General features: G+C 52.3%; 40 protein-coding genes (1 of these 40 only partly in view). 25 read left to right on the forward strand and 15 right to left on the reverse strand.

Features of this window, described 5'->3' with window-relative positions:
• Positions 1-494 precede the first annotated feature (494 nt).
• From H8L32_RS03950 to H8L32_RS03970, 5 genes are all read left to right on the forward strand, one after another.
• A complete protein-coding gene (locus H8L32_RS03950; RefSeq protein WP_329605153.1) occupies positions 495-3,275 on the forward strand; it encodes a TonB-dependent receptor in 2,781 nt (926 codons plus the stop codon).
• Between the two features lie 954 nt (positions 3,276-4,229).
• A complete protein-coding gene (locus H8L32_RS03955) occupies positions 4,230-7,343 on the forward strand; it encodes a TonB-dependent receptor (RefSeq protein ID WP_186945882.1) in 3,114 nt (1,037 codons plus the stop codon).
• A gap of 764 nt (positions 7,344-8,107) precedes the next feature.
• Complete coding sequence (locus tag H8L32_RS03960; RefSeq protein ID WP_230412049.1) at positions 8,108-10,963, forward strand: TonB-dependent receptor domain-containing protein; 2,856 nt, start codon at positions 8,108-8,110, stop codon at positions 10,961-10,963.
• 586 nt (positions 10,964-11,549) lie between these two features.
• Positions 11,550-13,283, forward strand: a complete 1,734-nt coding sequence (locus H8L32_RS03965) for a methyl-accepting chemotaxis protein (protein WP_186945884.1) — start codon at positions 11,550-11,552, stop codon at positions 13,281-13,283.
• Positions 13,284-13,426: 143 nt separating this feature from the next.
• Positions 13,427-13,771: an energy transducer TonB gene (locus H8L32_RS03970; RefSeq protein ID WP_186945885.1), complete on the forward strand. Its 345-nt coding sequence runs from the start codon at positions 13,427-13,429 to the stop codon at positions 13,769-13,771.
• A 237-nt stretch (positions 13,772-14,008) separates the two neighbouring features.
• Here the strand turns inward: H8L32_RS03970 and H8L32_RS03975 are convergent, their stop codons facing one another.
• Positions 14,009-15,229, reverse strand: coding sequence for an MFS transporter (locus H8L32_RS03975; RefSeq protein WP_186945886.1), 1,221 nt, complete (start codon positions 15,227-15,229; stop codon positions 14,009-14,011).
• Positions 15,230-15,379: 150 nt separating this feature from the next.
• On the opposite strand from H8L32_RS03975, the gene H8L32_RS03980 reads away from it, so the two are divergent.
• Positions 15,380-16,183, forward strand: coding sequence for an AraC family transcriptional regulator (locus H8L32_RS03980; RefSeq protein ID WP_186945887.1), 804 nt, complete (start codon positions 15,380-15,382; stop codon positions 16,181-16,183).
• A 56-nt stretch (positions 16,184-16,239) separates the two neighbouring features.
• Here the strand turns inward: H8L32_RS03980 and H8L32_RS03985 are convergent, their stop codons facing one another.
• From H8L32_RS03985 to H8L32_RS03990, 3 genes are all read right to left on the reverse strand, one after another.
• On the reverse strand, positions 16,240-18,420 hold the full coding sequence (locus tag H8L32_RS03985) for a M3 family metallopeptidase (protein ID WP_186945888.1): 2,181 nt from the start codon (positions 18,418-18,420) through the stop codon (positions 16,240-16,242).
• 209 nt (positions 18,421-18,629) lie between these two features.
• Positions 18,630-18,758, reverse strand: a complete 129-nt coding sequence (locus H8L32_RS27945; protein WP_268977611.1) for a hypothetical protein — start codon at positions 18,756-18,758, stop codon at positions 18,630-18,632.
• 28 nt (positions 18,759-18,786) lie between these two features.
• A complete protein-coding gene (locus tag H8L32_RS03990; RefSeq protein ID WP_186945889.1) occupies positions 18,787-20,001 on the reverse strand; it encodes an MFS transporter in 1,215 nt (404 codons plus the stop codon).
• Between the two features lie 210 nt (positions 20,002-20,211).
• Here H8L32_RS03990 and H8L32_RS03995 point away from each other — a divergent pair, with 210 nt between their 5' ends.
• The 3 genes from H8L32_RS03995 (at position 20,212) to H8L32_RS04005 (ending at position 23,101) form a co-directional block, all read left to right on the forward strand.
• Positions 20,212-21,777 carry a DNA-3-methyladenine glycosylase 2 gene (locus tag H8L32_RS03995; RefSeq protein WP_230412050.1) on the forward strand — a complete coding sequence of 522 codons (1,566 nt, stop codon included), beginning with the start codon at positions 20,212-20,214 and terminating at the stop codon, positions 21,775-21,777.
• A 26-nt stretch (positions 21,778-21,803) separates the two neighbouring features.
• Positions 21,804-22,349 (forward strand): methylated-DNA--[protein]-cysteine S-methyltransferase, encoded by a 546-nt coding sequence (locus tag H8L32_RS04000; protein WP_186945890.1) that lies wholly within the window; start codon positions 21,804-21,806, stop codon positions 22,347-22,349.
• 188 nt (positions 22,350-22,537) lie between these two features.
• Positions 22,538-23,101: a phasin family protein gene (locus tag H8L32_RS04005; protein ID WP_186945891.1), complete on the forward strand. Its 564-nt coding sequence runs from the start codon at positions 22,538-22,540 to the stop codon at positions 23,099-23,101.
• 111 nt (positions 23,102-23,212) lie between these two features.
• Here the strand turns inward: H8L32_RS04005 and H8L32_RS04010 are convergent, their stop codons facing one another.
• Together H8L32_RS04010 and H8L32_RS04015 are read right to left on the reverse strand one after the other, a co-directional pair.
• A complete protein-coding gene (locus H8L32_RS04010; protein ID WP_186945892.1) occupies positions 23,213-23,599 on the reverse strand; it encodes a hypothetical protein in 387 nt (128 codons plus the stop codon).
• A 53-nt stretch (positions 23,600-23,652) separates the two neighbouring features.
• Complete coding sequence (locus tag H8L32_RS04015; protein WP_186945893.1) at positions 23,653-25,455, reverse strand: sulfatase-like hydrolase/transferase; 1,803 nt, start codon at positions 25,453-25,455, stop codon at positions 23,653-23,655.
• A gap of 126 nt (positions 25,456-25,581) precedes the next feature.
• Here H8L32_RS04015 and H8L32_RS04020 point away from each other — a divergent pair, with 126 nt between their 5' ends.
• The 3 genes from H8L32_RS04020 to H8L32_RS04030 all read left to right on the forward strand — a co-directional run bounded on the left by H8L32_RS04020 (position 25,582) and on the right by H8L32_RS04030 (position 29,415).
• Positions 25,582-26,475, forward strand: a complete 894-nt coding sequence (locus H8L32_RS04020) for a LysR family transcriptional regulator (RefSeq protein ID WP_186945894.1) — start codon at positions 25,582-25,584, stop codon at positions 26,473-26,475.
• A 134-nt stretch (positions 26,476-26,609) separates the two neighbouring features.
• Positions 26,610-27,785 (forward strand): acetyl-CoA C-acetyltransferase, encoded by a 1,176-nt coding sequence (locus tag H8L32_RS04025; protein ID WP_186945895.1) that lies wholly within the window; start codon positions 26,610-26,612, stop codon positions 27,783-27,785.
• A gap of 202 nt (positions 27,786-27,987) precedes the next feature.
• Positions 27,988-29,415, forward strand: coding sequence for a serine hydrolase (locus H8L32_RS04030; RefSeq protein WP_186945896.1), 1,428 nt, complete (start codon positions 27,988-27,990; stop codon positions 29,413-29,415).
• Positions 29,416-29,583: 168 nt separating this feature from the next.
• On the opposite strand, the gene H8L32_RS04035 is transcribed toward H8L32_RS04030, so the two are convergent.
• From H8L32_RS04035 to H8L32_RS04050, 4 genes are all read right to left on the reverse strand, one after another.
• Positions 29,584-30,738: a HupE/UreJ family protein gene (locus tag H8L32_RS04035; protein ID WP_230412051.1), complete on the reverse strand. Its 1,155-nt coding sequence runs from the start codon at positions 30,736-30,738 to the stop codon at positions 29,584-29,586.
• Positions 30,735-31,934, reverse strand: a complete 1,200-nt coding sequence (locus H8L32_RS04040; protein ID WP_186945897.1) for a tetratricopeptide repeat protein — start codon at positions 31,932-31,934, stop codon at positions 30,735-30,737. Before H8L32_RS04040 ends, H8L32_RS04035 begins: the two co-directional genes overlap by 4 nt.
• A gap of 128 nt (positions 31,935-32,062) precedes the next feature.
• A complete protein-coding gene (locus H8L32_RS04045) occupies positions 32,063-32,329 on the reverse strand; it encodes a hypothetical protein (protein WP_186945898.1) in 267 nt (88 codons plus the stop codon).
• Between the two features lie 51 nt (positions 32,330-32,380).
• Positions 32,381-33,883 (reverse strand): DUF4331 domain-containing protein, encoded by a 1,503-nt coding sequence (locus tag H8L32_RS04050; RefSeq protein ID WP_186945899.1) that lies wholly within the window; start codon positions 33,881-33,883, stop codon positions 32,381-32,383.
• A gap of 573 nt (positions 33,884-34,456) precedes the next feature.
• Between H8L32_RS04050 and H8L32_RS04055 the strand changes: the two genes are divergently transcribed.
• On the forward strand, positions 34,457-35,872 hold the full coding sequence (locus tag H8L32_RS04055) for an RtcB family protein (protein WP_186945900.1): 1,416 nt from the start codon (positions 34,457-34,459) through the stop codon (positions 35,870-35,872).
• A 64-nt stretch (positions 35,873-35,936) separates the two neighbouring features.
• On the opposite strand, the gene H8L32_RS04060 is transcribed toward H8L32_RS04055, so the two are convergent.
• Positions 35,937-37,466, reverse strand: coding sequence for a peptide MFS transporter (locus H8L32_RS04060; protein WP_222619189.1), 1,530 nt, complete (start codon positions 37,464-37,466; stop codon positions 35,937-35,939).
• Between the two features lie 652 nt (positions 37,467-38,118).
• On the opposite strand from H8L32_RS04060, the gene H8L32_RS04065 reads away from it, so the two are divergent.
• From H8L32_RS04065 to H8L32_RS04100, 8 genes are all read left to right on the forward strand, one after another.
• Entirely contained in the window at positions 38,119-39,447 is a 1,329-nt protein-coding gene (locus H8L32_RS04065; protein WP_186945901.1) for a M16 family metallopeptidase, read from the forward strand.
• A gap of 4 nt (positions 39,448-39,451) precedes the next feature.
• Complete coding sequence (locus tag H8L32_RS04070) at positions 39,452-40,861, forward strand: M16 family metallopeptidase (RefSeq protein WP_186945902.1); 1,410 nt, start codon at positions 39,452-39,454, stop codon at positions 40,859-40,861.
• A 162-nt stretch (positions 40,862-41,023) separates the two neighbouring features.
• A complete protein-coding gene (locus H8L32_RS04075) occupies positions 41,024-43,486 on the forward strand; it encodes a S9 family peptidase (protein WP_186945903.1) in 2,463 nt (820 codons plus the stop codon).
• 154 nt (positions 43,487-43,640) lie between these two features.
• The gene (locus H8L32_RS04080; protein ID WP_186945904.1) at positions 43,641-44,072 is read left to right on the forward strand and encodes an ANTAR domain-containing response regulator; all 432 of its coding nucleotides are present in this window, start codon (positions 43,641-43,643) and stop codon (positions 44,070-44,072) included.
• A gap of 140 nt (positions 44,073-44,212) precedes the next feature.
• Positions 44,213-45,571 (forward strand): sensor histidine kinase, encoded by a 1,359-nt coding sequence (locus H8L32_RS04085; RefSeq protein WP_186945905.1) that lies wholly within the window; start codon positions 44,213-44,215, stop codon positions 45,569-45,571.
• A gap of 19 nt (positions 45,572-45,590) precedes the next feature.
• Positions 45,591-46,346, forward strand: a complete 756-nt coding sequence (locus H8L32_RS04090) for a LytR/AlgR family response regulator transcription factor (RefSeq protein WP_186945906.1) — start codon at positions 45,591-45,593, stop codon at positions 46,344-46,346.
• An 8-nt stretch (positions 46,347-46,354) separates the two neighbouring features.
• On the forward strand, positions 46,355-46,570 hold the full coding sequence (locus tag H8L32_RS04095) for a hypothetical protein (RefSeq protein WP_186945907.1): 216 nt from the start codon (positions 46,355-46,357) through the stop codon (positions 46,568-46,570).
• A gap of 21 nt (positions 46,571-46,591) precedes the next feature.
• Entirely contained in the window at positions 46,592-47,401 is an 810-nt protein-coding gene (locus H8L32_RS04100; RefSeq protein ID WP_186945908.1) for a TatD family hydrolase, read from the forward strand.
• Between the two features lie 13 nt (positions 47,402-47,414).
• Here the strand turns inward: H8L32_RS04100 and H8L32_RS04105 are convergent, their stop codons facing one another.
• Both H8L32_RS04105 and H8L32_RS04110 read right to left on the reverse strand, forming a co-directional pair.
• Entirely contained in the window at positions 47,415-47,990 is a 576-nt protein-coding gene (locus H8L32_RS04105; protein WP_186945909.1) for a hypothetical protein, read from the reverse strand.
• A 423-nt stretch (positions 47,991-48,413) separates the two neighbouring features.
• Positions 48,414-50,147 (reverse strand): rhamnogalacturonan lyase B N-terminal domain-containing protein, encoded by a 1,734-nt coding sequence (locus tag H8L32_RS04110; protein ID WP_186945910.1) that lies wholly within the window; start codon positions 50,145-50,147, stop codon positions 48,414-48,416.
• A gap of 754 nt (positions 50,148-50,901) precedes the next feature.
• Here H8L32_RS04110 and H8L32_RS04115 point away from each other — a divergent pair.
• A complete protein-coding gene (locus tag H8L32_RS04115; protein ID WP_186945911.1) occupies positions 50,902-51,774 on the forward strand; it encodes a DMT family transporter in 873 nt (290 codons plus the stop codon).
• A 57-nt stretch (positions 51,775-51,831) separates the two neighbouring features.
• On the opposite strand, the gene H8L32_RS04120 is transcribed toward H8L32_RS04115, so the two are convergent.
• Both H8L32_RS04120 and H8L32_RS04125 read right to left on the reverse strand, forming a co-directional pair.
• Entirely contained in the window at positions 51,832-53,844 is a 2,013-nt protein-coding gene (locus H8L32_RS04120) for a CocE/NonD family hydrolase (RefSeq protein WP_230412052.1), read from the reverse strand.
• Positions 53,845-53,937: 93 nt separating this feature from the next.
• Positions 53,938-54,600: a GGDEF domain-containing protein gene (locus H8L32_RS04125; protein WP_186945912.1), complete on the reverse strand. Its 663-nt coding sequence runs from the start codon at positions 54,598-54,600 to the stop codon at positions 53,938-53,940.
• A gap of 76 nt (positions 54,601-54,676) precedes the next feature.
• Here H8L32_RS04125 and H8L32_RS04130 point away from each other — a divergent pair, with 76 nt between their 5' ends.
• From H8L32_RS04130 to H8L32_RS04140, 3 genes are all read left to right on the forward strand, one after another.
• Positions 54,677-55,594, forward strand: a complete 918-nt coding sequence (locus tag H8L32_RS04130; RefSeq protein ID WP_186945913.1) for a 1-aminocyclopropane-1-carboxylate deaminase/D-cysteine desulfhydrase — start codon at positions 54,677-54,679, stop codon at positions 55,592-55,594.
• Between the two features lie 21 nt (positions 55,595-55,615).
• Entirely contained in the window at positions 55,616-56,434 is an 819-nt protein-coding gene (locus H8L32_RS04135) for a substrate-binding periplasmic protein (RefSeq protein WP_186945914.1), read from the forward strand.
• Between the two features lie 91 nt (positions 56,435-56,525).
• Positions 56,526-57,671: the 5' portion of an ABC transporter substrate-binding protein gene (locus tag H8L32_RS04140; RefSeq protein WP_186945915.1), read on the forward strand. 630 nt of this gene lie beyond the right edge of the window; the window shows 1,146 of its 1,776 coding nt (coding positions 1-1,146); the start codon lies at positions 56,526-56,528; its stop codon lies off the right edge, out of view.

The raw sequence follows: 57,671 nt of genomic DNA on the forward strand, positions 1-57,671 counted from the left end.
GTCTTCCAAAATTTTATTTCTGACAATCAATTTGTATCCTTAATATTTTAAGTGCACAAACCTGGTGCGTCATTTTCTAAGCAAAAAAGCACTATCTGTCGTTTTCATCTCGCATCATCGCGATACTGCTTAATTGTAAAAGAGGTAATTTTTCAGAGATGTAACGGTAGAAAGACTGTGTTACAAATTAGTTAAAATTATTTTCGTTTTTTCGGAACTTTCATCCTAATCTGTAGACATATGTAGGCGCAATGTTTCAAGAAAACATGCCGAATTAATCGAGTGTTGTTTTTTCGTCGTTTGTACAATTCCAAGATTGACAGCAGATTCTCCAGAGTGGTTTCATTCAAGGGTTAAATTTTTGAAAGAATTTTATTCAAAAATTACTCAAGAATGGAAGGATTTTTCCATTTTAATTTGGTAATTTTGCTTATCCGCAAAATTTATCTGGTTGTCATAGATTTGTTGGTAATGTACAAACAACGGAGCACAAAGTGATTAAAGAAAAAACCATTTCAAGATCAGTACGACTGATCTGTTCTAGCGGCCTGGTGCTGAGCATGGGTGTGTTGGCACCAACAGCTTTCGCACAAGAAGGCGTTCAAAAGGTAGAAATTACCGGTTCCAGTATCAAGCGTACTGAAACAGAAGGTGTTTCAACGACCCAGATACTGAGCCGTAAAGACATCGAGCAAACAGGCAAGACTTCCATCGCTGACGTAGTACGCAGTATCTCTGCGGATAACAACGGCAGTATCAGTGGCTCGTTCACCAACGGTTTCGCCGGTAGTGCGTCCGGTGTGTCCCTGCGCGGTCTGAGCGTTAGTTCCACTCTGGTGTTGATCAACGGTCGTCGCACGGCACCTTACGGTTTCGGTGATGATGGTCAACGCAGCTTCGTTGACTTGAACTCCATCCCACTGGATGCGGTTGAGCGCATCGAGATCCTGAAAGACGGCGCTTCCGCGATTTATGGTTCCGACGCGATTGCCGGTGTGGTCAACATCATTCTGCGTCAAAATTATGTAGGTCAATCGGTTGCTGCGAGTATTGGCCAGTCTTCCCGTGGCGATGGCCGCGTTTCCAGCGCTTCGGCATCGATCGGTTTCGGTAATCTGCAAACCGAAAAATACAATGTGTTCATGACCATTGATGCCAAGAAACAAGAAAAAATCTGGCAAAAAGACCGTGACGATTACATCGGCCAGGCTGATGCCCGCCCATGGGGTGGTCGTGATCAGCGCGCTGGTTTCATCACTTCCGGTAATGCCGGTGGCAGCAATATGCTGGGTACAGTGCGCCCTGTGAGTGCTACAGGCGGCACCATTGCTGGACGTGGCATACAGCAATTGCCAGGTACTTGTGATGCCAAAAACCTGGATCCAGTGGGTGGTACATCGCTGGATAACGGTGGCGGCGGTTGTATGTTTGACCCAGTGAAATACCAGACCATTCAGCCAGAAACACAAAACCTGAACCTCTATACACGCGGTACTTTCGCGATCAATGACGTGACCACGGCCTATGCAGAGCTCGGCTTGTTCAACAGCAAGGCAAAAACCCAGACCACTCCTTCCGGCCTGACCGGCGCTGGTTTCGATCTGGTGAATGCACGTGTCAACAACACTGGTACAGGACCTGACCAGTTGCTGCTGCCTATCGGCCATCCGGATAATCCGTACACCGACGCGCGCGCTCGCCCACGCTGGATTGATGCAGCTCGTCCACGTACTGCTGATCTGGAAACAACGGTGACCCGTTTCCTGGCAGGCGTAAAAGGTACGTTCGCTGAGTGGGATTACGATACCGGCTTCCTGTATGCCGAAAGCAAAACAGACAAGACACAAAATGGCTACTATCGCCAGTCTGCCTTGAAAACTGCGATCAATAACGGTACTTTCCGCATTGGTCAAGGCCGCGTCAACACACCTGAAGTGCTGGCACTGGTGTCGCCAACACTGGTTAACTCTGGCGTGACGAAGAGTACATCCGTGGATTTCAAAGCCACACGTGAGCTGATGCAGTTGCCAGGTGGCGCTATGGGTATTGCGGTTGGTGCAGAATATCGCAAGGAAGAAACCAACAGCGATCCTACGCCTTACACCAACACCAATGACATCGCTGGTCTGGGCTATTCCGCTGCCAAAGGTTCACGCAACGTCAGCGCGATCTATACAGAGCTGGCTATCCCTGTGCTGAAATCCCTGGAATTCCAGCTGGCTGCCCGTTCAGACAAATACTCTGACTATGGTCGTTCAACAACACCAAAAGCTGGCTTCAAGTACACCCCAACCAATACCATCGCTTTCCGCGGTACGTATGCTGAAGGTTTCCGTGCTCCTAGCGCGGCAGAGAATGGTGACAGTGCTGTAGCTGCATTTACCAACATCGCCAGCGATCCTATCCGCTGTGCAGTGACCAAACTGGCTGCAGATTGCTCTTCGCAACAAGTTGGTGCTATTACCGTTGGCAACAAAAACATCAAGCCTGAAACGTCCAAGAGCTATAGCCTTGGTCTGGTTGTAGAACCGGTCAAGAACTTCAGTATCTCTCTGGACTGGTGGAAAATTGTTCGTGACGGCGAAATCAGCGGTTCCGACCCTGGTGCGATTGTTGCCAACCCAGGCAACTACCCAGATGCGCAAATCGTTCGTGGTGAAGCAACAACCAACTTCCCTACCCTGGCTGGTCCTATCCTGATGGTGAAAGCACCTTACCTGAACGCCGGTAAGACACAAACTTCCGGTCTGGATCTGGACATGCGTACCAAGTTTGACCTGGGCAGCAATGGCAAGTTGAATGCTGGTGTGGTCATTACGTACATGAATGAATTCAGAAGAACGGATGCCGACGGTACAGTGCATGAATTTGCAGGTACACACGGTGACGTGAATCTGTCTGGTGACGGTGGCACACCACGCACTAAAGCCAGTTTCACTCTGGGTTGGGAACGTGGTCCATGGACACTGTCCGGTAACGTCAACTATGTTTCCAGCATCAGCGACACCAATGAAATCGGTGGCGACTGCCTGGACGTAGATGCGAATGGCAAGCCTTACCTCGGTTGCCGCGTTGCTTCATTCACGACCATGGATGTATTTGGTAAATGGAAAATGTCGAAAAATCTGGAATTCACGGCATCAATCACCAATCTGTTCGACAAGATGGCTCCACTTGATGTCCAGACTTATGGCCGCATCAACTACAACCCATCCCTGCATCAGTCCGGCGCAGTTGGCCGTTACTTCAATGTGGGCGGACGTTACACATTCTGATAAGGATGTAGACGGCAGATATTTGTAAAAATCCCACCTCTTTTGCCGGCAGGCGTGGCAGCAAGGGGTGGCTTAAAGCAAAGTATGGTTGTCAATGAAATAAAAAACCGCAAGCTTGCTTGCGGTTTTTTTTGACTATAGCCTGTCGAAAACAATAAGTGCCTGTTCGATAGTGTCAAAAAATTAACTGCGCCAGACTGTTGCTTTAACTCATGAGCTTTGTCTCTTTAAAGATACAGAAAAGTATATGGAAGAAAATATATTAACAATATTGCCGCGCCTCATTTTCATAAAATTTGCATAAATTTACATCACAGTGAAGTTGGTAAAGATTGTGCTAATTACAATGTCAATACTTGAAGCCTGAATCTGCTCAAAAAAAGACAAAAGAAATTCTCGAATTTTTGTCCATCCAATAGCCCCCTGCTGGCAATAAAATTTTGTCCTGAGTCTCTGCAAGTGAATTTAATCGAACAAAGTTGCCGCCAGTTATAAGATTAGAAAATATCGGCAAGAAAAAATAAAAAAAATATTACTTTGTTTTGTATTTTTATATCGACCGATCCCACCTCCAAAACCGGCTCCGCAGCCGTAAAAATCCGTCTTGACACTCCGTTTGTCCAATGGTTCCATGCAATATGAGTATTTTTTGACAGAAAAATTTACATTTGTAACTTCAAAATCCGGGCGGAATGATGGCTGTATTTTTCATCCAGATTATTGCAATTATATAAATTTCTTAGAGAGATATTTCTATTACGTTTCCACCATTATTTGCATAGAACATGTATTTTCAGGCACTGGACAGAGCAATAAATGCCGCCAGATCACCTGGGAATAAAAAGAAGTTAATCAAATAATGGCAGCAATAAAGAGGGAGTTGTGCGAAATTGGTGAGTTGAAGGATATTTCGTACCGCGTTTCGTCGATACAAAATACTTAGGAAAAAAACACATGTCTAAAAATAGTCTGGTATTTAAAAAGACACTGGTTGCCCGCGCGCTGATCCTGGCGTTTGGTGCTGGTGTAATGACAGTCGGTATCAACCCGGTTGTCATGGCGCAATCAAATACAACTGGTACGATCTCGGGTACGGTCGCTGTCAAGGCGAACACCAGCATTTCCATCGTCGGTGTGGATAATGGTGTGAAACGTAGTATTACGCCGGATGCATCTGGTACTTTCCGTGCGACTTCTGTCCCGGTCGGTAACTACAAGGTATCCTTGCTGGAAGGCACATCAGTCGTTGGCGTACAGGACCTCGAAGTCCGTATCGGCCAGGACAGTGAAGCGACCTTCGGTACGCAAGTGGTACAGATTACCCAGCGCGCCAGGGCGATCGACGTCAAGACTTCCAACTCCGGCACCTCTTTCACCGCCAAGGAACTGGCCGTGCTGCCGATTGCTCCTGCTGTGAGCAATATCGTGCAACTGGCTGGTGGTACGACACGTGGCGATAGCCGCTACGGTAATAACGCTGCCAGCTTCGGTGGTTCCAGCTCTTCCGAAAATGCCGCTTATATCAACGGTTTTCCGGTCACCAGCAGTCTGTACCAGATTGGTTATTCTTCCCTGCCTTTCGGTTCCATTTCTGAAGCACAGGTGATTACCGGTGGTTACGGTGCTGAATTCGGTCGCTCTACCGGTGGTGTTATCAACATCACGACCAAGAGCGGTACCAATAACTGGGAAGCCGGTGCGGGCTTTACCTATGCACCAAATTCTCTGCGTGCGACAGCGAAAAACATCTTGTACCCGAATACCGGCGCGGCTGCCAACAAAGGCACTGACGGCACGATCTGGAACTACAAGGCTGGCGACGTCTTCACTGAAAAAGTTTATAACGCCTATATCAGCGGTCCTATCATCAAGGACAAGCTGTTCATGTATATCGGCGCTGAACTGAACCAGACCGAGCGTCAGACCGCCCGTCTGGCTTCCAGCAACACCACCAACAATAAACTGGGCTGGCTGGATGAAAAATCCGAATTGCCACGTTATATCGCCAAATTTGACTGGAATATTACTGACGATCACCGTCTGGAATACACCCACATCGGTGATGAATCCAAGGTCGATGACAAATACTTCGGGTTTGATTATGCGACCAAGCAACGCGGCTTCACCCAATACGGCGGTGCAGTATTCAAGAACTATGCATCTGGCGTACTGGGTCTGAATGCGAATGGTGCAGCTCTGGCGGCAGCGCAGGGTTCGGATGTCGATATCCTGAAATACACGGGTTACATCACAAACGATTTGACGTTGACGGCCTTGGTTGGTCAGGCAAAAACCGAACGTAAACAAGATCCGTTTGGCTATGTCCCTGGCCTGCGTCCTATCACGGCGGCGGAAGCCAACCGTGTACCTGGCATTAACTACACACCAACTGATCCACAGGGTTTCACTTCGGCCTTGTTGCGTGACGGTGCCAACGATACCAACAAGGGCTATCGCCTGGATATCGAGTACAAGCTGAACAAGGAACACACGCTTCGCGCCGGTCTGGATTACAACAAGATTACTGCGGTGGCTGGTACGGTGGCTGCCGGTGGTGGTCAATGGATCTATCTGCGTGCGACTAATCCGAACGCGGTCTTGTCTGGTCATAACATCTCCCCGGCAGCGGGTGGCGGCTATGGTAAAGACGGTTACTACGTACAGGAAAACATTGTTTCCGGTGGTTCCACACCTTCCGTCAAACAATCGGCACAGTACATTGAAGATCGCTATCAGGTGACCAAAGATGTATTGCTGACTTTCGGTCTGCGCAACGAATCCTTCTCCAACATGAACGGTAAGGGCGATGTTTTCGTTGAACAGAAGAGCATGATTGCACCACGTTTTTCTGCTGCATGGGACGTGAACGGTGATGGTTCTCTGAAAGTCTTCGGTACTGCCGGTCGTTATCACCTGCAATTGCCTGCCAATCTGGCCGTGCGTTTTGCTGGCGTGTCCATCAACACTGACAAGTTCTATACCTATACCGGCGTTGATCCAAAAACTGGCGCACCTACCGGTTTGAATGCGATCAGTAACACTGTCTCTGCCAATAATGAATTCGGTAAAGAGCTGACTCCCAATGAGCTGGCCGCCGTCAATCTGAAGGCCCACTATCAGGATGAAATCAATATCGGTTTCGAAAAGGCGCTGACACCAGACTTTAATGGCGGTATCAAATTTACTTATCGCAAATTGAAAAACACGATTGATGATTATTCCGATATTCGTCCTTTGTTGAAAAAACTGTCTGGTGCTGAACGCGCTTATCTGGAAGATGCAGGCTGGCATGGTGCCCTGTTCAATCCAGGCCAGGACAATACTTTCATCGTGCCTATCAATGCCACTGGTGGTCAGCGTGCTATCACCATCACAGCGGCAGAAGCAGGTTTCCCGGAATCGGCGAAACGTACATACACGGCATTGGAATTCATGCTGGAACATCCGCTGCGTAGCAGCTGGTATGGTAAGTTCAACTACACCTGGTCACGCAGTGAAGGTAATCAGGAAGGTCAGACCAAATCGGATAACGGTCAGTCTGACGTAGGTTTCAGCTCCTTGTGGGATTTCCCTGAAGCCATGATCAACGGCAGTGGTTTGTTGCCAAATGATCGTACGCACCAGTTCAAGGCCTATGGCCTGTATGAAATCACACCAGAATTTGCTGTTGGTGGGAATGTCCTGGTTGCTTCTGGTCGTCCGAAATCACTGACTTGCAACATTCCTTCTGCCATGGATCAGGAAGGTCTGGGTCTGTTCCAGTACGGTTCCATTTTCTATCTGTGCCCAGCCAGCACCGGTATCGCAAATGGTCGTGGTGCCATGGGTAAACTGCCATGGGACAAACGCCTGGATTTGAACTTCATGTACAAACCACGTCAGGTCAAAGGCCTGTTGCTCAAGGTTGATGTACTGAATGTATTCAATGCCCAGGTTGCTGATCGTATCGATGAAGGCTACAACACCAGCCGTGCCGGTGATGCCGTCAGCCCGACCGCAGGTCAGGAAACATCGTACACAGCGCCACGTTCTGTCCGTCTGTCTGTTCAGTACAATCACAAGTTCTGATTGTAATTTGAGCCCGCTGTAAAAAAGAAATCCCCTGCCAGCAAAAGCTGACAGGGGATTTTGCATTTTTCAGTAAAAGAGCAATCGTCTACAGGGGTAAAACCAGCCATTTTCAGACATGATGTTGTTGTGCATTTGCGACAAAAACGGGTTTCAGAATCTCTGCTCTAGTGTGCTCTACAGCAATGAATTCTGTGTATTTTTGTGCTGCAAGACCGGTGCAGGTCGATTTGGATATGAATGCAAATGAGCGCAGCGTTGGCTATTTTCGGTCTTTTTAAAAACGCACTTTTTAATAACATTTTTTATCAAGAAGATTCCGTTTTGGTTATGTAAAAATTCTGTCACAAATGAAATGAACTAAATTAAATAGATTTATACGCAAACGATGCTAAATCGCCACAGATTTTATTGCGAAAATTCCAGTTTTTGATCAAAGAAAATTCACCTGTGTATTCCATTACAAATGGAAACAATCAAAGCTTCCCTCGCGGAAGGTCAGTCTTGACAGCAAACATCCCAAATGGTTCCATGAAAAAAGATGTTTTTTGATGAAAAAATTTACATAAGCAAAAATAAAAAAACAAATGTTTTACATATCCATGTGAAACATCAGGTTTTTACAATGCGGCCATTCAAAAAACATCAAAGATAGAAATGTGGCGGCGTCATGCTAATAGGGGGTCTCACTTACGAGGTGGGATCTTGCATGCGCAGCCTGACTTGTTAGATATATTTTTGGGGGATTAGTCATGGTAGAAAAAATGTTGGCCCGATCGGTACGCCTGATGTTCATAGGCAGTGTCGCGGTCGGTGCAGGCCTGCTGGCACAACCGGCAATGTCACAAGATGCAGTGCAAAAAGTAGAGATCACCGGTTCATCGATTAAACGGATTGCGCAAGAAGGTGCTTTGCCAGTACAAACGCTGACACGCAAAGACATAGAACAAAGTGGTTTAAACAATGTGGCCGATCTGGTTGCCGCTTTGCCAGCCATGCAGGGTTTCATTACTGCATCCGCTTCTGTCAATGGTGGTGGTGCTGGTCGTCAATCTGCCTCTATCCACGCGATTGGTACCGATTACACCCTGGTGCTGTTGAATGGCCGCCGCATGGCGCCGTATGGCACTGGTAGTGCAGTGAATCTGGGCAGCATCCCCCTGTCCGCAGTAGACCGCGTAGAAATTCTGACCGATGGTGCATCCACCCTGTACGGTTCTGATGCGATTGCCGGTGTGGTCAACTTCATCCTGAAAAAGAACCAGACTGACCTGAACGTGGAAGCAACGCTGACCAGCCCGCAACAAAGCGGTGGTCGTAGCAGTAACTTCTCGATTTCCAAAGGTTTTGGTGACCCGATGAAGGATGGTTATAACGTCCTCTTCGCGTACAGCCATGATGAACAAAAGACACTGGAAGCAACACAGCGCGACTTCGCCAAATCCGGCGTTCATAAATTTGCCAAAGATGGCAAGTTGTACGCGACCTGGCAGACCAGTATCAATTCCATTCCTGCGAATGCCGATATCTATGATTCCCTGGGTAATAACGCGACCTTCTCGCCTGACCTGGTGAACAATAAAAAATGTAATGGTCCAAACACGTTCGAGCGTGGCGGTGTGTGCCGTTTTGACTATGCGTCCACTGTACAGTTGATGCCAGAACTGAAGCGCGACAGCTTCTTTGCATCCGGCAACCTGAAAGTGGGCAAGGACACCACCTTGTTCGCCGAAGTGGTCTTGTCCAATTTCTCCAACACAGCCCGCTATGCGGCCCCGGCGCAGCCTTTGACGACCTTCAGTACTGACCCGGTCACTGGCGTGAAAGTCATCAATCCGAATTACATCGGTGCTTACAACAAATCGGTCGTGCCGCTGCTGGCAGGACAGGGCATCAACCCTAACGATGTGACTGACGCCTTCTTCTATTATCGCGCCCTCGACGCAGGTGGACGCGCAGACGAATACAAAACCGAAGCCCGCCACGTGGTGCTGGGCATGGAAAGCACTTTCGCAGGCTTTGATTACAGCGCCAACTATACCCATTCCGAAAATACGGAAAAGGATAATGCTGTCTCCGGTTACATGAGCGCGAACCGCTTTGACGCGCTGGTCAAATCTGGTGCCTACAATCCCTATATTATCAACGCGAATGCCAGTTCGATTCTGGCTCCCGCAGTATTGCAGGAAAACCTGAGCGTCACCAAATCCAAGATTGACGTATTGAGCGCACGCGCTTCCAGAGAATTGTTCGATATGGGCGGTGGCAAGGCACAACTGGGTCTGGGTGCCGATATGACCAAGCAGTCGTTTAACGACGCACCTAGCGAACTCTCGCAAGGTCCTGGTCCTCAGCATCCTGCCTGGACGGACGTTATTATCGGTGGTGGTACGGGTTCACAAGGTCTGGTCGCTTCACGCAAGAGCTGGGGTACCTTTGGCGAATTGCTGATACCTGTGATCAAAAATCTGGATGTCACCGCTGCGCTGCGCTATGACAGCTATGACGCCGTGAAGAAAGACAATGTCAGCTATGACGTCAGCGGCAACGCATCGCAACCAGGCACACAGGGCATTTCTGTTTCCAAGGCGACGTATAAATTGTCTGCCCGTTACCAGCCTGTACAAAGCCTGATGCTGCGCGGTTCTTATGGCACTGGCTTCAAGGCACCGACACTCAATGATATTTCCGATCCATTGAAAAATGACGGTTCATCGAACTTCTTCCCTTGCCCTATTACCAAGGCATCGGACCCGCGTTTTGCCTATTGCCGTGGTACAGCTGAATATGGTCTGTTGAAAAAGGGTAATCCAAGCACAGGCGCAGATGCACTGAAAGCCGAAGAATCCAAGCAGGCAGCGTTCGGTTTCCGCTTTGAACCAACCAGCAGCCTGTCTCTGGGCCTGGACTGGTGGGATGTGAAGCTGAAAAACCAGATCCAGAAATTGTCTCAGGATTTGATTTTCACGACGCCAACACTGGCTGATCAGTACATCTCCCTGTACTACGATCCTATCCAGAAATCCAAAGTGCTGGTGGCAACACGCAGCCCTGTGAATCTGGCCAGCTCACGTTATTCCGGCCTGGACTGGGATGCCACGTTCAAGACTGCCCTGCCTATCGGCAAGCTGTCCATGAACTGGTCCGGTACTTACATGCTGACGGCAGAAAAAGATGTGCCTGGCGCAGCCAAGGAAAGCAGTATCGGTCGTTTCGATTCTTATGATGATGTGACCTTCCGCATCATTTCCAGACTCGTGACTTCCCTCAAAGTATCTGATCAGTACACCCATAGCATCACCATGAACTACCGTTCTGGCTACCACGACAAAGTGGCATCTGCTGATGACGGCTATGTCCGTGCCGTGAATGCAGATGGCAGTATTGGTGGTTATGTAGACATGACACGTGATGTCAGCAACTACATGACTTTTGATTATCAACTGCAAGCCAAAGTAATCAAAAACCTGACTATTACTGGCGGTATCCGCAATCTGTTCAACGTGGACCCTCCATTCACCATCCGCAATACTGGTGGTGGTAACCAGGTTGGGTACGATGGTCGTTACACAGATCCACTCGGTCGTACTTTCTATATCACGGCTGCATACAAGTATTAATTATTGATATGCCCCAGGAAAACCCCGGTATAAAACCGGGGTTTTTTTTCGACCGCGCATTCCGGTTTTTTTGGGGCTGCCGGGTCTATGATCCATACAAAAAATACATGCGCAAAAGCCATCTGGATAGAGGTTGATTTGCCAACAAAGCGTTGTTGCCATGGGGAAAACGTATAAAGCGTGAAGAAAATTTAGTCAGAGCAGCCACTGGAAAGGAATAAGTTAGTCTGCATAAAAAATAAGCAAATAAATATGACTATACAAATGAAAATACTTTCTTTCCATAACTATCAAAATCTTGCATTTTGGCTGGGCCAATTAGCGCAAATACCCCTTGCCAGTGGGCAAAATTCGAGTATATTTCTAACTTTAATCGCTGTATTCCCACAATTTAAAAGCTGATAACTTCAAAAACGCCAGTTTCCATCGGTTTTTTGGGGTTCAAGCCGATCAAATCGATTTTTCTTTTGATCTGGTTAATAAAGAGACGGAAATTGTGTGGAGAATGGAGAGTAATTAAGCTGTATCGGGATTCGTCACTTCTTCAACCTTTTTAAAACCAGTCAAGCAAATGAATTTATCAAAAATGACAGTAAGTAAACGTCTGGGGCTGGGCTTTGCTCTGGTTTTGGCACTATTAATTGCGGTGACTGTCGTCGGCATTTCGAGGATGTCACAGATCCAGGGGCGCCTTGAAAAGATCGTGAATGTCAGCAATGCCGAGACCCGTCTGGCGCTGGACATGCGTGCGATTGTGTATGACCGCATGGTATCCCTGCGTAACCTGACTTTGCTTAACGATGCAGCAGATATGGAACCGGAACTGGCCAAGATTGCTGACCAGACCAAGAAATATGCCGCTGCTGATGAAAAATTGAGCAAGATGGCGCTGGACGAAGGCAATGTCACAGCAGAAAAGAAAACCCTGCTGACCAAACTCAAGGAAGCAGAAACCGCTGCCGCATCCCTGCCAGCCAAGGCGCAGGAACTGGGTATGGCCAACGATGCTGAAGTAGCGACCATTACCCTGATCAAGAAACTCCGTCCGGTTCAGAAAAAATGGCTGGATACGCTGGATGAACTCGTCACGCTGGAAGACAAGCTGAACACACAAACAGCAGACGAAGCCAAATCCGCCTTCAAGGCAGCAACTACCCTGATGCTGGTGCTGGGTGCATTGGCACTGGCCGCCGGTATCGTGGCCGCCTGGGCGATCAGCCGCAGCCTGTTGAAACAACTTGGTGGTGAGCCTGATTATGCGGCAACCATCGCTGGCCAGATTGCTGCCGGTGACCTGAGCGGACAGATAGAGCTGAAGTCTGGTGATAAGGACAGCCTGCTGTACGAAATGAAAAACATGCGCGACAGCCTGGTGAATATCGTGGCCCAGGTGCGTACCGGTACTGACACCATTGCTACTGCATCCAGCGAAATCGCGACTGGTAACCTGGATCTGTCTTCACGTACTGAACAACAGGCTGGTTCTCTGGAAAAAACCACGTCGTCCATGAAAGAACTGACGACGACAGTGAAACAGAATGCCGACAATGCACGTGAAGCCAATCAACTGGCCGCATCGGCATCCGAAGTGGCGCGTCAGGGTGGTGTCGTGGTGGCACAAGTGGTTGACACCATGGGTTCCATCAATGAATCGTCCAAGAAAATCGTCGACATCATCAGCGTGATTGATGGTATCGCCTTCCAGACCAATATTCTGGCGCTGAACGCTGCGGTGGAAGCTGCACGTGCCGGTGAACAGGGCCGTGGCTTCGCCGTGGTTGCCGCTGAAGTGCGTAACCTGGCACAACGTAGCGCTGCTGCTGCCAAAGAGATCAAGACCTTGATCGGCACATCGGTAGAAAAAGTGGAAATCGGTACCAAGCTGGTTGGACAGGCTGGCGTGACGATAGATCAGGTTGTCTCGAGCGTGAAACATGTGACGGATATCATTGCAGAAATCAGTGCTGCCAGCCAGGAGCAAAGCGTTGGTATTGAACACGTGAACCATGCCATCATCGAAATGGACGGCGTCACCCAGCAAAATGCCGCCCTGGTGGAAGAAGCTGCTGCCGCTGCCCAAAGCTTGCAGGATCAGGCTGCCGAACTGGCGAAAGTGGTCAGTGTGTTTAAATTGCAGGCTGGTGAACGCATACAGCAACTGAGCGCCGCGCCTGCACCAGCACCAGTGCGTCGCGTTGAACCGGTGGTTGCCATCAAACCCAAGGCCAGAAGCAGCCAGGTAAAATCTTTACCAGCCGCCAAGGCACAGCCCAAGAAAGCTGCATCGGCAAACAAAAGCGATGAATGGGAAGAGTTCTGATCATTCTGTGATGCTGGCCCGGTTGTGCGTACAGCCGGTTGTCAGCATCAGGTTTCAGGCTCCACGAATGACAGTTAACAATCCTTGACTTGTAATCTGCCAGAATTTTTTTATACTGAACAAAAGTGAATAAAAATATTTTTATGAAACCGCAAATATCCATTCTCGTTTCATCCCTGCTGCTGGCAATGAGCGCTTCCGTATTGGCGGCCGAAACTTCACCAGTGATGGATGGCAAATCCTGTGAACCACCAAAATACCCTAAAGCCGCTCTGATGAATGAAGAGACCGGCACTGTCACCATGGGTTTTCTGATCAGTGCTGACGGTAAGGTCGTCGAATCAAAAGTGGACAAATCCAGTGGCTCGAAAAGCCTGGACAAAGCCGCATTGGGCGCATTGAGCCAATGTAAATTCAAACCAGGTACCAAAGATGGCAAGCCCGATCAATTGTGGGCCAAGGTCGATTTTGTCTGGAAACTTGAATAATCAGCCAGACAATGGAGTTCAGAATCTTGAGTAACTGAACAACAAACCAGGATATACAAACAGAAAGGGGACACATGATCGTGTCCCCTTTCTGTTGTATGGGTCAAGCTTATAAATCAAGATTATGAATGAAGATTATGAATCAAGCTTTGAGAAGGACTCTGGCTGGTACATGAAGCCAGACACGGGGCCGTGCAAACTGGCAGGCCCTGAAATGGCAAGTCTGTTTCAGGCTTGTCAGGTCCGGCGTATCTCTCTGGGTAACAGGGCAGCCACCACGCCCAGTAGCGGCAGGTAGGCAATGGTCTGGTAGACAAAGGCAATGCTGGTACGGTCAGCGAATATGCCCAGCACCGCAGCACCCAGCCCACCCATGCCGAAGGCAAAGCCGAAGAACAGGCCCGACACCATGCCCACCTTGCCCGGCATGAGTTCCTGCGCATACACCAGGATAGCCGAAAACGCTGAAGATAGTACCAGCCCGATCACGATGGTCAGCGCCGTTGTCCAGAACAGATTGGCATACGGCAGCATCAGCGCAAACGGTGCCACACCCAGGATAGAGACCCAGATGACCGGCTTGCGGCCTATGCGGTCACCAACAGGTCCGCCAAGCACCGTCCCTATGGCGGATGCAAACAGGAAGAAAAACAGATGCAACTGTGCATTCTGTACCGTCAGGCCGAAGCGTTCCATCAGGTAGAACGTGTAAAAACTGCTGATGCCCGCAACGTAGAAATACTTTGAAAAAATCAGTATCAGCAATATTGCGATGGCACCCGTTACCACCTTGCGGGAATACGGTGCCACGTTGACAGGTTTCCTGCTGCCGACAGATGCAATGTGATGTGCTGCATACCAGCGGCTCACCTGTAGCAGCAATCCTATGCCCAGTATGGCAGCCAATCCGAACCAGGCCACACTGTGCTGGCCGAAAGGTACGATAACGACGGCAGCCAGCAATGGCCCGATGGCCGTGCCCATATTACCGCCTACCTGGAACACCGACTGTGCGAACCCATGCTGCCCGCCCGAAGCGAGCCGTGCGATGCGGGAAGACTCCGGATGGAAGATGGACGATCCTATGCCGACAAAAGCTGCTGCCAGCAGCACGAAGCCAAAGCTGGGGGCAAAGGCCAGCAGTATCAGTCCGATCAATGTTGATGTCATACCGAAGGGCAGTGAATATGGTTGCGGCCGACGATCGGTGAAAACACCCACCAGTGGTTGCAGCAGCGAGGCCGTCAGCTGATAGGTCAGGGTGATCAGGCCCACCTGGCTGAAGCTCAGCGAGAATTCACCCTTCAAGATGGGATACATCGCCAGTATCAGCGATTGCATCATGTCGTTGATCATGTGCGCGCTACTGATGGCACCCAGGATGCCGAAGACAGGTTTACTCTTTGCGGGGAGTGCGGCGGGGCTGTCGGTGTCAGATGTTGTAGCAGAAATTGTCATGGAGATGGCTTTCACTTTAGAATGGAATCAGGTCGCGGTCAGTAAAACTGGCTATCTGCGTCGCTACCTTGGGTCCGGTATGGCAGAATTATCCTGTGTATTGCCTGGCCTGTCTCGCGCCAATCCACCAACAACCCTTGAGAAAAGGACATGGATACATCCCGCAAACCCAAGGCCCTGGCGCAAGCGCTCAAAGAGATCGATGAACTGTCGTCACCTGTCAGCGGCAGAGCCACTGACTATCCGGCCAACTGGCACATCGCACCGCATCTGCATGCCAAACATCAATTGATTTATGCCGTGCGCGGTGTCATGGTGGTGCAGACTGAAGTCGGTCGCTGGGTGGTTCCACCTACCCGTGCCATCTGGATGGTAGCCGGCATGACGCATGAGATACGCTGCATAGGCGAAGTGCACATGCGCAGCCTGATGGTGGCACCTGATGCCGACCCCGGCTTGCCGGGCGTAACCCAGGCAGTCGGTATATCTTCCTTATTGCGCGAGCTCATCCGCGCAGCGATGGAATTGCGCCAGCCCAGTATGCCTTATATACCCGATACCCGCGACGGCCGTGTCATGCGCTTGATCCTCGACGAAATACGTGTGCTACCTGTGCTGCCCTTGCATCTGCAAATGCCGTCCGACCCGCGTTTGTTGCGGATTTGCGAGCTGCTCCAGCAGCAACTGGATGATTCTTCGACCATGTCTGACTGGGCGCAACGTCTGGCGGTGGATGTGAAGACCATACAGCGTCTGTTCGTGAAGGAAACCGGCATGACCTTTGGCCAATGGCGGCAACAGGCCCGCTTGCTGCGAGCGCTGGAATTGCTGGCAACTGGTGAAAAGATCATCGACATCGCCCTGGCACTGGGCTATGAAAGTCCCAGCGCCTTCGCCACCATGTTTCGCAAACAGTTTGACCAGACGCCCAGTCAGTTTTTTGCCGAAAACTGACTGGTCTCGCCAGTGAGAAAAAGCCAGCGCTTATTTCATCACCGAACAATTGCTGTTTATCTGGAACCTGATTGCAAACCGCGGCGTATCAGCAAGGGCTCAATTTTGGGATCACGTCCACGGAAATTACGGAAAGATAACAGCGGATCAATGCTGCCACCTTTGGACAGCAGTTGTTGCCGGAACCAGTCGCCATTCTTGCGGCTAAGGCCACCGTTTTCCTTGAACCATTCTACCGATTCGGCATCCAGCACCTCACTCCATAAATAGGCGTAATAGCCGGCTGAATAACCACCACCAAAAATATGTGAGAAATACGTAGTGCGATAGCGTGGCGGTACCGGGGCAAAGTCCACACCAGCCTGTTTCAGCGCCTGTGCTTCAAAGGCCAGAGCATCGCTCGGGATTTGTGCCGGAGTCAATTGATGCCAGCGCTGGTCCAGCAATGATGCCGCAATGTATTCGGTGGTGGTGAAACCCTGGTTGAACTGATTGGCGGCACTGATCTTGTCGACCAGTGACTGCGGTATGACTTCGCCGTTCTGATAGTGTTTTGCATAGTTCTTCAAGACCTCAGGCCAGGTAGCCCACATTTCGTTGACCTGGGAGGGATACTCGACAAAATCACGTGGGACATTGGTACCGGAAAAGCGCGGGTACTTCACTTTGGAAAACATGCCGTGCAGCGCATGACCAAATTCATGGAATGCAGTACGCACTTCATCAAAGGTCAGCAGGGTAGGTTGCCCCGCCGGTGGTTGTGGAATATTGAGATGATTGGCAATCACCGGGTGGGTGCCAAACAGACCGGATTGTTCGGTATAGGCATTCATCCATGCGCCACCGCGTTTGGTATCACGTGCATACATGTCGGCAATGAACAGCGCCAGGCTGCTGCCATCGGCATCCAGCACTTCATATACCTTGATGCTGGGGTGATACACCGGCAAGTCCTTGCGTTCCCTGAAGCTGATGCCATACAGTTTCGATGCTGCATAGAACACGCCGTTTTCCAGCACATTGTTCAACTCAAAATAGGGACGTAACTGGCTGTCGTCAAAACTGTATTTTGCCTTGCGCAATTGCTCTGTGTAGTAAGCCCAGTCCCATGCTTCCAGCTTGAAGCCGCCTTGCTGGGCATCGATCAGTTTTTGCAGTTCTGCTGCTTCCAGCCTGGCGTTGTTGACCGCTGCCGGAGCCAGTTCGCCCAGCATCTTGTTGACAGCGGTCGTCGTTTTGGCGGTTTCATCTTCCAGGCCATAGGCAGCATGGTTGAGGTAACCGAGCAGGGTGGCCCGTTCTGCCCGTAGACGGACGATCTTGAGAACGACATCGCGGTTATCAAATTCACCGCCATGGCTGCCGCGTGCGACCGATGCTTCATGCAGGCGCTGGCGCAGTGCACGGTTCGCCAGTACGGCTTCAAATGGCTGGCCGGTGGTGTTCATCAGCGGTATCACGTATTTACCATTCAGGCCGCGTGCCTTGGCGGCTTCGGCAGCGCTGGACAATTCGCCGTCTGACAGGCCCTGCAAGTCAGCCTTGTTATCGACAATGATGGCACCGGCATTGCTTTCTTTCAGCGCGTTCTGACTGAACTGTGTAGCCAGTGTCGCCAGTTGCGCATTCATGGATTTCAATTTGGTCTTGTCTGTTTCCGCCAGTTTGGCACCGGCACGTACAAAGTCGGTGTAATACCGTTCCAGCAGACGCAAGGATTCGGCATCCAGGTTCAGACTGTTGCGTGCTTCATATAGTTTGCCGACGCGTTTGAATAATTGCGTATTCAGGAAAATCTGGTCCTGATGGGCCGCCAGTTTGGGGGCCAGCTCGCGCGACAGGGTTTCCAGTACCGGATTGGTATTGGTGGAAGTCTGGTTGGTGAACACCATGGATACGCGGTTCAGCATCTGCCCGGCGCGTTCCATCGCCACCACGGTATTGTCGAAAGTCGGTGCTGCACGGTTATTTGCGATACGGGTAATTTCGGCATTGTGCTGGCGCATGCCTTCGGCAAAGGCCGGGGCGTAATGTTCATTGCGTATTTTATCGAAAGGCGGGTACTCATACATCAGGCTGCTGGCAGTGGCGAATGGGTTATTCGCCAGTGTGTCGAGGGGCTTTTTGCTGCTGGCAGTGCTGGCATTGGCCGCCGTTTCAGCTGGAGCAGAGTTGGCCGGACTGGATTGAATTGCCAGTGCAGAACTCAGCATGATGAGCATGAGGTGTTTGTTCATAAGGTTTCCGGTATGAGTGGATATGAAGTGACTGAAATGGATAATGACAGAGGAAATCAGTGTATCAGACCATCATGCCGAAAAATAATTCCGCGTCACTCTGTTAAGTCTGATCGGGATTTGATGGAGATCTGATTTGTCACTGCAGGAGCTGTTCTGCTGCGCGGCCAGGGGGCTGGCCAGCGCAGATCAGACCCGTGAAGAAGATATCAGCAAAGAACGAAGCGATTGGCCAGTTCAAGGATGAATGCTGGCCGCAGATAGGCCATGAAAGTCAATGCCAGTACCATGGCTATCAAGGCGAGCCATAGTAGTTGCTGGATTTTTTTGCGTGGCATCATGATCTGGGCAGGGGAGAGTTTTTCATCATGCAGCTGCCACCTGTTCACGCACGATAGGTTTTTCGCTGATAGGGAAATTCACCAGGGCGGCAAAAATACCCAGCGCCAGCACAATGCCCCAGACCATATCGTAGTTGCCGGTCTTTGTATAAATATAGCCACCCAGCCAGACACCCATGAAGCTGCCCACCTGGTGTGAGAAAAACACAAAGCCCGACAGCATGGACAAGTACTTCACCCCGAAAATACCGGCGATGATGCCATTCGTGAGTGGCACGGTCGACAGCCACAGCAAGCCCAGCGCGGCAGAAAAAGCGTAAATGGAATACGACGATAAAGGTGCCAGCAGGAACAGGCCGATCACCACTGTGCGCGACAGGTAAATCGTGGACAGCAGGTAAGGTTTGGAAAACATACCGCCCAGCTTGCCAGCGTAATAAGAACCAAAGATATTGAACAGACCGATCAGGGCCAGCGCAAAGACCGCGACATTCGGGTCAAGTATGCCCTTGTCTTTCAGGTAAGCCGGCATGTGTACGCCGATAAACACTACCTGGAAGCCGCACACAAAATACCCTGCCAGCAGCAACAGGAAAGGTTTGTAGGCAAAGGCCTCGCGTATTGCCTGGGTGATGCTTTGCTGTGGCCCGCTGGCTTGTTCGAGAGCTGGTTCACGTAGTTTCCAGGCCATAGGCAGCATGATGATGACAACCAGTGCCGCCAGCATGTAAAACGCATTTTGCCAGCCGGTATGTCCTATCAGTTGCTGTTCCACCGGCATCATGACAAATTGTCCGAAAGAACTGGCAGCAGATGAAATACCAAATGCCCATGAACGTTTTTCCAGCGGTGCGGTGCGACCGATGATGCCGCTGACGGCACCAAATGAAGTACAGGCCAGCGCCCCACCAATCAGCACGCCGGTACCCAGAATAAACACGGTAGGCTGATCTATCATGGCCATCCACAACAAGCCACCTGCATACAGGAAGGCACCGAGTATCACCATCTTCATGGTGCCGAAACGGTCGATGGCCATCCCTGCAAACGGGCCAAATACACCCCACATCAGATTCTGCATGGCCATTGCCATGGAATAGGTTTCCCTGGTCCAGCCATGCGCCTGCGATATGGGCTGCATCCACAGGCCAAAGCCATGTCTTACGCCCATGGCAAGCGTTAGTACGAAACCGCTGGCAATCAGCACGGTCTTGAGATCAGGGGCGCGTTGGGTCGTCATGGGATAGATGGTTTACAAATAAGGAAATACGTTCCAGTGTAGTCGAAACCTGGACATCATGTGGACTGCCGCAAAGACCATGACAGGGCTGTCATTCTGGCAATCAGTGTAAGCTGGCTGGTGGCAGGATTTGTTTGTCCGAAAACGGCTAGAACAGTGCCGCACACTCGCGTATAAATACACCTGAACACAACAAGGCAATTTAACCGCATGGACGGGGATGGCGTGGCAGCGATGAAACCAGTAAAAAGCACGATGGAGAAGATGGAGAAAGCGGCAACGGCTACCATCCTGTTTCCGGAAGCAGACGATAGCCCGACGCAGCAGCAATGCTATTACCGCGCCCTGGCTGCCAGGGATAGTCGTTTTGACGGCGTGTTTTTTACTGGTGTCAAAACCACCGGCATTTATTGCCGCCCGGTGTGCGGTGTCAAAACGCCGCGTGAATCCTCATGCGAATTTTTTGGCAGCGCCGCTGCGGCAGAGGCAGCCGGTTTTCGCCCCTGCCTGCGTTGCCGGCCAGAATTGGCACCGTATGCCCTGCAACAGAATCTGGCACATGCAGTGTGGCAAAGAATCGCTGACGGCGCATTGAATGAAAACGACCTGGAAAGTTTTTCGCAACAAGTCGGCTTATCTTCACGGCAATTACGGCGCGTCATGTTGCAGGAGTTTGGCGTTACGCCAGTTGAACTGGCGCAGACCCAGCGCCTGCTGTTTGCCAAAAAGCTGCTGCAGGAAACCCGCCTGGGCATGGCCGAGATTGCCTTCGCTGCCGGGTTTGGCAGCGTCAGGCGGTTTAACGCCCTGTTTTCCGAGCGCTATCATATGGCCCCAGGTTCGATACGACGGGCGTCCGACCTCGGTGGCGAAGGTGTCAGCCTGCGTCTGGCTTATCGTCCACCCTATGCCTGGGACGCAGTGATTGCTTACCTTGCCGGTCGTGCCATGCCGGGGCTGGAAGCAGTAATAGAAGAAAAAGGGGGCAGGGCCTATGTGCGCAGCGTGCAGATAGATGGTATCAGCGGCTGGCTGAAGGTCGCCCATTTGCCCGACAAACAGCAACTGAGCCTGCAGGTGGCACCGGCGCTGGCGCCAGTATTGATGCTCCTGATGGCCCGTGTCAGGCAGCAGTTTGACCTCGAAGCCAATCCCGCCGTCATACAAAGCCACCTGGAACACGATGCCATGCTGACAGCGCAGATACAGCGAACACCCGGTATGCGGGTGCCGGGTGCATTTGACAGTTTTGAGTTGGCGATCCGCGCCGTACTGGGCCAGCAAGTCAGTGTGGCCGGCGCGACCACGGTGGCCGGGCGGCTGGTGACACGTTTTGGTCAGGCGACAACGACGCCGTTTGCGGCGATTACCCATCATTTCCCTGCGCCGCAGACCATTGTTGCGCTGTCGATAGATCAACTGGCCGGCATAGGCATACCCGGCGCGCGTGCTGCGACGCTACAGCACATCGCCCAGTTCACGCTGGATGGTGGCCTGCAAAGACAATTGGCAGCCAGTTCGGGTGACATGGTTGCCAGATTAAAGACTGTGCGCGGCATAGGTGAATGGACGGCGCAATACATTGCCATGCGGGCCTTACGATTTTCTGATGCCTTCCCCGCCGGTGACCTGGGCTTGCAAAAAGCAGCGGCGCAACTCAGCCAGCCAACGCAGACCCGGCTGACAGAAAAGCAATTGCTTGGCCGGTCTGAAGCCTGGGCACCCTGGCGTGCGTATGCCGCATTGCTGTTGTGGCAATCCCTGGCGGTATCCTGAATATAACTGAGCAAAAAGGAATGATTATGAAAACCATACACTATATGAACATGGACAGCCCGCTTGGCCCACTGTTACTGGCTGCCAGCGAAAACGGTATTTGTGGCGTGTATTTTGAACACCACAAGCATTTCAAGGGCAGCGCTGGCTGGCAATTAAACCCGCAACACCCTTTCCTATTGCAGGCCAGCCAGCAGTTGCGGGATTATTTTGCAGGGCAGCGCCAGGATTTTGACCTGCCGCTGGATTTGTCAGCAGGTACCGCGTTTCAGCAAGCCGTGTGGGCAGGGCTGCGGCAAATACCGTTTGGCACGACCACCAGTTACGGCCAACTGGCGCAACATATCCGGCAACCGGCGGCAGTGCGTGCAGTAGGGGCGGCGAATGGGCGTAACCCCATTTCCATAATCGTCCCTTGTCATCGTGTCATCGCCGGTTCAGGTGCCCTGACGGGTTATGCCGGTGGGCTGGAAAACAAAAAAGCCTTGCTGATACTGGAAAAAAACCAGGGCATACAGGGCAAACCGGAGGCTCACCATGGCCCGGCCCAGTCAGTGCTTGGTTTTGCATAGGGTCTGCTGAGGGATAGGTGAATGGTAGCTTAAAGTGCAATTTAACTAATTTTGGTGCAATGCACAAAAAATGCTTGACCTTTTGGATTCTGCGTGTAAAATCGTATTTGTTGCGGTGCACCATTCAAGAATTAACGGAAAGCGCTGCCGATTTTGATTCCACCTAATTCCATTTACCGGAGAATGTTATGACTACCAATACACCAGAACAATTTATCGCTGCTACCAAAGCCAACCTGGAAGCCCAATTCGCTTCCCTGACTTCCCTGAACAAGAAAGCCTTTGAAGGTCTGGAGCAGTTGTTTGCCCTGAACGTCAATGCTGCCAAAGCCAGTTTCGAAGAAGGTACAGCTGCTGCCAAGCAATTGATCGGCGCCAAAGATCCACAAGAATTTTTCTCCCTGACTGCAGCGCAAGCACAACCAAATGCAGAAAAAGCACTGGCTTATGGCCGTCACCTGGCAAGCATCACAACAGCAACTCAGCAAGAATTCACTAAAGCAGTTGAAGCGCACATCGCTGAAACAAACACTAAAGTGATTTCCCTGATCGACGAAGTCACTAAAAATGCACCAGCCGGTTCCGAACAAGCTGTGACAGCCCTGAAATCCGTTGTTGGCAACATCAACGCCGGTTACGAACAACTGTCTAAAACAACCAAGCAAGCTGTTCAGACTCTGGAAGAAAACCTGAGCAAAGCTACTCAGCAATTTACACAAGCGGCTGAAAAAGCAACTGCTAAAAAGAAGTAATTAGCAATTGATGTTTCAGACCCAATGCAAATTGGGTTGCAGTATAAAAATCCCCTGATGCTCGCATGAGGGGATTTTTTCATGTCTGCTCAAAACTTAATGGTTCAAAACTTAAGTTTGAGCCTGTGCTGGCTTACCCATTAAGTAAATCAGGTAGAGCACGACGCAGGCAGCATCGAAAAAGCCGGCAGGATGCAGGCCCTGCAAGGCTGGCTCGGTCCAGTTGATTGCCAGCATGACGACCAGCCCCAATTTTTCTGTCGCTGCCGCCAGTAAAATTGCCCGGCGTGCCTGTACCTGTTTCACCGCATGGATGATCAGCGCGCCAACTACAAAGGCCATCAAGCCCCAGTGACGCGCAAAAAACAGGCCGGTCACGTCACCTACCTGCATGCCGGATGCCTGCAAGAACAGGGTGGGGGCCAGAAACTGCAAGCCCGCCAGCATGGTGACGGCCCCGCTGACATACAGTATTTTGCGTATGGTTTTTTCTTGCATGTACGCCTCCTTTTTTATTCAAACTTGTTTGTGTTTGTTATTTTTGTAAAACTTCAGGCCTTTACTCCTTGATGATACAAGAACGCTGGCCCCGGTAATTCCCGGCCCAGATCGGCACCGACTTCCGCAGTGATCAGTGTATTCAATCTCTTGTTCAAGTCCAGCAGCAAGTCTTTGTGTTGTTCCGGGTTGGCCGCCATATTGGTGATTTCATTCGGGTCTGTCTGCGTATCGTAAAGCTCCAGCTGGTTACGGGTGCTCAGGTTTTGCCAGTCACGTGGCTGGTGATGATCGGAGGGTTTGAAATACCGGGCAAATTTATAGCGGCCATCATGGATACCGCGAAACAGCGCCGGATTGTCCAGGCTGGGTAAGAATTGCCCGCTTTCAAAACCGATGAAGAGTGAACTCAGCCGGCTATAGGTCTTGCCGGTTTTTGCGCCCTTGCGGGTGAATTCCGGGTCCATATACAGGGGCACGCCATAGTTGAACAGGATGCCTTTCCTGTCGCGTTCCGTGCTTGCGCCTGCCGTGCTGATGGCAGCGCTGATATCTATTCCCTTCAGGTAAGGGTATTTTTCTGCCGTCGCACGGGCATCGACACCAGCCATACCCAGTATGGTTGGAACAAGGTCGATATGCGAACCCAGCGCATTCGTCATCCTGCCGCCTGCCACATCCGGGTGGCGCACGATGAAGGGCAGGCGCATGTTTTCCTTGTACATGAAGGGGCCTTTCTGGCGTAATTTGTGTGCACCAGCCATTTCCCCGTGATCTGAGGTATAGATGACGATGGTGTCCTTGTCCATACCCAGGTTTTTCAAGGCCTGCAAGACCGTCATTGCATGGCTGTCGACATCACGCACGCAATTGAAGTAATAGCTTTGATAGGCGCGCCAGGCAGCTTCGTCATCCGGATCCATATGCCCATACAGCCAGTTGCACATGTTCATGTAGGAAGTGGTGGCCCAGGGTTTGCCGTTTAACTGGTCCTGGTAATAACTGTCCGGCAAGGGCAGGTCCCAGTTCTTGTCATAGACACCACCGGTTGGCGGTGCGGACAAGGGCGACAGCATATTGCGCTGTTGCCGGCTCGCTAGCTGTTTATCGCCGGTGCTGACATACATGACATCATGCGGATTGACAAAATTCACTGCCAGAAACCAGGGTTGTTTGTCGCGCATATTACGCATCTCGCGTCCCTTGCTACCCAGCCATTGCACGGCATTACTGGCAATCTGCCCGTCATAGCGATAGCCGGTCCAGGTCGAACCATGTGGGTCGCCATCGGCGTTATAGTCAGAAAAGCCATAAGGCTCAAGCGCATTTTCTGTGGTCGGGTAAGGTCCATATACCAGGCCGGGGTCGGCGCGCAGATGACTCAAATGCCATTTGCCCTTGTAGGCAGTGTAATAGCCCTGTGCTCTTAACAAATGCCCAAGGCTGGGCAAGCCATCTGCCAGTTGCGGGAAAGACGGTGGTGCATCGACATTTGCCGTCATCTGCGTGTGCTGGGTATGCTGGCCAAAATACATATTCGAGCGCGATGGTGAACAGGGCGTGGTATTCGCGTGGAAATTCGTCATGCCCGTGCCTTGTTCCAGCAACATTTCATGCGCTGACAGCCCCAGGCCAGACGGCAGGTCTTGCCAGTGGCGTAGCTGGTCATTCACGATCAGCAAGATATTCGGCCGGCGCTGGCGCAGCCCCCCGGCAGACATTGCACCAGGTACATTGGGTATGCTGCGCGGTCTCTGCTGTTTGTCAGCCGCAGCACCTATGGTGGCGCCAAGACCAACGCTGGCCATCGCTGCCAGTACTTTTCTGCGACTGATGTTGTTTTCCTGATTTGTCATCTTGTCTCCACCTGAGCTCGTCGCTACTGTTGATACAGGCCAGTGTGGGATACCTGAGTAGATGTGTCCAATGCATTATAATTATCATCTCAATGCTAAAAAAGTATGGCTTGCCATGCATTTGTGATGAACCTCAACAAGCTCAAACATGTGGTGGCGCTGGCAGAGCAAGGCAATTTTGCCCGGGCGGCAGACAAGCTCAATCTCAGTCAGCCGGCATTAAGCCGCAGCATTTCTGGCCTGGAAGATGAACTGGGCATACGCCTGTTTGACCGTGACCAGGCTGGCGCCACCGTCACGGCTGCTGGCCGGCAACTGGTGACACGGGCGCGTGATTTGTTGTATGCCGCAAATAATCTCAGGCAAGAGATGGCGCAATTGCGCGATTGTGAAAGCGGTCAGATTGTCTTTGGGGCCGGGCCTTTCCCGGCGAACAGTTTTCTGCCTGCGGTGCTGACAGAGCTGGCCATCACCTATCCACGCATGCGTACGGTGCTGGAAGTGAACAACAGCGACACCTTGATGGAACACCTGCTGGCCGAGAAGCTGGAATTTTTCATCGCTGATACCCGCACGGTCCGCCCCAACAAGCACGTCAAGGTCAGGCATCTGACACAACAGGCTGGTGGTCTGTATTGCCGTCGTGAGCACCCACTCGCAACGAAAACACTGTTGAACAGACATGATCTGCAAAGTGCCAGCTACGCCAGCGTATATCTGGCGGATATTTTCCTGCCATCCCTGCGCAAGGCGTTTGGCCTGGAAGCTGGCCAGGATTTGCCACTGGTGACCACCTGCGACAATATTTATGTCTTGAAGCAGGTAGTCATGCACAGCGATGCCATCCTCTTGTGCACCCATGCAGCAGTGGTAAAAGAGTTGGAAGAAGGTGATCTGGTCGAGTTAAAAGTGGATGGCTGGCATGCCATTCATGCCGAAATTGGTGTGGTCAGTCTGGAACGGCGCAGCCTGTCGCCGATGGCGGACCTGGTGCTGGCCAAAGTGGCCGGGCATATTTAAAAATCATCTTTTTGCACGCATCAACTCATCGCGGGTCGAGCAATGGTAAGCTAGAGGATGTATTCTATATGCAGGATTAGCAGCATTTGTTTGACCATCCCAATGCCCTCAGAGGTAAAACCAGGAGAATTCATATGCAAGACGTGGTAATCGTAGCTGCAGGCCGTACTGCAGTAGGTAAATTTGGCGGCTCTTTGGCAAAAACGGCTGCTTCCGAACTGGGCGCCCATGTCATCAAGGCCTTGCTGGCAAAAACCGGCATCAGTGGCGATCTCATCAATGAAGTCATCCTCGGTCAGGTGCTGACTGCCGGTGTCGGCCAGAATGCCGCACGTCAGGCAGTCATCAAGTCCGGTTTGCCGGACATGGTGCCAGCCTTCACCATCAACAAGGTATGCGGTAGCGGTTTGAAAGCGACGCATCTGGCGGCGCAGGCCATCAAGGCGGGTGATGCAGACATCATCATCGCCGGTGGTCAGGAAAACATGAGTGCTTCCCCGCACGTATTGAACGGTTCCCGCGATGGTTTCCGTATGGGCGACGCCAAACTGGTCGATACCATGATCGTTGACGGTCTGTGGGATGTGTATAACCAGTACCACATGGGCATCACTGCCGAAAACGTCGCCAAAAAATTCGGTGTCACCCGTGAAGAGCAAGACCTGTTTGCCCTGGCTTCCCAAAACAAGGCAGAAGCCGCGCAAAAGGCTGGCAAGTTCAAGGATGAAATCATTCCTTTTGAACTGGTCAGCAAAAAAGGCACAACCGTTTTTGACAGCGACGAATTCATCAAGCATGGCACTACGCTGGAATCGCTGGCATCGCTGCGCCCTGCCTTCGACAAAAATGGCACAGTCACTGCCGGTAATGCATCTGGCCTGAACGACGGTGCTGCTGCTGTCATCATGATGTCCGCCAAAAAAGCGGAGGAACTCGGTTTGCCAGTGCTGGCACGCATCAAGGCTTATTCATCTGCCGGTATCGACCCGACCATCATGGGCATGGGACCCGTCCCTGCGACTCAGTTGTGCCTGAAAAAAGCCGGCTGGACGCATCAGGATCTGGATCTGATGGAAATCAATGAAGCCTTTGCTGCACAGGCTATCGGCGTCAACAAGGAAATGGGCTGGGATACCAGCAAGATCAACGTCAACGGCGGTGCGATTGCAATTGGCCACCCTATTGGCGCATCCGGTGCCCGCATCCTGGTCAGCCTGATCCATGAAATGATACGTCGCGATGCCAAAAAAGGCCTGGCGAGTTTGTGTATTGGCGGCGGTATGGGCGTAGCGCTGGCGATAGAGCGCTAAGCCAGATTGCACTGCTTTCACTTATGAACCCCGCTGTATGTATTCAGCGGGGTTTTTTATCGCCTGGTCAAAGCAAGACGGACATACATTGTTGCTAGTCATGCATGACACGTGCTAGAGTCAGCCCGCTCCAGACCATGTCTGCCACGAACCGGGTTCATTGCAAATGAAGAAAGTCCTTTTCCCTTTAGCATGTCTGTCCTTGTTAGGCTACGTAACACAGGCAGTTGCGGATGATACTGCCGCGATCGCTGAACACATACGCCATGTAGAGAATGGCCTGCTGCCACCGGCCGTGATCAAGGGCAGGCCCGTGCAGCCCATGCGTTTATCTGATCGGATGGAAGCACTCAAGGTACCAGGCATCAGTATCGCACTCATCAATCACGGCAAAATTGAATGGGCGCGCGGCTACGGCTATGCCGACCTGGCCAGCAAACGGCCAGTGACGGTCGAAACCAGGTTCCAGGCTGCATCCATCAGTAAATCGGTGACAGCCATGGCGGCATTGGCCCTGGTTGAACGCGGCACGCTGAGTCTGGACGGTGACGTTAATCAGCAACTGGTGTCATGGAAGCTGCCCGCGAATGCCTATACTGCCCAGCAGGCAGTTACTCTGCGCGGGCTGTTAAGCCATACTGCCGGTGTGAATGTGCATGGTTTTCAGGGTTATGCATACAACCAAGACGTACCTACTTTGCTGCAAATTCTGGACGGTAAAAAGCCGGCCAATTCTGCTGCTGTCAGGGTGACTGCCTTGCCTGGCAGTGCCTGGAGTTATTCTGGTGGCGGGTATTCCATAGTCCAGCTATTGATGACAGATACCACGCAGGAAAGCTTTCCCGCCTTGATGAAAAAAATCGTGCTCGACAAGCTGGGCATGACACACAGCAGTTTTGAGTTACCTGCCCAGTGGCAGGCCATGACGGCTTCTGCCTATCTGGCCGATGGCAAACCTGTGTCTGGCAACTGGCACCGATATCCTGAACTGGCAGCAGCAGGTTTGTGGACGACGCCATCAGATCTGGCACGCTTTGCCATCGAGATACAGCAAAGCAGTGCAGGCAAATCGAATAAAGTACTGTCACAGGAAATGACCAGGAAAATGCTGACGCGCAGCAAGCTCAGTGACTATGGTCTGGGCCTGTTTGTGGGGGCGGTCAGGGATGAGCATGAGAGCTTTGGTCACACTGGTGGCAACATGGGTATTCGCACCATGATGACTGCCTTCAACAGCACTGGCCAGGGCGCAACCCTGATGACGAATAGCGACAATGGCGCAGAACTGATACAGGAAGTTTTGCGTGCCATCTCGGTAGAATATGGCTGGACCGATTACCGGGTCATAGAAAAAGTGGCTGTCGCCGGCGATGCCGGGGAATATAAAAAATTTGCAGGTGAATATGCCGTAGCCAGTTTTCCTGTTGTCGTCACTGCGGATGGTGATCGTCTGCACATCAAGGCCCAGCCCCTGGGTGCTTTCCAGCAAGAGCTGTTTCCGGATGTGAACGGTAACTACTTTATGCTGAACAATGACGTTACTGTACATTTTGAAAAAGATGCCAGCGGTATCGTAACCGGCATGACCGTTCACGGAAAAAACAAATCCAGTGGCAAGAAGATCAAATGACGGCAAATCGAAACCAGCTCAAGCGCAGGTCTTTGTAAAAAATCCCGGACCAATGATCACTGACCATTGAGTCCGGGATTTTTTATGCAGATATCTGCATCAGGCATTCACCTTGTCCTGTCGCTGGATGAACAGAATGAACAGAATTAACAGATACATCGCGCGGTGCTAGGAAATAAGACGCATATTAAAGGCACGTTCAATAAACCAGACCAGGGCGATGATGATGATCAACCCTGACCCCACTTGCACGATGGCACGCTGATACAGCCAGTGGCGGCGCAGCAGGAAAGCCAGCGGCAGAAACCCCGCAACGATGGTCAACTGGCCAATTTCCACGCCCAGGTTAAAGCCGACTAAGGCCATGACCAGCGCCGATTGCGGCAAGCCCAGGTCAGCCAGTACACTGGCGAAACCAAAGCCATGGATCAGGCCGAAGCTGAATGCGACCAACCAGCGCCGTCCCTGAAACAGCGGGAACAGATTATTCAGTGCCGCCAGGATGACCGATGCCGCAATGGCCGATTCCACCAGGCGCGATGGCAGTGCCAGCAGATTCAGTGCAGCCAGTGTCAGGGTAATCGAATGCGCTACGGTAAATGCCGTGACGATTTTCAAGACATCGATTGCTGCGACTTTAAAACTGCTGGCCGCTTCCCATTTGCCTGCCTGTAGTACCAGCACTGCGGGCAATAACAGCGATAGCAAAAACAGGATGTGATCAAAACCTATCCATATATGCCAGATGCCATGGAAGATGTAGTCAGTAAACTGCTTCCACTTGCTCACTTCATTCAGTACAAATTGCTGACTGGCTGCATCGGGACTGAAAATGGCAGTCGCCGTGATGCCATCCTTGTTGACCAGGCGCAGCAAGCCCTTGTGCTGGGGATCCAGATCAAAAAAAAGCTGATATTGAACGGTGATTTTTTCAGCATTGCAGTCACTGTCGAACATCAACACGGTATAGGCACCATCGCTATGCTGGTCTATCAATTGTTGTCTGGTAGTCAGCGTACATGGTTTGTCACCGGCAGTAATTTTCAGGCGCGCCAGCGCATAGGCGGCAATATCAGCATGCTTGTTGCGTACTTCATCCCAGGTCAGTTCACCGTTGCCGTCTTCATCCAGTCCTATCGCAAAATCCAGGTCACGCAGGGCAATATCCCATTGACCGTGTATGCCGGATTGACCGGCGCGCAAGCTCAGGTAACTGTCGCTGGGTTTGTGGGCATGGGCGGGCAGGCAAAAAATGCTGGACAGGCCAAACAGCAATGCCAGCATCATGTTGCGCGCAAATTGCGCATGCAGGCGATACATCATGGCTGTACTCCCAGTTTGGCGAGCGTGGGTTTCAGGGTGATGTCTTCCAGTTTGTTTTGCTTGAGCCAGGTCAGTCCATCCACAGCCGATTGCTGGCCCTGCGGGTTTTGCGCGGCAGCTTCCAGCAAGATGCGCAGATCAGCCGCTTCTTTCTGTATGGCCCAGTTCAACTGTGCCAGTTTCAATGCGATAGCCGGGCGCTTGTTCAACAGCAGTTCATAACGTGCCTGTTCACGCTGGTGCACAGTATCACCGCGCAGCATGGCCGCTTCAAAACGTTGATCCAGTAAATTGATTTGCTCGACTGCTGCCGGCGACTTTTGTGCCTGTAGCGCCAGCGCATAACGCAATAGCAAGGCATCGACCTTGGTTTTGCTTTTTAACAGCGTAACGACTTCTGCCGGTCTTTGCTGATCAAGTAAAAAATCGGCATACGAACCCAGCAGATAACTATCCGGCGATCCTGATTCTGATCCCAACATCAGGGCCGTTTGATACCAGGTCGCGGTAGCCCTGGCATCACCCAGGCGGGCTGCCATTTCAGCCAGCAATGTGGTCACCCAGATTTTTGTGCCCGTGTCAGTATCTGCATTCTTTTCATATTTCTTGTACGCAGCACTGAGCGCAGCATAACTGCTGGCGGCTTCGCCGTTCAGGCTGCCGATATTGTGCAGGCAGGTCAGGGTAATCAATTCGGGTGCGAGTGGATACAGATGCATGCAACTGGCTTTGGCCTGGGCAAACTGGCCCTGTACCTGCAAGACGGTGGCACGGGTCAGCCAGGCCTGGGCATTATCCCTGTCCTGCTTGAGGACGCTATTCAGGTCTGCCAGTGCCGCTGGGAACTGGTGCGTGCTTTGCAATATGGTGGCGCGCAGCACCAGTACGGCGATGGGGGGATTGGGCAGGTTCCACCAGGGTTTCAATGCGGCCTGCGCATATCCCAGGTAGCGCGGATCGCCGTCATTGCGCGCAGCATTGATATAGGCCTGCGCCAGTTCTGCAGCTATCGCGGGGTCCGCCGGTTTTTCTGCCAGGCGCCTGCGTAATTCAGTAAAGGCACGTTGGGCCGGGTCTGTGCGTCGCGGCAATTGTTCCAGCACCTGTTTGCCATTGCTGGGGATATAGGGCGTTGCCTGTGCAGCAAAGCCCAGCAAGGCAAAACAGATAAAACCGGATGTCAGCAATAAACGCATATAAAGAATCTATTGAATTGGGTCTGGAATATTATTTAGCAGAGAGATTAATGCGAGCCTGATGCTTTGTATTCAACTGCAAGAATACAAAACCCCAGGCCCGGTCTTCTACAGCAGGCAGGCATACATTAACTGATGCTTGCCGGTTCCGTTGTTTCTGGTGCGGTGACAGTCACAGAATCAATAGCCTGTGGTTCTGCCGTATCCGAACCTGCGCTGATCAGGTTCAGTACATATTGCGTGAACGTATCGATCAACGACGTGCCAGGTGTGGTGGTACCTGTGCCCGTATCCGTGCCCGACGTCGCGGAACCAGAGCTGGAACTGCCGCCGCAGGCCGCCAGCATCAGCGTCAGTGCCGCGCCGGCGATCAGGGTGAGATGTTTTGTTTTCATGATTTTTCCTTGAAAATGTTGTGCCTTGAATTACCGTATCACTTGTATTACTTAGCGTTTCAGTGCACCGGCCAAAGGAGTTTTCAGGTAAGGGAAGGCATTATCAAAGAAGCTGCTGTCAAGATAAGCGCCATCGGTAAAATCGATAGTGCCGGCTGGTGCATCTGTCGGTACACAAGCTATGCTCAACACGCACAACCTGCCCATCACCACACGCAGGGCAATATCCACCACATCATCACCAGGACGGCGACCATTCGGGAAACCGGCACTGTCACCACCGATGACACCCAGGCGATTTTGTGTGGCGCTGACCGGGGTCGTGGTATTCAGGCGCAGCATTTCAGACGGTGTGACGGTTGCTGGCTGATTGACACCCTTGATACCGGTCAGGAAAGCCGCCACCAGATCATTGCGCGGGAAATTGGTCGGAGCCTTGACACCGGCACTGCCGAACAATACTTCGACCAGCGCTGGCAGAGTTGGGTTGGTTACATAGGTCAGGAACTGGGCGTCGCCGCTAGGTTTGCTGTGGTTGAACTGGTCTTTGTCTTTCAGACCGATCACGACTTCATTCACTAATGGCATGCCCAGACGCGATACCTGGGTCCATGCGCCCCCTTCTTTGGACGCCGCACCAGTGCTGCTCGGTGTCGGGTTGATGGCACGGCCCTGACGCAGGCTGGCGGTAGTCCAGCCGCCGATGACAGCTTCCTTGCCATTGGTCAGGCAGACCGTTGGCACTTCCATTTCTATGGAAGTGATGTTTTTCAGTGCCAGGTCGTCATGGCCTGATTTCTCTGCATTCGGGTCAAAGGCAGTGGCAGGTGCCTTTATATTGATCAAATCAAAGGTTTCACCCAGATTGACGACGAAAGGATCTTTACGCTGGCCCACAAAAACTTTGCCTGGTGTAGCGCAACCAGGGATATTCACGGCAAATACATGCTTGGCTGCATACGATGCATAGTCAGGGATGGATTTATTACCGATATAGTCCACTGGCTTGTCAAAAACGGTAGAACCATTTGCTGCATTGGTCACAGCCTGGCGGGTGCCGGTACGACGATCACCGGTAACCATGGTGACGGTATAGGTTTCACGCACATTCAGACCAGCCGGATTGACACCGTCGATGGCGCCACCGTTAATGACCAGCGGTATGGATACTTTCTTGCCGCCAACAGTAAATTGGGCGTCATTATTGATGTTGTTGAAACGGAACTGGAAGGTCAGGTGTTCTTTGCCGTCACCGACATTATCGATGTGGATTTCATACAGGGCGTCCGGGTCCATGGAGAAATAATTCGGGCCACCATAGGCATCCTGCAATGGCGAGTAATTGGCAATCAGTGTGGTAAATGCACTGCGATTGGCTTCATAACTGCGAAACATGTAAAAGTCGGCAGCATCTACCTTGGGGTGCCGTGTAATAAACGGTGCTTCACGGTGACTGGAGGCCTGTGCCGGTAGAGAAACGATACCGCCCAAACTTCCGGCGGTGACCAGGGCGAACAGGATTTTTTGATTTAATCTGGATATTACTTGTCTCATGACCAACTCCTGAAGTGTAGGAAAAAGTGTCCGTGGCAAAGTTAAAAAACGTTACGGGCATTGTTCTTACGCAGGGGATTTGCTTTTGGATGCAATTTAATAAAAATAAATGATGATCTTTTTTTGGGAGCCGGGAAGAACCAGTGGATTGATGAACTTGGCGAAACAAGGCAGGTCCCTGCTTAGCAATATTTGCAGTTGCAGCAAATTTGGTTATACTAGAACTCATTTCATCAATAGGGGTGAGATGCGTTTGCCTCATAACGTGGGCTGGCAAGGCGGACGAGGCAGTCAATAGCGGGTCTATTGACAACGAGTCCAACGCAGTCCAGCACGCGTTATGAGGCAAACCCTTCGGGAGCTGGCGATTCGGGCGCATTGCAGCGTTGCGCCGCTTGCTAAGGCACCAGCCTTAGCTGCGCGTCACGCCTTGCACTGCATCCCGAATCGCCTTGCTCGCACTCATCCCTATTGATGAAATGAGTTCTAATCCCCTCTTGGCGCTGCTGCTAGAGGTACAAATGCCCCCGAATCGCCGGAGGCGCACCTGTACTTCAAATTTTGGTAGCCGTCATGACTTCTGTTTCCCGTTCCTTACTTCCGTCTTTTCCCCGTCTGCAATCTGCATTGCAAAGACAGGGCATCCATGTTGAGCATGCCAATGGCATCTTTCAACTTCATAATGAACACGCACAGGCTTCGGTGTTATTACCGGACTCGCTTCCTCTGGAAGAAAAGGCCGTCAAGCAATTGCTGGCTTTTGCCTCAGTCAGATCTCCGGATTCGAGTCATGGGGTGTGCAAGGCTTGTGCAACACCGGATTTTCATCCTGGCAGCATTGCCCCGGTTGGGTCCATCGTCGCCACCGATGCCGGTTTCGTGATTCCTGCCGCCATAGGCACGGACATCAACTGTGGTATGCGTCTGTTGACAACAGGTTTTAATCTGACACAGGCCAGCCTGCATAAAGATGCGCTGATACGTCAACTGCAAAGGGTGTTGCTGGAAAATGCCAGGGATGTACCCGCACATGCCCAGGCATTTGCCGCGCTGTGTGATGCTGGTCCGGCAGCTTTTCTGGATAGCTTGCCAGATAGTGGTATTTGGGCTGTGGCAGATAGAGACAGGCTGCAGCAAGAGCTCACTGCCTGCATAGGTCTGCATGAATTTGGTGGCGCACGCCGCTATGCACCTGAAGCCTGGTTTAATCGCACAGGCATAATGCGCGACCCCAGTCTGGGTACTACCGGCGGTGGCAATCACTTTGTTGAATTGCAGGTAGTCGATACGGTCTTTGACCGTCATCTGGCCTACCGCGCAGGGCTGGCAAAAGACGATATCGTCGTCATGATACATAGTGGCTCGCGCGATGTTGGTTTCTATGTTGGGCAGCGCTGGATGGACAGGGCCAGGTCAGAATGGCCAGCGGGCATGAAGCACCCTGACACAGCCCTGTATGGTCTCAGTGGTGAACTGGCTGAAGAATATCTGCTGGCAATGGGTGTGGCAGCACGCTATGCCTGGGCCAATCGCATGGTGCTGGCTGAACTGGTCAGGCAGCAGTTGCAAGCCGTGCTGGGCGCGGCCGGCTCGAAGCTGATCGTGGATGTACCGCACAATGTGATCTTGCGTGAACATGGTATGAACATACACAGAAAAGGTGCCACCCCGGCACGCGATGGCGACCTGGCGCTGATACCGGGTTCCATGGGGGACGCCAGTTACCTGGTACACGGATTGGGCAATCCTGACTGGTTATGGTCGTGCAGCCATGGTGCAGGCAGGCGTGTTCGCCGGCAGGATGTGCGACGCCTGCGCCATGACAATACAGAGGCCAGCTGGCAATGTGTGACCCTGCGTGAAGAACGGCGTATTGAAGAAGCACCGCAAGCCTATAAACCCATAGGCCCGGTGATAGAGGCGCAGGAAGAAGCCGGGCTGATCAGGGCAGCAGTCAGGCTCAGGCCATGGGTGACGTTTAAGGCATAGGCTTTACAAATAAAAATCCCCGTGCGATGGATCATGGTACGGGGATTTTTGATGCAAAGGCAGCTTAGTGGATGCCGTGCATTTTCTGTTTCATCCATTTGTCGAGCAGCATCAGTATGACGCCTGCTGCTATCGGGATCAGGGTAAAGATCAGGAAGAAGATGGACATCGAATAATGCTTGGAGATATCGTCGATATAACTGCCGCTGAAGCCAGCCAGTTTATTGGCAATGGCAGTGTTCAGGAACCAGACGCCAAACATCAGGCCGAGCAGACGTGGCGGTGCCAGTTTGCTGATATACGACAGGCCGACTGGTGATACACAGAGTTCCCCCATGGTATGGAAGAAGTAGGCAGCGATCAGGAAGATCATGCTGACACTTGCTGTTTTGGCACCGGCAGGGATGCTGGCAGAACCGTAAGACAGCGCCGCAAAACCCAGGCCCAGCAAGACCAGTCCCACGCCAAATTTGACCGGGCCGCTAGGGTTCCAGTATTTTTCCCACAGTTTGGAAAACATCGGTGCCAGGATCACCAGGAAGAAGGAATTCAGCACGCCAAACCAGGTTGCAGGTACGCTGGACTGATCAAGTGCAAATTCACGGCGCAGCATCCAGATCACCAGTGCCCAGATCAAGCCTATGCAAAGCAGCAGCAAGGCATTCGACAGCAGGTAGCGCTTTGCCGTGCCGGCAAACAGTTTGAGCAATAGCCAGGACAGGATGATGGTCGGAATGACGGTCATCAGGCTGTTGACGATTTTAAATGCCATGCCGCTGGTACCAACCAGTGCACGGTCAGTGTAGTCAGCTGCAAAAATCGTCATCGAGCCACCGGCCTGCTCAAACGCAAACCAGAAAAAGATGGTGAAGAAAGAGAATACGCAAATGGCTACCAGGCGGTCAGACACGATATGTGGTGCTGCTTCTTCTGCCACCACTGCATCTGCTTTTTGTTGTGACTTGGCCAGACCGATATCACCAAAGATGCCCTGACCAAAATAGAACTGGATAGCACCTAGGATCATGAAGGCACCGGCCAGGCCAAAGCCCATGGGCCAGGATATTTTTTCACCGATGTAACCGCACAACAGGATACCGAAGAAAGCACCGGAGTTGACGCCCATGTAGAACAGCGTGTAGCCGCCATCACGACCACCTTCATTGTCCTTGGTATACAACTGACCAACGATGGCAGAGATATTCGGTTTGAACAAACCGGTGCCGGCGACTACCAGACCCAGGCCGGTGTAGAAGGTTGCCGGTGTATCAAACAGCAGGCAGGCATGGCCTGCGGCGATGATGAAACCACCCAGCACGACAGAGCGACGGCTGCCCAGTAACTGATCGGCGATATAACCACCCAGGATAGGGGTCAGGTAGACCAGGCCGGTGTACCAGCCATACAGGGCGGTGGCATCCGCACGGCTCCAGCCCCAGCCGCCCTTGTCGACGGTGGTAACCAGAAACAGTACCAGCAGGGCGCGCATGCCGTAATAAGAAAACCGTTCCCACATTTCTGTGAAGAACAGCACAAACAGGCTATCCGGATGTCCCAGGATAGTGTGTGCGGCTGGCGTTTGAATTTTGTTCAAAGTGCTCTCCAGTATTTATTTTGTATTAAAAGTAATTTATGTCGCAAAATTTTTTTCATTGTGTATCATTAAATGATATGAATTGATTCAATTCGGCGCGTAGCTTACCACGACAAAAAGGCCAAATAAAAAGACATATGCCGCACCGCAGCAAAAATTGCTGCACAAACATTGTGCAGATATCGTCGTCTGAATATGGCATGATGCATCTTATTTCACTTACATTTGCTTACAGGTACTTGCAGAATAAGTATCAAAAAAGTAATGAATATGTGTTTTGTTGATGCCTGTTGCAGTGATTGAAAATAAATAGGACTTACGCAAAACCGCCCCAGCTGCGTTGCAGCGCCTAGCCGTACTATTCGTACTGTCTTCGTCGCTACGCCTTGCTGGGACAATTTTGCGTAAGTCCTAATAAAGTAATTGCCAGAGTAAATGCCCGGTGTTTTGTGTGATTTTGTAATTTTTAGCTGACAGCACAGGGCTTGTGCCGGAATCGGTATATGTGCGGGGCTGTGCAATCTTGAGTCTTGCCAATGAAACATGGACTGAACCAGTCCGCATCCAGGCAGTCTGAACAGCTTGCAATCGGTTTGATGGAATTTGTCCACAAACAGGGCTAAAAAAACAGGCTACAAAAAAGGAGAGAACAATGAAGTGGAAAAACCTGGTTGCTGCCGGCAGCCTGTGGTGCGGTGTAGTGGGGATGGCAGGCATGGCGCAGGCCGTGACTGTAGAACAGGTGAAAACCTTCACGCTGCCCAATGGCATGAAGTTCCTGGTATTGGAGAATACGACCATTCCCAATGCGAATATGTATACCTACTGGAAAGTCGGATCCCGCAATGAAGTGGCGGGCATCACCGGCCTGTCGCATTTTTTTGAACACATGATGTTCAACGGTTCCAAAAAATTTGGGCCCAAGCAGTTTGACCGCACCATGGAAGCAAATGGTGGTGCCAATAATGCCTATACCAGCAATGATGTGACGGTCTACCAGGACTGGTTTCCTGCCGTGTCGCTGCCGACCATCTTTGATCTGGAAAGTGATCGCATCGCCAATCTGAGCATTGATCCCAAGATGGTGGAAAGCGAACGCGGCGTAGTCTTGTCGGAACGCAGCACCGGGCTGGAAAATTCCAATCTGCGCGCCTTGTGGGGTGAGGTGTATGCCTCGGCTTTCCGTGCCCATCCGTATTCGGTTCCGACGATAGGTCATGAATCCGATATCAAGGCCTGGACCCAGGATGATCTGCAAAAGTATTTCAATGTGTATTACTCGCCGAATAATGCCGTGGCTGTTATCGTCGGTGACGTCAAGGCCGACGAAGTAAAGCGTCTGGCTGAACAGTATTTTGCCAATGTACCAAAGCGTGCCTTGCCACCAGCAGTACGTACTGTGGAGCCGGAACAAAAAGGCGAGCGACGCGTGTTTGTGCGCAAGGAATCGGCCACTGCGGCCAACCTGATGATTTCTTATAAGGTGCCAGCCACCAATCACCCTGATTACTATGCGCTGAATGTGATCTCCAGCATTCTGACGGATGGCAATACCTCGCGTCTGTACCAGGCACTGGTGGACAAACGTCTGGCGACACAGGTCGGTTCAGACCAGGGCAAGGCACTTGATCCTGGCCTGTTCAATTTCTTTGCGGTGGCTGCCAACAAGGTGCCGGCAGCGAAGGTGGAAGAAGCATTGCTGGCAGAAATAGACCGTCTGATCAAGGATGGCATCAGCGAAGAAGAATTGCAGAAAGTGAAAAACCAGAAGCTGCTGAATTTTTACCGCGCGCAAGAAACCATCAATGGTAAGGCCGCGCAACTGGGTGAATACGAAGTATTTTTCGGTGACTACAAAAAATTATTTGATGCGCCCGAGGCTTATCGCAAGCTGACTGTGGCAGATATCAAAACTGTCGCCGCTAAATATTTCAGAAAATCACAACGTACTGTCGGTGTACTTGCCGCAGTGGAGGAATAAGAAGATGATCAGCAAAAAAATTCTTGCATGCAGTCTGGCCAGCGCCAGTCTGAGCTTGTGCGTTACCAGCAGCCATGCCGCCGATTTTCGCCTGCCTGCGTTTGAAACTGCCAAACTGTCGAATGGTCTGACCGTCTATCTGATGGAGCGCCACGACGTACCGCTGATCGCCATGCGCGCCGTGGTCAAGGCTGGTGCAGTCAATGATGGCAACCAGTCCGGCTTATCCAACCTGACTGGTGAAACACTCCTGCTGGGCAGCAGCAAATATGACAAAAAAACGCTGGACCAGAGTTTTGATTTTCGGGGTGGCAAGATCTCCAGTACCACCAGTGCCGAAGCGACGGCGCTGACGGCAGAATTTGCCAGGGACGATGCCGCTACCTTGATGCCCATTATCGCCGATGCCTTGCAGCATCCCGGCTTCAATGAGGAAGAATTTGGCAAATTGCGTGCGCGTACTGTCGATGGTTTGAAGCAGGCCAAGGAAAGTCCGCGCAATGTGGTGCAAAATTACTACCGCAGCATGCTGTTTGGTAATGCGGCGTATGCCAATCCGGTGGCGGGTTCGGTCAACAGCGTGACAGCCTTGCAGACCCAGGATGCGCGTAGTTTTCATAAAAATTATTATCGTCCGGATAATGCTGCCCTGATCGTGGTGGGTGACTTCAAGCCTGCTGCCATGCGTGCGCAGCTGGAAACACTGTTTGGCAAATGGCAGTCGGCAGGAACTTTGCCGGCAAGCGCAGCCAAGGGCAAAGTACAGGCTGACAAGGCCAGGGTCTGGCTGGTGAACAAGTCTGATGCGGCTGAAACCACCTTCCTGTTTGGCGGTGCCGGTATCGCCCGCAATGATCCGGACTATGTGCCTTTGCAGGTCATCAACACCATACTTGGTGGTCGTTTTACGTCATGGCTGAATGATGAGTTACGTGTCAATTCTGGGCTGACCTACGGTGCCAGCAGCAGCTTTTTTACGCTGACTGATACCGGTACTTTTGCCGTATCGAGCTTTACCGCTACCCCCAAAACCGAAGCGGCACTGGCATTGGCGACCAAAACCTATCAGCGCCTGTGGGACAAGGGTATTGATGCCGCCACCCTGGAATCTGCCAAGGCCTATGTCAAGGGGCAATTCCCGCCGCGCTTTGAAACCAACCTGCAACTGGCCGGTTTGTTAAGTGATATGTATGTTTCCAAAGTCGGTCGTGAACAGATTGATAATTTCACGCGGGATGTTGATGGTCTGAACCCGGAAAAAGCAAAACAATTAGTGGACAAACATTTTCCACGCGATAAACTGCAAATCTTACTGATAGGCAAAGCAGAAAGCATACGCAGCATCGCTGCCAGCTATGGTGAAGTCAGTGAGCTGGATATTACGGCGAATGGTTTTGCCCCCGTCGCAAAATGAGTTACAGCCTTATTTTTTATGGCATTTGCCATAGCACCAAATTGTAAATCCAGTAAGTAAAATTGCCGCCCCGTGTCAGGGGCGGTCGTTTTTTTTAAAGGCTCATAACATGTCTACATGTTAAGCCTGCAGCATCAAAACCAGAGACCAGGACCGTTTTCTATGTTTCGTTTCAAACCCTTGTTTTTCTTTGCCACGCTCAGTCTGGTGGCCGCTTCTTCCAGTCAGATATATGCCGGTACTACCAGTGAATCTGGATATCAGTTGCCACCGCCAGAGTTGCAGGCCGTGGTGGATGCACCCAGAGGGCCGGTTTTCCGCCTCGGGCCACAGCGCAAGACAGCCCTGTTGCTGACCCTGCCGGGCCTGCCCAGTATTGTCGATGTGTCTCAGCCAGAATTGAAGCTGGCTGGCCTGCGCATCAATCCACGTACCCGTGCCGCCAGCCATTTCGATTTTGGCAATGGCATGAGCCTGCTGGATGTTACCACCGGCAAGCTGCGTGAAGTCACTGGCCTGCCGGCCAAGGTCAAGATTGCAGAAACTGCCTGGTCGCCGGATGAACACTGGCTGGCTTTCAGCATATGGGTAGATAACGGTGTGGAACTGTGGCTGATGGATGTCAGAACGGCGGCAGTGCGTCGCCTGATGGCAGACAAGCTCAATGCCGTCACAGGGCCGGGGTTTTCCTGGATAGAAGGTTCGGACAAACTGCTGGTCAGGCTCTTGCCTTTGCGCCAGAAAGAGCTGGCAGCAACCAGCTTTGTTCCAAGCGGGCCGAATACGCAAGAAAGCAAGGGCGGCAAGGCCAGCCAGAATCGTACTTATCCCGACATGCTGAAGACCCCGCGTGACAGCGATGTGCTGGACTGGCAATTGCAGACGCAACTTGGTTTTGTCAATGTCAGGGGTGAGCTGCATCGCATAGGCAATGCCATGACGCTGATTAAATCCCTGGCTTCGCCGGATGGCAAACTGATTCTGACCACCCAATTGCGTCGTCCGTATTCGACCATGTTGCCTATGGATCGCTTTGGCCAGTTGATAGAAATCTGGGATAACCAGGGCAAGAAAGTAAAAACAATCGCAGAACGCCCGATGCGTGAGCGCTTGCCAACCGGGATAGATGCTGTGCAGGCAGGGCCACGTGATTTTGGCTGGCGCCATGACAAACCCGCGACCCTGTATTGGCTGGAAGCGCAAGCCGGCGGCGACCCGGAAGTAAACAGCAAGGTGCATGATGCCCTGTTCCAGCAAGCTGCACCTTTCGATGGTCAGGCCCAGAAAATCATGGACCTGGCCTGGCGTTTTGGCAGTGTGCAATGGGGTAACGATAACCTGGCACTGGTCACCGAAAACTGGGTGAAGACCAAGGACACCCGTACCTGGCGTGTACAGCCGGGCGTAGCAGACAGCAAGCCGGAACTCTTGTTCAGCCGTAAATACGAAGATCAGTATGCCAACCCCGGTGCGCCAGTGATGACGCAAAATGCCATGGGTCGCCAGATATTGCGTACCACGCCGGACGGCAAGGCCATCTTCCTGACCGGCACGGGTGCCAGTCCTGAAGGCGACCGGCCTTTCCTGGATAAATTTGACCTGGCCAGCAAACAGGCGAACCGTCTGTGGCGTTCGCAGGCACCTTACTATGAGGAGGTGCTGGGTTTGCTGAATGACAAGGGTAGCAGTTTTGTCACCAGCCGTGAAGCGAATGAAGAAAGGCCGAATTTTTACCTGCATGACCTGAGCAGCAATGCCGCACCGCGCGCGCTGACCCAGTTTCCGCACCCCATGCCACAGTTCAAGGGCGTGAAGCGGCAGCAAATCCGTTACGAACGTGAAGACGGTGTTGACCTGACGGCCACCCTTTACCTGCCACCGGGCTATGATCCGAAACGTGACGGCCCGCGCCCCATGATCATGTGGGCGTACCCGCGTGAATTCAAAACGGCAGAGGCTGCCAGCCAGGTCATTGGTTCACCCTACAAGTTCAACCGCATTTCCTACAATGGCCCACATGCCATGCTGGCGCGCGGCTATACCGTGCTGGATGGCCCAACCATGCCCATCATCGGTGAAGGCAAGAAAGAGCCGAATGATACCTATCTGGAACAGTTGAAGATGGATGCTGAGGCAGCGGTTGACGAAGTGGTGCGCCTGGGTGTGGCAGACCGTAACCGTATTGCCATCGGTGGCCATAGCTATGGTGCTTTCATGACGGCCAACCTGCTGGCGCACACCCGTCTGTTCCGTGCCGGTATTGCCCGCTCGGGTGCGTATAACCGCAGCCTGACACCGTTTGGTTTCCAGTCTGAAGACCGGAATTACTGGAAGGCCAACAAGGTCTACCAGGACATGTCGCCATTCAATTTTGCCAACCAGTTCAAAGACCCCATCCTCTTCATTCATGGTGAACAGGATAATAATCCGGGTACTTTCCCCATGCAAAGTGAACGCATGTATCAGGCCATACAGGGGCTGGGTGGCGTCACCCGTCTGTCCATGCTGCCGAATGAAAGTCATAGCTACCGCGCCCGTGAATCCATACTCCACATGTTGTGGGAACAGGATCGCTGGCTGGAAACCTATGTCAAGAATGCCAAGCCGGACAGCAGCAGGGATTAATGAGTAAGATTGAGCGGCAACATTGAGCGACAGTATTGAGCCGCAAACGCCTCAAATGTTAAAAAAGGCAGCAGATTCGCAAGATCTGCTGCCTTTTGCACATGAACTTAATGTTTTGCATTAATATGCAGACATACTATCTACACGGTTTCCCATGCTTAAAGCCGTCATTCTCGACGCTAACGCCGTCGCCCGCAATTTACTCGCCTCTGTCCTGGTGAACGGTGGTCATGAGGTGGTGGGAGACGCCAACCTCAGCCCGGCCAGTCTGGCACGCATCATCAAACTCAAACCCCAGGTCATTTGTGTCGATGTCGGTGAAGCTGATACCGAGGGCCTGGCACTGCTGGACAAGCTGCGTGCCGATTTACCCAAAACCCTGTTGTTTCTGGTGTCGTCCAAAATTGATGCAGCCACCTTGCAGGCGGCCCAGCAACGCGGCGTACATGGCTTTATCGTCAAACCTTTCAATTCGGTTGCAGTCCTGACGTCCATACGCAATACCATATTGCGTATTGCTAAACAGCAAAGACCTGCCGTAGCTGAGGGAGAGTCCGAAGGCCAGGGTGAAACCGACGGCGGCTGAGTTTATCCTCACTTAGTTTATCCCCACTCAGTTTATCCCCACTAAATCAGGTTTCATCCCTTATCCGTGGGTTTTATCGCATCATTCCTGTTCCAGGTTTCCCGGTTCTAGACTAAGCAAAACTTGATCGGGGAATAGCGATGTCTTTTTCTAATACCATGTCCAAACAATTGCATACTTCAGAACAACTGCTGCCATCCGAAGTGACGGCACGCAGCGAAACCTGGCTGACCCGTGCCCGCAATTATCCGGTGTTTTCCCGCACCTGGTTCCGTTACCGGGCCCAGGCATGGTTAGGTTTTTTTGCCATTATTGATCTGCTGGTCCTGGTGATTGGCTGGCTGGCGGACGCAAATATGCGCAAGACCCTGGCGGTCTTCATCCCCCTTACCCTGGGCAGTACGGCCCTGCACCTGCTTGGGCCAGCCATGGCGGTCTGGGTCAGGAGCCGGGGCTATGCGGGTAAAAAGGAAGTCATTGCCCTGTTGTTGGCCTTGTTGCTGGGGGCTGCGTGCAGTTATGGTGTGCTTTCCGGCGTCAACTATGCAACCCAATACCTGGTGCAGGGCAGTCCAGGTGTGGAATTGGCGGTCATTGGTTCTGTCAGTACCAGACAAAAGAATACAAAGGATGCAACGGGCCGGCTAACTACTGTCACTGCGCAGGCGAGTGTTGCCGAAACTGCTGAACGGCCTGCGGACAGCAAGGAAATCGACAGCAAATTGGAACACACACCGACGCTGAAATTGATCTTGCAGGGATTTTCCCTGCTGATATCCAGCGGCCTGATCTTTTACACTGGTGGTGCCGTGGATTTCTGGTATTTTTTCCGCCAGAAAAAACGCATGCTGGAAGTCATGCGTCAGCAAGAGCTACAACAGGCACAAGATGCACGTCGTGAAGCGGAACTGCGCCTGTCGGTACTGGCGGCACAGGTAGAACCACATTTCCTGTTCAATAGCCTGGCCGGGGTGCGCTCTGCCATCCTGACGGAGCCGCAACGTGCCACGGCGATTGTTGATCATCTGGTCGATTACCTGCGTGCAACCATACCGCAAATGCGTAATGACGGTAGTTCCGCCCAGGCCAGGCTAAAACAGCAACTGGAAGCTGCCAGTGCCTATCTGGGTTTGATGCACGCGCGCATTCCCCGTCTTAGTTACAGTTTTAACAGTGAAGTGAACGATGCTGCTTTGCCGCCGCTGATGCTGATTTCGCTGGTTGAAAACGCAGTCAAACATGGGGTGGAGCCAAAGATAGGGCCAGTCCATATCGCCGTTCATGCCAGACGCATGGAAAAAGAAGCTACCCCCATGCTGGAACTGACGGTGGAGGATGACGGTGTCGGTTTTGCCGGCAGCAGTTCCGGATCCGGCATAGGGCTGGCGAATATCCATGAGCGTCTGGCATCCATGTATGGCGAACGCGCCAGCCTGGTATTGAAAGCCAGGGCAGAAGGTGGCGTTGCAGCGACCATTCTGTTACCTCTGGAAGCCTGATTAAAAAAGGAAACGATTCATGACTACAGCCATCATCGCCGATGACGAAGATTTACCCCGCAAGGAATTGCGCCGCATGTTGACCAAAGTATGGCCAGAACTTGAAATACTGGCTGAATGTGAGCACGGTGCCGAAGCCCTGGAAGCCATACACCATGAAGCACCGGATATCGCTTTCCTGGATATCCGCATGCCCGGCATGACCGGACTGGATGTAGCGCATGCGGTCAAGGGCCGCTGTCATGCGGTGTTCACCACGGCCTATGACAGCCATGCCATTGATGCCTTTGCTGCCGGTGCGGTGGATTATCTGCTGAAGCCGATATCCGAAATCCGCTTGCAAGAAGCCGTAGCGCGCCTGAAAGAACGCATCGCCAGCAAGCAGCCGGTGACCGATGTCAGCCAGTTGATGTCAGAACTGGACAAGCGCCTGCGCAGCAACACCGTTGAGCGCATACGCTGGATTAGTGCCAGCGTGGGCGACACCATCAAGATGTTCCCGGTAGAAAAAATCCTGTTTTTCAGTTCGGATGAAAAATACACCAGAGTGGTCTGCGCTGACGATGAAGCACATGTGCGCAAGCCATTGAAGGAATTGATGGACGGCCTGGACCCGGACATTTTCTGGCAAATTCACCGTGGCGTCGTGGTGCGCGCCGACGCGATTACCCGCGCCCATAGAGATGAACTGGGAAAATACACGGTAGAAATCCGTGGCTCACAAGAAAAGCTCAAGGTTAGTCAGGCGTACGCCTGGCGCTTTAAACCAATGTAAATTAGACTGTGAATTTGGTCTTTGGGTTTGCAAAAATCCCACAACCGGCAAGGAATGGCTTGGCTTTTTCGAGTAAGCAGATTTATGATGGCGCTGGCGTTGAAACCAGCGTCATCATTTTTAATAAAAAGATTTGGATTGATCCAGACAATTTTTCTTCCGCAGCTTCTGCTTCAGAATATCCTCAGTCATCCATGATTGAGCGAGCCTGTACTAATCCATAATAACAATAACAGGAATCTCAAATGCAACAAAAAAATACACTGATCGATATCGGTGCCAACCTCGCACATCATCGTTTTCATGCCGATCTGGATGCCGTCATTGACAGGGCCAGGCAGGCCGGTGTGGAACACATTATTGTCACCGGTACCTCGGAACGTGCAAGCCGTGACGCCCATGCGCTGACACAAAATTATGCCGGCTATCTGAGCAGTACCGCCGGTGTGCATCCGCATGAAGCCAAGAACTGGAATGCCGGTTGCGCCAAAACCATAGAACAACTGGCGGGCAGGCAAGGCGTGGTTGCCATTGGTGAATGTGGGCTTGACTATAACCGCATGTTTTCGACCGAAGCGCAGCAATTGCTCTGCTTTGAAGCGCAATTACAATTGGCCGTGCGTGTGCAGAAACCCGTGTTCCTGCATGAGCGTGAAGCGCATGATGCGTTCTTTGCGCTGCTGAAACAATATCGCTCACAACTGAAGGGTGCGGTGGTGCACTGCTTTACCGGTAACACGGCAGAAATCCGTGAATACCTGGATCTGGATTGCCACATCGGCGTGACCGGCTGGGTCTGCGATGAACGTCGTGGTGATGACTTGCGTCAGGCGCTCAAGTTCTTGCCGAAAGAAAAGCTGATGATAGAAACGGACGCCCCATTCCTGTTGCCGCGTAACTTGCCAGTGAAACCGCAAGAGGGACGAAATGAACCCATGTACCTGCCAGTGGTACTGGAAGCCGTAGCCAGCATTTTGGGCATATCAGCCACTGCACTTGCCCAGCAGGTGCGCCTGAATACCGGGCAGTTTTTCAATCTGCCCCTGGCGGCTTAAAACGCCGTGGCGCTTATGAGGGTTTGCCTGCGTCTTCTACAATGTCTGTCGTCATGGCTGGTGGGACGGACGGGGTAGTGGTGCGCAAGCTGCGTGACCAGCGCAGCAGGCCGATGGCATAGCTAATGTAATAGGCGGCCAGCATGCCAAACAGGAACAGGGTCAGGTGGCTGCCATAAAAATCACTAGGTGGCGCGCTGAAAGATTGTGTCGTGAAATACAGCGACCCCATGCGCCAGGCAATGCGGCCCAGCAGCAGGACTGACAGGGCAATGCCCAGGTGTGCATTCGGCGTATAGAATTTGCCAGCCGGGCTGTGTTCAAATTTGGTCAGGCGGTGACCATAGATGCCCAGGCCGGTACCGACAGCCAGGCCACCCAGCATGATCAGCACGCTGCCTTCATGATTTATGGCACCGAACATAACCAGAGCGATCAGCAAAGGGAAAATGCATACCGTGATCATTGCACGTATGCCGGAATATCTTTGCCTGCCCACCATGCGCCGGATACGCGACACAATACGCCAGAGAACGAACGCGCCGACGGCAACGCCGATCAGCATGGATGAAGGATTGGCAGTGGTCATGGTGGACTTTCTGTCGCGCTTGCAAATAGAGAGTGAAAGAATAGAGAGTCAAAGAATGGAGAGTGAAAGTTTAACATGTCGGTAAATTTGCCTGTACTAGGGCGTGTTGACATATCTTTTAGGCAAAGCATTTCCCCCATAGCGCGGGCTGGCAAGGCGTGCGGCGCAGTCAGGGCTGGTGCCCCTGACAAGACGCGCAACGCAGTCCAGCACGCGCTATGGGGGAAACCCGGAGGGAATGGGTCCGAAACCTCGTCTGGCGTTGTTGTACGTCGCTCACTTGGATTACCAAGCAGCGCTCCGCACGCCTAGCCAGACAAGGTTTCAAACCCATTTGCTTACCTAAAAGACATGTCAACACGCCCTAAAATGTATCAGGCCAGCGACATCGCGCTGGCCTGAAAGGACTATGCAATGACAGTTTTATTGCAAGAGATCTACCGCATCATATGAATACCCCGGGCTCAGGTAAGTGGTACCGCTGGAGCCGCTGATGGCAGTCAGGGTCAGGGTATTTTCACCCACCACAAATGCTGTGGCAGGAATAGCGAAGCTGTACATCGTGTTATTGCCGCGATAGCTACCGACAGTCAGGGTGCGGCTGGATGGCTGGGTCGATGCTGCCGGGTTGGCAGATACCCAGGCATTCATCTGCGCCTTGGGACGGCCACCTGCATAGGCAGTGGTAATCCCTACCCGTAGCGTATGGGCGGTAATCTGGCTGGCAGTCAGGTTGAACTTGATGGTGTAAGTGCCATTCACTGATTTCCACTGATACGCCGGGAAATCAGTCGCTGCACTGGAACTGCCGATCACAAAGTTACCGGGTACCCATGAACTCATGCGCACGTCCGATGGATGCATGGTAGTGACTTTATCGCCATTCAGGAACTCGGCAGGCGAGCCATCCCAGTCACCGATGCGCCATAGCGCTGCGCTGCTGCTGGGGTCGCCAGCAATGGTAATGGCCCCTGCGTTGTACGTGCTGCCAGCGCTGACGGTTACGGAACGAGTATCTACCGCCAGCTCATTTTTATAGATCTTCATGGTGTAGGTACCAGGGATCATGTTCGGGCTGTTGAATGAACCATCGCTGGTGTTTGCCGTGGCCCAGTACTGTGCCGTGGTATTCGAAAAGCCGACGGTATAGCCATAGTTGGTATCGCGGCCATTGATGGTTGTGCCAGCAACCGCACCGCGGGATGACGCAGGCACGTAACCCGTCATACCCATGTTGGCAAACCAGGACGTATCCAGTGCGCCTGGAGGAGTACCACCCGTGAATACCAGCGTATAGGTATTCAGTATGCCGGGGCGATATGCTTCGGTCTGGTTTTCTCCATAGTTGACGATATAGGTGATTTCCTGGTTGGTGGACGTGATCTGGTTCAGCAGACTGCGGAAGAATGGACCGCCGGAGCCACCTTCATTATTGTCCCTGACCATCCACAGGCCGACGCTGCTGCTGGTACCGCCTATGTAAGACCAGTCTTTCAAGCGCATGTTTGAATAATGCTTCGACCGTGTTTCGCCATTGGCCATGCCGAAGATGTCGCTGGATTCGATGGCGCCGGTGGTGTTGCGCAGATCCGATGGCCCCGGGCCGTTGGGCAGCACTCCTACCGGTACGCGTACGATATACCGTACCAGATTGAGGGTGTCGGGTTCGCTGGTGAAGTAGGTGCCCATGTAGATATGCGGGCTGCCATTCTTTGCCAGGTAATAATGGGTCAGATTGCCAGCCTGCACTGTGATGCGGATGTAGTCGGTATTGATGACATCGGCATTCACCGTCACCGCAGAAACGCCCGTGTACAGATAGTCAAAGCCACTGTTCACTTGTGAACCACGGGACTGGTCCTGGTATTGCACGCCGTTATAGATCAGCGAAGCTATGTCGCCAGCCGATTGCGTGCTGACACCATTGTCCAGACGGCGGATTTTGAACACCAGCCCGGCTCCGGTATCGACGGTATAAAAGTTGGTGTCCGACGTCAGGCCAAAGCTGCTGGCCGGTGGTGCCTGCACAGGCGGAACCGCCGCCGTCAGCGTGCTTCCTGTTTGTGCGCTTTTGCTACCGTCGCTGCCGCCACAGCCTGCCAGCAAGCCAAGCAGTATGCAGCTTAGCCAGAAGCTGCGTAAATTTCCTGTTTTCAATTTTGTCTCCTGTTTTTAATTGGATGAATCTTGTTGTGATTTCTTGTGATCATTTGTGCTTATTTGTGATTGGGTCCCTGAGTCGCTGTGGTGTGTTCTCCTTTATCCATAAAGTAATCAGATTGCAAATGGTCCATGCGACCCACCATGTGTTGCATGGTGAAACGCCGTTCCGAATGAAATGAGTGCCAGTTTTTTTATTGATGACGCATACATGGCAAAGACGCTATAAAGCAAATGGACGCGACCTGCCCCCGGGCATCAGCAAGGTGCCTGATAATCTGAAAAAGTCGGTACAGCCTGATACGTTTGGTCAGTCGCAGGTGATCACAATGATTGCAATGATCAGCTTCAGACTGTGCGTTGCTGGAAAGCGGTTTTGCTTGTGGCGAGATAGCTGGGGCGGTAATGCTTGCGGCGCTACTGCACAAGTCTTAGGACTTACGCAAAATCGCCCCAGCTGCGTTGCAGCTCCTTGCCGTACTATTCGTACTGTCTTCGTCGCTACGCCTTGCTGGGACAATTTTGCGTAAGTCCTATTTTGTAATGAATTCAGTATTATTTTCTGTGTTCAATGTGTCAATTCAATACGGCAACAGAAGAGGTAAATATTGCAATAAATCATTTTTTTGAGCGATGCAAATTGCTCGCGTATTCTGCTGCGTTGCACCAGGTTTCCTGCCATGTCCGAAAGCTGCCAGCAACTTTTCTCACAGTTTGTTAAGCTGCTTGCCTGATTGTTATGGAGTGGCTTATGCGCAGTGCTGATTTATTACGTTTGATTTCCCTGGCGGCTATCTGGGGCGCGTCTTTCCTGTTCATGCGGGTGTTGGCTCCCGTGGTCGGGGTATTGTGGAGTGCCGAAGTCAGGGTTGGCCTGGCCGGTGCCGCTTTGCTTGCCATGATGGTGATTACCGGCAGGGCGATGAATTTCCGTAGCAACTGGAAATCTTTCCTGATACTGGGAACGATCAATTCGGCCCTGCCTTTTGCGCTGTATTCCTATGCGGCGCTCAGTATTCCCGCCGGGTATTCGGCGATCGTGAATGCCACCAGTCCTTTATGGGGGGCGCTGATGGGGGCCGCGTTTTTAGGCGAACAATTGACCCTGCGCAAGATGGCGGGCATGGCGATAGGGGTACTGGGCGTCGCCTTCCTGGTGCGTCTGGGGCCAGTGGAATTCAATAGCAAGCTGGTGCTGGCTGTCATGGCCTGTGTCGGGGCGACACTTTGTTATTCCATCGTCGGCATTTATACCAAGAAAAAACTCAGCGGCATGACCGCCATGCAAATGGCCACTGGTTCACAGGTAGGGGCGGCATTTGTCTTATTGCCTTTCCTGCCACTGGCACCGGTCAGGGGTGAGATCACGACAACGATAGTCATGGTGGCTATTGCCCTGGCGCTTTTGTGCAGCGCGGTTGCCTACCTGATTTATTTCCGCCTGATGGCGGACCTGGGACCAACCAAGGCGCTGACGGTGACTTTCCTGATCCCGCTGTTTGCCTTGCTGTGGGGTTATCTGTTTTTGCAGGAAAGCATCACGCTCAATACAGCGATAGGTTGTGCGGGCGTGGTACTAGCAACCTGGCTGGTGGTGTTTCAGCCAGCAAAAAAGCTACAGTAAAGTTTCATCCTGATTGGAAATGCCGGTCATGCCTGCCAGGGGCATGACCGGCATTTTTTATTGATCCAGCGCTGGCAAGACTTTCACATGCAGGGCGCTAGGCTGGCTGCTGCTGTGATACACCTTGTGCGTGGCCTTGATGAAGTCGCTGTCTTTGGCTTCATAAATATTCGGCACAAAGCTTTGCGGGTTGCGGTCTATGAAGGGGAACCAGCTGGACTGCACCTGCACCATGATGCGGTGCCCACGCTGGAAGGTGTGGAACACATCATTGATACCAAACTTCACCTTGGTGACCTGATTTGGTATCAGCGGTTTTGCGGTCTCGAAACCATCGCGGAAACGGGCGCGGAAAGGTTCGCCCCTGACCAGGGTTTGCTGATTGCCACGATTGGTCTGTGGATCGGTTTCCAGATTGGGTGGGTTGACGTCGATGAGCTTGACCACAAAGTCGGCATCCGTACCGGTGACGCTGACAAACAGGTCCGCAGTCAAGGGGCCAGCCAGAGTCACGTCTTTTTCCAGTACTTCGCTTTGCCAGGTCAGCACATCGGGACGACGGGTGGCAAAACGCTGGTCGGCGGCCACGTATTGATTGCTCCAGCGCGTGCCTATCTCGGTGGTATAGGGCACTGGTTTGGCCGGGTCACTGATGTATTCGTCAAACTGTGCATCCTGATTGGCGGGGGCCTTGAAGCTGAGTTTGCCATCGGCCTGGAAATACAGTGCCTGGTCCTTGCTGTCTTTCGGTGGCCACTGCTCAAACCCGCGCCAGCGATTGGCACCGGTTTCAAACATCCAGGCTTCGGGCAATGCCGGTTTGTCGCCGGTTTTCAGATAGTGTTTGAAAAACGCCAGTTCTATGGGCTGATAGGTTTCCACGGTGCGGTAACCAAAATTTGCATCACCCACTTTGTCACCATCACTTCGGAACCAGCCGCCATGTGTCCAGGGACCGATGACCAGCGTGTTTTGTATGCCGGGATTCTGTTTTTCTATGGACTTGTAGGTGTTCAGCGGGCCATACAGATCTTCAGTGTCATACCAGCCGCCCACGGTCAGCACGGCTGCCTTGATGTTTTTCAGATGCGGCAAAATATTCCTGCTTTGCCAGAAATGGTCATAATTGGGATGGGCCGTGATCTCATTCCAGAATGGAATACCATTTTTGAAATAGCGTGTATTCGCATTCGCGACCGAACCCAGATCAAGGAAGAACTGATAACCGTCCGGTGTGCCGAAGTTGAAATTCTTCCAGCCTGCGCTGGCGACAGGCTGTGGTCGTGGCTGACCAAAGCTGTAGAAAAAGCCAAATGCCATTTGCAGGTTGAAGGCACCGTTTCTATGCATGTCGTCACCCCGGAACCAGTCCGCAATCGGGGCCTGCGGTGACACTGCCTTCAGGGCCGGGTGGCTGTCTATGGCCCCTGCTGAAGTGTAGAAACCGGGGTAAGAATTACCCCATTGCCCGACCTTGCCATTATTGTTGGGCAAATGCTTGATCATCCATTCTATGCTGTCGTAGGTATCTGAACTTTCATCGATATCGCTGACAGTTTTTTTCTGGTCTATGTGCGGACGCATATTGACGAATTCACCTTCCGACATATAGGTGCCACGTACGTCCTGGTAGGCAAAGATGAAGCCGTCTTTTTCATACTCGGCAGTCGGACCCAGCTGGGTCTTGTACTGGTCTGCGCCGTAGGGGGCAACCGAATACGGGGTGCGGTTCAGCAGGATGGGATAGCGTTTGTTGCCATTGGCATCATTCGGTACATACACAACGGTGAACAGCAGCTTGCCGTCGCGCATGGGGATACGGTATTCAAACTTGGCGTAATTCTTGCGGATATAGTCCGCACGCTGTTTGATCTGGTCTGCTTTGTCGTCGGCCAGACTGGTTGCCGTTGCCACACTGACGACACTGGTGGCAGCGGTCGTGGCGGCCAGCACAGGAGCAGCCATGCCGCCCAGCATGGCACTCAGTAGGGTACTTAGCAACAGGGGTACTAATAATGGCGAGACTAAGGCTTGCCTGGGCCGTATGCCCTGCAAATCAGACTGGTTCATGGTTTTCCCTGGAATTATAAGTTTATGAATAGCTTGGTGCGTTTTTACGCGAACAAGTTCCCTATTCAATGGCTAACAGGTCTTAAACGGGACTTAATTGTCCGCATTGGGATCGTAATCTGGCAGGGGAGGCTCAATTTCTGAAATCTGGTTGGCACCCAGGGTACGGGCAGTCACCAGGGCAGAACCGACCCGTTTCAGCATGCTTTCCGCTGTGTCTTTGTGGGCATTGGTTGTCAGGCCGGTAGAAAAACTGACTTTCAGCCCCGGTGCAATGCTTTCCCAATCTACCTGTTCGACACGCAGCTTCAGGCGGGCTATGGCTTTGCGGCTGGCTTCCAGCCAGGTGGTTGGCATGACGATGGCAAATTCATTGGCAGCGACGCGACCAAAAGAATCCAGGGTACGCAACATGGTCAGTGCTTCTTTCGACACTCTTTGCAATACCAGCTTTGCCACGGCCTGACCATGTTGTTCGAGTATCTGTTCCAGTCCGTCTATGGCAATGGATGCCAGCGTGAAAGTATGCCCGGTACGGAAGGAACGGGCCAGTTCATTGTCCAGCATCGCCATCAGTGACCTGCGATTCAAAGCGCCAGTCAGATGGTCGTGTCTGGCCATGCTGTCAAGTTGGGTCAATACCGTTTCCAGCGCAGGCAGCAAGTTGGCTTGCTGGCCTTCGTTCCGGATTTGTTTGATCAATTGATCCAGTTGCTGTCGTGCATTCAGTAAAATCTGCGTATTTTCCGTCGGCATGTCCTCTCCAGCGATGATGGTTGGCGCCAGGCGCTACAATGGCACTTTACCATTGACCGCTGTATCTCTGCCAAGAATGTTGCCCCCAAACCAAGTCTCCCCCTGCCAGCGTGTGGAAAGCAGGCATTTCCCCGGCATGGATTTATGGATCAAGCGCGATGACCTGTTGCATCCCCAGGTGTCGGGCAACAAGTTCCGCAAACTCAAATATCCTTTGCAGGCGGTGCAGGGCAGGGCTGTGCACATTGTGTCCATGGGCGGTATCTGGTCCAATCATTTGCATGCGCTGGCCCATGCCTGCGCGCTTGCCGGTATGTCCGGTATGCCCGGCATGACTGCGACAGCGCTGGTGCGCGGGGCAGAGGGCATGCAAAGTGCCATGCTGGATGATATCCGCGAGTTGGGCATGCAGGTAAAATTTGTGACACGCGAGGCTTACCGGCAGTTGCGCAGCGAGCCGGATGCCTGGCGCCAGTATCTGGTCCCGGATGGGCGGGAAGCCCTGTGGCTGCCGGAAGGTGGCAGCAGTGCGCTGGCCTTGCGTGGTGTGGCGGAACTGGTGGCAGAGTTGCCCTTCATCCCCACGCACACGATACTGGCCTGCGGCACCGGCGCCACCCTGGCCGGGGTGCTGGCGGGCCTGGCCGGTCGTTCACAGGTGATGGGTGTGGCGGCTATCAGCAATGCGGGTTATCTTAAGGATGAAATTGCCCGGCTGCTGGCCGAAGCTGCTTATCCAGATTATAAAAATTATCAATTGTTGACGGATTCGCATCTTGGTGGCTACGCTCGCGTCACACCGGAACTGATGGCATTTTGCGCCGATTTCGAAAAAGAAACCGGCATCCCGCTGGAGCCTGTCTATACCGGGAAAATGCTGTTTGCACTGCGCCAGTTGTGGCATGATGGCTATCTGGCGGCAGATGCCAGCGTGCTTGCAATACATACCGGTGGCTTGCAGGGACGGCGTGGATTCGCCCCAATGCCAGCATGAATGCCTGGAGGCAAAATAAGGATGGGACAACAGCGGCAGTATCAGCCAGTCATCACCAGACCCGATGGCAAACGCCATTTGCGTCTGGTGGGCGCGCTGCTGTTTTTTTGCCTGGGCAGCCTGTCTGTTGTCTGCCAGGCGCATGATGCCCAGTTGCGGATTGCCATCTATGAAAATCTGGATTATCCGCTCAACATCTTCGACAAGAATCATCAACTGACTGGCGGCTTGCAAAAGGAATTTACTGACCTGCTTGCAAAAAAAATATCAGCACACGCCAGTTATGTTGCCTATTCGCGACGCCGTATCGAAAATGCCGTGATACAGGGTGAGGCTGACCTGATGTGCTATTCCAGTCCGGGCTGGTTTGATGTGCCGAAAGAAGTCAGTTGGTCCCTGCCGACTTTCCCCCAGGTGGAAAGAGTGGTGGTGATGGCAGACAAACCCGGCCTGGAAAATTTCCCTCAGCAACTTGAAGGCAAAAAGCTGGCCGTGCAACTGGGCTACCATTATCCGCAGATAGGCACGCAACTGACGGAAGGCAAAATCAGGCGCGTGGACCTGACGGATGTACCGGGCATGTTCCGCATGCTGCATCTGGGCGGGGCGGATGCCATGATCAGTTCGGACAGTGAAATCGAAGGGTATTTTAAAAATTACCCTGACAAGCGTGCTTTGTACAAGGTATCAAAAACTGCGTTTTCCATCGTGCATACCCAGTGCGCCCTGTCACACAAGTCTGGCTGGAAGATAGAGCAGATCAATGCCGCCATCCAGAGCATGCTGGACAATGGTGATCTGGACAAGATCATGCGCCGTTACGGGCTTTCATCGCGCTAGCGTTTGGAATTAGGCCGCCACTCAGATTAAGTTTGAAATTGCCCTGCCATTAGCGTTATCCTGCTGCCTTTACCATTTTCTTCCATAGACGATGAAATCATCCCTGAGTGCCGTGTTGACTGCATTGGTCTGTAGCCTGCCCCTGAGCTTGCCGGCAATGGCGGCAGCCGATCCGAATAAAGTCCTGCATCTGTCGTTTGAAGCTGCCGATGATGGCTTTGATGCCATGCGCACCAATAGCGCCTATTCCAACTGGGTGTCCGATGCCATTTTTGAGGGCCTGGTGACCTATGATTATCTGGCACGTCCAGCCAGACTGGTGCCCAACACCATCGTCGCCATGCCCGACATCAGTGATGATGGAAAAACCATGACTTTCCGGCTGAAGAAGGGGATTTATTTCTCACCTGACCCCGCCTTCAAAGGCCAGCGCAGGGAATTGCTGGCCAGTGATTATGCCTATACCTTCAAACGCCTTGTGGACCCGAACAATCGCTCCACGCAGGCGAGTATTCTGGAAGGCAAGATCATCGGTCTGGATGAGCTGGTAACCGCAGCCAAAAAAAACGGCAAGTTCGACTATGACAAGCCAGTTGCCGGGCTGGAAACACCTGACCCGTATACCCTGATCATTCGTTTGAAAGCACAAGACCTTGGCCTGATTTACTACCTTGCCAAACCCATGGGGGGCGCTGTGGCGCGTGAAGTGGTTGAACATTATGGCGAAGCAGTCAACCAGCACCCGGTAGGCACCGGTGCTTATATGCTCAAGCAGTATGTACCGCGCAGTAAAATCATTCTGGAAGCGAATCCCGAATACCGTGGTTTCGTCTGGGACTTTCAGGGTACCGGCAGTGACTGGGATAAACAGATCATCAAGGACATGAAGGGCAAGCAGATGCCGCAGGTCGGGCGGGTGGAGATTGCCATCATAGAAGAAGAGCAGTCACGCTGGCTGGCCTTTGATTCTGGTCAGCTGGACTTTGAAATGCTGGTACCGGCAGCATCCGTCAAATTGCTGGATCAGGGCAAACTGAAGCCGGAATATGAAGCCAAGGGCCTGCGGCTGTATCGTACGGTAGACCCCGGCATTACCCGCACCTTCTTCAATTTCCAGGACCCGACTGTGGGCGGCTATACCAAGGAAAAAATTGCCTTGCGACGTGCTATTGCCCTGTCCTTCAACCATCAGGAAGAAATTGACCAGGTCTGGTTCGGGCAAGCCATCAAAGCCAAA

Origin of the sequence: Undibacterium hunanense (assembly GCF_014284335.1) — a bacterium.
GTDB classification, from domain to species: Bacteria; Pseudomonadota; Gammaproteobacteria; order Burkholderiales; family Burkholderiaceae_D; genus Undibacterium; species Undibacterium hunanense.

Excerpts from the sequence above, each read along its gene's own strand:
- H8L32_RS04010 (WP_186945892.1), bottom strand. The coding sequence starts at position 23,599 with ATGCAAGAAAAAACCATACGCAAAATACTGTATGTCAGCGGGGCCGTC.
- H8L32_RS04115 (WP_186945911.1), top strand. The coding sequence starts at position 50,902 with ATGCGCAGTGCTGATTTATTACGTTTGATTTCCCTGGCGGCTATCTGG.
- H8L32_RS04100 (WP_186945908.1), top strand. The coding sequence starts at position 46,592 with ATGCAACAAAAAAATACACTGATCGATATCGGTGCCAACCTCGCACAT.
- H8L32_RS04045 (WP_186945898.1), bottom strand. The coding sequence starts at position 32,329 with ATGAAAACAAAACATCTCACCCTGATCGCCGGCGCGGCACTGACGCTG.
- H8L32_RS03990 (WP_186945889.1), bottom strand. The coding sequence starts at position 20,001 with ATGACGACCCAACGCGCCCCTGATCTCAAGACCGTGCTGATTGCCAGC.
- H8L32_RS03985 (WP_186945888.1), bottom strand. The coding sequence starts at position 18,420 with ATGAACAAACACCTCATGCTCATCATGCTGAGTTCTGCACTGGCAATT.
- H8L32_RS04000 (WP_186945890.1), top strand. The coding sequence starts at position 21,804 with ATGAAAACCATACACTATATGAACATGGACAGCCCGCTTGGCCCACTG.
- H8L32_RS04090 (WP_186945906.1), top strand. The coding sequence starts at position 45,591 with ATGACTACAGCCATCATCGCCGATGACGAAGATTTACCCCGCAAGGAA.
- H8L32_RS04020 (WP_186945894.1), top strand. The coding sequence starts at position 25,582 with ATGAACCTCAACAAGCTCAAACATGTGGTGGCGCTGGCAGAGCAAGGC.
- H8L32_RS04005 (WP_186945891.1), top strand. The coding sequence starts at position 22,538 with ATGACTACCAATACACCAGAACAATTTATCGCTGCTACCAAAGCCAAC.
- H8L32_RS04025 (WP_186945895.1), top strand. The coding sequence starts at position 26,610 with ATGCAAGACGTGGTAATCGTAGCTGCAGGCCGTACTGCAGTAGGTAAA.
- H8L32_RS03970 (WP_186945885.1), top strand. The coding sequence starts at position 13,427 with ATGAAACCGCAAATATCCATTCTCGTTTCATCCCTGCTGCTGGCAATG.
- H8L32_RS04050 (WP_186945899.1), bottom strand. The coding sequence starts at position 33,883 with ATGAGACAAGTAATATCCAGATTAAATCAAAAAATCCTGTTCGCCCTG.
- H8L32_RS04070 (WP_186945902.1), top strand. The coding sequence starts at position 39,452 with ATGATCAGCAAAAAAATTCTTGCATGCAGTCTGGCCAGCGCCAGTCTG.
- H8L32_RS04040 (WP_186945897.1), bottom strand. The coding sequence starts at position 31,934 with ATGCGTTTATTGCTGACATCCGGTTTTATCTGTTTTGCCTTGCTGGGC.
- H8L32_RS04075 (WP_186945903.1), top strand. The coding sequence starts at position 41,024 with ATGTTTCGTTTCAAACCCTTGTTTTTCTTTGCCACGCTCAGTCTGGTG.
- H8L32_RS03960 (WP_230412049.1), top strand. The coding sequence starts at position 8,108 with ATGTTGGCCCGATCGGTACGCCTGATGTTCATAGGCAGTGTCGCGGTC.
- H8L32_RS04135 (WP_186945914.1), top strand. The coding sequence starts at position 55,616 with ATGGGACAACAGCGGCAGTATCAGCCAGTCATCACCAGACCCGATGGC.
- H8L32_RS04080 (WP_186945904.1), top strand. The coding sequence starts at position 43,641 with ATGCTTAAAGCCGTCATTCTCGACGCTAACGCCGTCGCCCGCAATTTA.
- H8L32_RS04120 (WP_230412052.1), bottom strand. The coding sequence starts at position 53,844 with ATGAACCAGTCTGATTTGCAGGGCATACGGCCCAGGCAAGCCTTAGTC.
- H8L32_RS04125 (WP_186945912.1), bottom strand. The coding sequence starts at position 54,600 with ATGCCGACGGAAAATACGCAGATTTTACTGAATGCACGACAGCAACTG.
- H8L32_RS04065 (WP_186945901.1), top strand. The coding sequence starts at position 38,119 with ATGAAGTGGAAAAACCTGGTTGCTGCCGGCAGCCTGTGGTGCGGTGTA.
- H8L32_RS04035 (WP_230412051.1), bottom strand. The coding sequence starts at position 30,738 with ATGATGTATCGCCTGCATGCGCAATTTGCGCGCAACATGATGCTGGCA.
- H8L32_RS03975 (WP_186945886.1), bottom strand. The coding sequence starts at position 15,229 with ATGACAATTTCTGCTACAACATCTGACACCGACAGCCCCGCCGCACTC.
- H8L32_RS04105 (WP_186945909.1), bottom strand. The coding sequence starts at position 47,990 with ATGACCACTGCCAATCCTTCATCCATGCTGATCGGCGTTGCCGTCGGC.
- H8L32_RS04015 (WP_186945893.1), bottom strand. The coding sequence starts at position 25,455 with ATGACAAATCAGGAAAACAACATCAGTCGCAGAAAAGTACTGGCAGCG.
- H8L32_RS03955 (WP_186945882.1), top strand. The coding sequence starts at position 4,230 with ATGTCTAAAAATAGTCTGGTATTTAAAAAGACACTGGTTGCCCGCGCG.
- H8L32_RS03980 (WP_186945887.1), top strand. The coding sequence starts at position 15,380 with ATGGATACATCCCGCAAACCCAAGGCCCTGGCGCAAGCGCTCAAAGAG.
- H8L32_RS27945 (WP_268977611.1), bottom strand. The coding sequence starts at position 18,758 with ATGCCACGCAAAAAAATCCAGCAACTACTATGGCTCGCCTTGATAGCC.
- H8L32_RS03965 (WP_186945884.1), top strand. The coding sequence starts at position 11,550 with ATGACAGTAAGTAAACGTCTGGGGCTGGGCTTTGCTCTGGTTTTGGCA.
- H8L32_RS04055 (WP_186945900.1), top strand. The coding sequence starts at position 34,457 with ATGACTTCTGTTTCCCGTTCCTTACTTCCGTCTTTTCCCCGTCTGCAA.
- H8L32_RS04085 (WP_186945905.1), top strand. The coding sequence starts at position 44,213 with ATGTCTTTTTCTAATACCATGTCCAAACAATTGCATACTTCAGAACAA.
- H8L32_RS04130 (WP_186945913.1), top strand. The coding sequence starts at position 54,677 with ATGTTGCCCCCAAACCAAGTCTCCCCCTGCCAGCGTGTGGAAAGCAGG.
- H8L32_RS03995 (WP_230412050.1), top strand. The coding sequence starts at position 20,212 with ATGGACGGGGATGGCGTGGCAGCGATGAAACCAGTAAAAAGCACGATG.